Source organism: Streptomyces sp. NPDC018610 (genome assembly GCF_044391765.1).
Lineage (GTDB): Bacteria > Actinomycetota > Actinomycetes > Streptomycetales > Streptomycetaceae > Streptomyces.
The window spans coordinates 1-56,456 of record NZ_JBISAL010000013.1; the positions used below are offsets into that span (position 1 = coordinate 1).

A 56,456-nucleotide genomic window follows, 5' to 3' on the forward strand; every position below is an offset into this window, starting at 1 on the left:
CCCACAAGAACGGCACCATCAAGGGCCTCACCGCCGAAGTCGGCGCCTCCCTCACCTCCGGCGCCCCCATCTGCGAGATCAAGGACTGACACACCCCACAGTCCGACAACCCCCACACCCGAAACGACCGGGCGCCCGGCCGACCGCGACAGCGATCGGCCGGGCGCCCCGCTTCGTTCCCCGGGACCTCCCGCGCTCACGCCCTTCCGGGCTCGCGGGCGTCTCCAGGCTCCCGGGCGTCTCCGGACCCGCGGCCGTCACCCGTCCCGTGGTCGTCCGGGCCCGTGTCGGCCGCGGCGTCCGGCAGGTAGCTCGCCAGGCCGCGCAGGATGATCTCCACGCCGATGTCGAACCTCTCGTCGGAGGAGTCCGTCACCATCAGGCCGGACAGGGCGCGCAGGTGCGGGAATTCGCCCTCGGGCAGGGAGGCGAAGTAGTTCTGCATCTCCCCGGCCATCCCGCTCGGGTCGGGGCGGGCCGCGGAGGAGTCCTGGGATCCCTCACCGCCCTGGTGGGCGGCCCGGTCCTGCCACATTCCCTCCTCCAGGACGAACCCGTCGATGTAGGTGGAGATGAGGTCGCCGGCCTCCGCCGCGATGCGGTCCGGCAGCCCGGCGGTCCGCAGCAGGCCGAGGAACGCCTCGACATGCGGCAGCAGTTCGGCGGTGAAGGGGACGTGCGCCATGGAGATCCTGGCCATGTCCCGGTGGGACAGCAGGCGCTGCCGGCCGGAGCGGGCGAAGTCCCGGAGCTGCTCCTGCCACCGGTCGGGGTCGGGTTCGGGTATCCGTGCGCCGTCGAACAGCCGGGTGTACATCAGCTCCAGCAGGTCGTCCTTGGAGCTGACGTGGGCGTAGAGGGCGGAGACCGTCACCCCCAGCTCGGCCGCCACCTGCCGCATGGACAGCCCGTCGAGTCCCTGCCGGTCCAGCACCGTGAAGGCGGCTTCCACGACGCGTTCGCGGGACAGGGGGGTGCGCGCGGGGGCGACGCGGGCGCGGGCGGGGCGACCGCGTTCCCAAGGGGACGGCGGAGGCGGGGTGGGGGTGGCCGCGTCGTTCATGAGGACAGTCTAGGCGGGGGGAGAACGCTGTTCACCTCCCGCCGACGCGATATATCTTGTCTTCACCCCGCAGTTGCGCTATATCTTAATGAACGCCGTTCTCCCGGTGAGCAGTGTTCTGTTATGGTGAACACCGTTCTCCGGCGGGCTCGGCCGTGCGACCGCCTGCCCCGGCACGCTCCACGCCCTAGTTGGAGCCGGGGTCCCGACCTCCGTCCGTCCCACCGCGCCCGTGACCCACACGCTCGTCACCGCCGGCGCGGCCCTCCCGCGAGGAGTTGTACCGATGTCCACCACCGGCGTCGCGTCCGCCGAGACGCCCACCGACTCACCAGCGCCCTACCGGTGGCGCTGGGCTGCTCTCTTCGTGATCCTCGCGGCCGAGGTGATGGACCTCCTCGACGCCGTCGTCACGAACATCGCCGGCCCCTCCATGCGCGCCGACCTCGGCGGTGGGGCCTCCACCCTCCAGTGGCTCGCGGCCGCGTACACCCTCTCGATGGCCGTCGGGCTCGTCACCGGCGGACGGCTCGGGGACATACACGGGCGCCGCCGGATGTTCCTGGTGGGGGCCGCCGGCTTCACCCTGGGCTCGCTGCTGTGCGCGGTCTCCGTGTCGCCGCAGATGCTGATCGCGGCACGCGTCGTGCAGGGTCTGTTCGGCGCCGTGATGCTGCCGCAGGGCCTCGGCATGATCAAGGAGATGTTCCCGCCGAAGGAGTCCCAGAAGGCCTTCGGGATGTTCGGCCCGGTCATGGGGCTGTCCGCGGTCTGCGGGCCGATCCTGGCGGGCTGGCTCGTGGACGCCGACTACTTCGGCACCGGCTGGCGCATGATCTTCCTGATCAACCTGCCCCTGGGCGCCGCCGCCCTCCTCGGCGCCCAGCGCTACCTGCCGCGGGGCCGCTCCGGCAGCAAACCGCGCCTGGACATCCCCGGCATGGTCCTGGTCTCGCTGGCCGCGCTGCTCATCATCTTCCCGCTCGTCCAGGGACGCGAGTACGACTGGCCGGTGTGGACGTTCCTCATGATGGCCGCCTCGGTGGTCGCCTTCGTCGCCTTCGCCACGTACGAGTCGCGCCGCAGCAGGACCGGCCAGGACCCGCTGGTCGTCCCCAGCCTCTTCCGCAAGCGCGGGTTCAGCGGCGGCATGACCCTCGGCCTGGTCTTCTTCTCGACCATGCAGGGCTTCATGCTGGTCTTCAACCTCTACACCCAGATAGGCCTCGGCTACTCGCCGCTGAAGGCGGGACTGGTGATGGTGCCCTGGTCGGGCGGCATGATCGTCGGTTTCGGCATCGCGCAGGGCGTCGCCCGCTTCGGACGGGCCGTGCTCCAGGCGGGCACACTGGTCATGGCGCTCGGCGTGTTCGGCGTGTGGCTGACCCTCGACATGGCGGGCAGCGACGTCGGCCCCTGGCAGCTCCTGCCGTCCCTGCTCGTCACCGGCATCGGGATGGGCCTGCTCATGGCGCCGTTCTTCGACATCGTGCTCGCCAGTGTCGAACAGCACGAGACGGGCTCGGCGTCCGGCACGATGACCGCGATGCAGCAGCTCGGCGGCGCCTTCGGCGTGGCCCTCCTCGGCACCGTGTTCTTCGGTCTGCTGGGCGGCGGCATCGCCACCGCCGTCGACCACCACTCCGGCGGACTGCGGGGGCAACTGGCCGCCGCGCACGTCGCGCCCGCCGCTCAGGACCGCCTCGTGACCGACCTGCGTACCTGCGCCTCGGACCGCGCCGTGGCCAAGGACCCCGCCGCGACACCGGCGTCCTGCGCGCGCCTGGAGAAGGACACCCGGTCGGCCGTGACGTCGCCCCAGGCCGGAGCGCGGATACCCGCCGCGCTGCAGGACACGGCGTCGTCGGCCTTCCGCAGCGGGTTCGGCTCCGTCATGAAGACGGTGCTGTGGATCGTCGACGCCATGCTGGTCCTCACCTTCCTGCTCGCGTTCCTCCTGCCGCGCCACGCCCGCCCGGAGGAGTCCGCCGCCGGTCACTGAACCCCGCCGTACGCATGTCGGCTACCAGCGCGGCCGGGCAGCCCTCGCGGAAGCGATGCCCGGCCGCACCGGTCTCCACCACGCCGCCGGCTCCCGACCCGCCGGCCGCGTCCGTGCCGGGTCGGGCTTGACCGCCCGCCGCCGCTCCACGGGTTCTCGGTCCCGCCTCAGTAGCCGCCGAGGAGCGCCCGCACCTTGCGCAGGGTCTCCGGTCCGGCGGCGCTGTGCCACCGCGACGGATCGGCGGGGCGCCGCCCCCACAGCAGCAGGACCCGTACGGCCGCGTCGCTCTCGATCGTGGCGGGGCCCTCGGGGGCGGCGAGCCGGATGCGGCCGCCGTCGGCGTCGGCGACCACGACGACGTCGTCCGTGCCCGGCGTGCGCAGCCTGCCCTCCACCCGCCCCTCGGGTCCCAGGTCCAGAGCGGCGCGCCCCCGGGCCAGCAGGGGCCGGCCCACCGACACCACGCTGTGCTCCGTCATCCACGGTTCGCCCAGCGCCTGTACCGCCGTCCCGTCGTCCCCGGTCAGGTCCCAGCGGTGCAGGATCAGCTCCTCACGCATGTGCTCGGCGAAGAAGGGAGGTTTCACGGACCGGCCGGTCCACATGATCTCCGTGTCCGGGGAGAGGTCCCGCGCGGCGGCCGCGGCGATCTCGGTGAGCCGTTCGCAGCGGTTCATGAAGGCCGCCCAGAGCTCCTGGTCGGACATCCGCCGGTAGGGGGCCTCCCGCTCGAAGCCCTTGGTCTCCACCGGCGTCCCCGCGAGGAACGCCTCCAGGACGCGGGCCAGTTCCTCGGCGTTGCCCGTCTGGTGGACCAGGACGTCGCGCACCGTCCAGGCCTCGCACCAGGTGCCGTCGTCGGGCCGCCGCGCCTGCACGGCGTGGACGAAGGGAGCGAGCTCCGGCAAGGTCTCGTCGATCCGGGAGGACATCATGCGCGATGGGTATCCTCACCGGGCCGCCGGTCAAACCGTCGGGCGCGCGACGGAGCCCGGTCGGCCGCGCCCGGCCGCGCCGCCCGGGACACGGCGGGCTCCGGGGCGCCACCGGAAACCACCGGACGGACGGCCACCGCCCCCGGGCGTCGTCTCCCTACGCCGCCCCCGCACCGCCGCCCCCGCACCCCCGTCCCCGCACCGCCGCCCCACATCGTCGTCCCCCTGCCAGGGCACCGGGCGCGGACGCGCCACCCCTCAGCCGCGGCCGAGGGTGCTCTCCCGGTGGACCAGGGAGTAGCCGGCGTGGATGTGGCGGGCCTGGTGGCGGGGGGCGCCGTTCAGCTGGGACAGCACCGACTCCACCGCCATCTTGGCGATGGACGCCTTGTCCGGGGAGACCGAGGTGAGGGTGACGGCGCCGAACCGGCCCTCCACCACGTCGTCGAACCCGACCACGGCGACGTCCTCGGGGACGCGCAGTCCCCGCTCGGACAGGACGCGCATGGCGCCGATGGCGATGAGGTCGTTGTAGGCGAACACCGCGTCCGGCCGGTGGCCGGCGTCCAGGAGACGGGCCATGGCCGCCGCGCCGTCGGCGTGGCCCCAGCCGTCGGTGGCCGCCACCAGTTCGTGGTCGGCGACGATCCCGGCGCCGTCCAGCGCCTCCCGCCAGCCGCGCAGCCGCAGATGAGCGGGCTGGCTGCGGCCGCGGCGCGCGCCGAGGAAGGCGATGTCGCGCCGTCCGAGGGAGATCAGGTGGCGCACCGCCTCGCGGGCGGCGGCGACGTTGTCGATGGAGATGTGGTCGTAGGGCAGGTCGTACTCGCGTTCGCCGAGCAGGACGAGAGGGACGGGTTCGGTCCGCTCGCGCAGGTCCTCCGCCTCCAGCTCGATGGGGCTCAGGATGAGCCCGTCGATGACCCGGGCGCGGAAGCCCTGGCTGACCAGGGTCTCCTGGGCGCGGCGGCCTCCGGTGTGGTCGAGCAGCACCGTGTAGTCGTGTTCGGCCGCCGCGTCGACCACCTCTGCGGCCAGCTCGGCGAAGTAGGGGTTGCCCAGTTCGGGCAGGGCGAGGGCCACGATCCCGGTGCGGCCCTTGCGCAGGTGCCGGGCGGTGAGGTTGGGGCGGTAGCCGAGTTCGTCGATGGACTTCTGCACCCGCGCCCGCATGGTGGGGGTGACGTGCGGCTGGTCGTTGACCACGTTGGAGACGGTCTTGATGGAGACACCCGCGTGCAACGCGACGTCCTTGAGGCTGACCCGCACGATGTTCCTCCCCCGGTCCGGGCAGGGACCCTGCGTCCATGAGCCCGCTCCACGCCCGGCGCCGGCCCCGCGCGCCGAGGGCCGAATACCCACGGACCGACGCTTTTCCGACGGGACCGATGCTTTTCCAACGTTATACGGGGCACGGCTCCACCCTGGCAAGCCTTCGCCGCGCGCGCTGGCCGTCTTGACGCCCCGTCAGTACACCCCTACGGTGGCGCACCGTCGGTATTACAACGATGCAAAGCGGATCCTGGCGCGACCACGTCGGCCCTGTCCGCCCCTTGTCCCCCCACTTCTGTGCGACAGCGCTCCCCCCAGAAGGAGACTCATGGGAACGCACCTATGCACCTCCCCACCACGACCGCGCCCGCGGCGCCGCCTGCTCGGCGCGCTGATCGCGCTCGGGCTGGTCCTCGTCGCGCTGAGCGCCGTACGGCCCGCCCCGGCCGCCGCGGCCCGGGCGACGGCCCCGCTCGCGGCCCGACAGGCCGCTGCCGCCACCGGCACGTTCCGCAACCCGCTCAACACCGGCCCCGACCCGTTCATGACGTACTGGCACGGGAACTACTATCTGACCACCACCCAGGGCGGCAGCATCCGCATGTGGCGCTCGCCGTCGCTGAGCACCCTGCTCACCGCCGATCCCCTCACCGTGTGGACCGACACCGACGCCTCCCGCAACCGGGACGTGTGGGCGCCGGAGTTCTACCGCTTCGGCGACCGCTGGTACCTGTACTACACCGCCGACGACGGCACCGACGACCACCACCGCATCTACGTCGCCGAGTCCGACCGCGACGACCCGGCCGGGCCCTACCATTTCAAGGCCGAACTCGCGCCGCCCAACCACGCCGCCGACTTCGCCATCGACCCCGGCATCCTCCAGCACAACGGCCGCCTCTACCTGGCCTACAGCGGCATCAACCCGTACCAGCACAACGGGCTGAACATCGCGCCCCTGTCGAACCCGTACACCGTCTCGGGCGACGCCGTCGCGATCGACGCGGCCGGTGGCTGCCCCGAGGTCAGGGAGGGGCCCGAGTTCCTGTACCGGGGCGGCCGTACCTGGATGACGTACTCGACCTGTGACACCGGCAAGCCGGACTACCAGGTGTGGATGATGTCGCTGCCGTCGAACGCCGACCCGCTGGTGCCGGGCAACTGGACGCAGCACCAGGGGCCGGTCTTCTCCCGCGCCGACGACCACGGCGTCTACGGGCCCGGCCACCACGCCTTCTTCCGGTCGCCGGACGGCACCGAGGACTGGATCGTCTACCACGCCAAGACCACCTCGGCCTACACCTACACCGACCGCACCACCCGGGCGCAGCGCATCGGCTGGAACGCCGACGGCAGCCCGAACCTCGGCGTCCCGCTCGCGACGGGCGCCACCCAGGACCTGCCGTCCGGCGACCCCGGGCCGGGCGCCTACTGGATCAACGACGACGGCCGGTCCAACGGCGCCGGTTCCCTCGCCTACACCGGCACGTGGAACTCGGGCACCGGCTGCGGCGTGCAGTGCTTCTGGGGCGACGACCACTGGAGCGACCGGGCCGGGAACACCGCGACGTTCACCTTCACCGGCACCCGGATCGCCCTGCTGTCCGTCCGCGACACCGGCAACGGCTACGCGGCGCTCAGCGTCGACGGCGGCCCCGAGCAGCGCCTCGACTACTACGGCGCGATCCGCACCGGGGAGACGCTGCAGTTCCTCAGTCCGCGCCTGCCCTACGGACAGCACACCCTGCGGGTGCGGGTGACCGGGGAGCACGACGGGCAGTCCGGCGCGTCGTTCGTCAGCGTCGACCGCGCGGAGGTGTACGTCAACTGAGCGCGGCGGGCGGGGGGTACGGGGCCGGAGACCGGTCCCGTACCCCCTCTGCCAAGCTCGGACGCCACGTCAGCTCAGCGTGAATCTCTGTGCCGCCGAGCCGTTGCAGTCCCAGATGCGCAGCCGCGTGCCGTTGGCGGTCGCGCCGTTCGGCGAGTCCAGGCAGCGGCCCGACTGCGGGTTGAACAGGGAACCGTCCGAGCGCTGCTGCCAGTTCTGGCCGCCCGCCCCGTTGCAGTCCCACAGCTCGACCTCGGTGCCGTTCGCGGTGCCGTTGCCGTTGATGTCCAGGCAGCGGCCGAGCGAGCGCAGCGAGCCGTCGGCGTTGTGGTACCAGTGCTGGTCGACGGCGTAGGACTGGCAGTCCCACAGCTGTACGGCGGTGCCGTTGACGCCGCTGTCGTCGGCCGCCACGTCGACGCACTTGCCGCCGGGCGCGGCGACCGGGGCGCCGCCGTTGACGGAGAACTTCTGTGCCGCCGAGCCGTTGCAGTCCCAGATCTGCAGCCGGGTGCCGTTGGCGGTCGCGCCGCTGGGCGAGTCCAGGCAGCGGCCCGACTGCGGGTTGCGCAGCGAGCCGTCGGCCTGCTGCGCCCACTTCTGGCCGCCCACCCCGTTGCAGTCCCACAGCTCGACCTTGGTGCCGTTCGCGGTGCCGTTGCCCACGATGTCCAGGCAGCGGCCGATGGTGCTCAGCGAGCCGTCGGCGTTGTGCTGCCAGTGCTGGTCCTCGGCCCAGGTCTGGCAGTCCCACAGCTGTACGGCGGTGCCGTTGACGCCGGTGTCGTCCGCGGCGACGTCGACGCACTTGCCGCCCGGTCCGGTGACGGTGCCCTGCGGGCCGTTGGGCACGTCCGTCTCGCCCGCGTAGCCGACGGAGACGATGTCGGCCTGGACGGCGTTCTCGGCGGCGTCGCTCGGGTAGCCGGCGACCATGACGCCCTCGAAGAAGGTGCCCCGGTTCCAGTTGCTGTTGTCGCCGCCGGTGCCCAGGATGATGCCGCCCTCCTGGTGCATGGGCTTGTAGCCGCCGCGGGTGGGCAGGCCGCCGTCCCACCAGGTGGTCAGGGCGCCGGTCTGTGAGTTGCCGCCCTTGAGGGCGTACTTGGTCTGTCCGTCGTTCTTCAGCACGGCGGTGACGAAGGGGCTGTTGTTGCCGCGGTTGGCGGTGTTGGAGCCGTTGTCGCCCTGGAACATGCCGTTCTCCAGGTCGGCCTCGATCCACGGCCCCGAGCCGGTGCAGGGTGCGAAGTAGCAGGTGGTGGCGATGGAGACGGCGTCCATGTGACCGTTGCCGGTGTCGGCCGGGGTGCTCTCGGCGTTGCCGTAGTCGAAGCAGCAGTCTGAGCCGACGTGGGTGCCGCTGGCCACCATGTAGGCGCCCTCGGGCCGGCCGCCCACGGTGACGCCGGAGGCCACGCCGGTGTAGCGGTAGCCGACGCCCGGCGAGATCCAGATGCCGTACACCTTGTGGCCGCCGGCCGTCACCGCGATCTCACTGGCGTCGGCGCCGCGGTCGGCCCCCATGCCGGCGGTTCCGGCCGGGCCGGGGGTGAGGTCGTTGTGCCGCGAGGTCTGGTCGTAGACCTTGGTGATGCGGCACGTGGTGTTCTTGCAGAACACGTCCTGCTGGGCGGCGTCGGCGTAGCCGCCGGGGGCCAGCAGTCCGATGTCGGCGCGGGCCCCGTCCGAGGCACGTGTGACCTGGTAGAGCGGGCCGTTGTAGGACGACAGCAGGGCGCGCGTCGTGCTGTGCGCGGCCACGCAGGGGGTGCCGGCCGAGCCGTAGATGTCGCACGGCAGTGAGCCGGCCGCCTGCGAGACGGCGGGGAAGCCGATCAGGGCGCCGAGGACGAGGCCGATGGCCGCCACGGCGGACAGCACGTGGCGCAGCGGCCGAAGGGCCGCCGCTCCCGTGCGGGGGCGCGGCCCGGTTCTCATGACGGACGTTCTTGCTCTGCGCATGGTGTGCTCCCGTGATGTGGGGAGGGGAATGGAGCCCAACTCGCCGAGACGGCGGCAGAGTTCACGCCGTTCGGCGCCTTCGCGGGGAAGTTACGCGCATGGGTCGACCGCGTCAATATTTGTTGCTTCACTTTTCTTTGACCGCCGATGACCTGTCCAGATCTGTTGCCTTCTGTTCGTCCGGGCTCAGTACGAACGGCCCTTCCGGGCCCGGTGGTCACCGGGCCCGGAAGGGCCGTCCTGTCGTGCGCGCCACCGCGGCGCGCGCCGTGGGCCGCCCCGCTAGTGGGCGCTCCCGCCCGCCGCGGCGCCGACCGCGATGAGCTTGCGGTTGATGTCCCTGACCTGGTCGGGGTAGACCTTCAGGACCGCCCGGTCGTAGGTGATCAGACCGTTCAGTTCGCCCTCGACGTCGCTGATCTGGGTGTAGACGGAGCCGGAGAGCCCGGCTGCGGCGTTCGGGATGAGCTGGCTGGTGTTGTCCACGTAGGTCTGGGTCATCTCGGCGATGTCGGCGGGGCCGTCACCGTAGTCCTGGCCGCCCGCCACGCCGGCGATGTGCCCGGGGACGGTCAGCGAGTAGCCGCCGTGCTCGCCGTCGACGGCCGCCCGGGTGGCGTCCGGCGCCGGGTTGGCCGGCCCGTGGTAGAGGTGGTGGTCGATGACGTCGCCGCGGCCGGAGTCGCCCTTGGAGGCGCAGCAGTTGACCCCGGAGTGGGCGTCGACCAGGCGCGAGGGGTCCTGCTGCTTTACGGCGTCGGCGAGTTCACCGGTGGACTGCTTGCTCTGCTCGCCCCAGCCCTCGTTCATCATGGTCCACATGACGACGGAGGGGCTGCTGATGTGCTGGTCCACGATCTCGTGGACCTCCTTGGTGAACTCCTCGTTGCTCGCGGCGCTCGCGTGGTCGGTGTTGCGGCTGGGCATGTCCTGCCACACCATCAGGCCGAGCTTGTCGGCCCAGTAGTACCAGCGGGCCGGCTCCACCTTGATGTGCTTGCGCACGGCGTTGAAGCCGAGCTGCTTGTGCAGCTGGAGGTCGAACTTCAGCGCGGCGTCCGTCGGCGCGGTGTAGATGCCGTCGGGCCAGAAGCCCTGGTCCAGGGTGGCCAGGAGGAAGGTGGGCTTGCCGTTGAGTTCGATCTTGTTGACCCCGCCGACCTGGGCGACGGAGATGGACCGCATGCCGAAGTAGGAGCCGACGCTGTCGTGCGAGCGGCCGTCGTCGAGGGTGACCTTCAGGTCGTAGAGGAAGGGGTTGTCCGGGCTCCACAGCTTCGGGTCGCGAAGGTGCAGCCGCAGGGCGCTTCCGGCGGTGCCGGTCACCGAGCCGACGCGCTTGTGGCCGTCGTACGCGGTGGCGGTCACCCGGGCCGTGCGCTTGGTCCCGGCGCTCGGGCGGACCGTGACCGACACGGTGTCGTCCTTCAGGTTCGGGGTGAGCACGAGCGAGTCGACGCTCTCCTCGGGCACCGGCTCCATCCACACCGTCTGCCAGATGCCGGAGGTGGGGGTGTACCAGATGCCGCTCGGGTCGGTGGACTGCTTGCCGGTGGCCTGCTGGGAGGAGTCGGTGGTGTCCTTGACCTTCAGCAGCACGGTCTGGTCGCCGTGGCGGGTGACGGCGTCGGTGATGTCCGCCGTGAACGCCTCGTAACCACCGGTGTGGTGGGCGACCTGCTTGCCGTTGACGTAGACCCAGGCCTCGTAGTCCACCGCGCCGAAGTTCAGGTGCAGCCGGTTGCCCGAGCCGACCCGCCAGCCGGCCGGGACCTTGAAGGTGCGCTGGTACAGCGACCAGTCATGGTGCTCGGCGACACCGGACAGCGGCGCCTCCATCGGATACGGCACCAGGATCTTCCCGCTGAGCTTCCCCTCGGGCAGCGGGGAGTCCTGCGCGGTCGCCTGGAACTGCCAGGTGCCGTTGAGGTTGCTCCACTGCTTGCGGGTCTGCTGCGGGCGCGGGTAGTCGGGCAGCGCGTTGGACGGGGAGACGTCCTTGGCCCACTTGGTGGCGAAGTACCAGGTGGAGTCGTTCTGCGCCACGCTGGAGAACACGCCGAGCGGACCGGCGGCGGTGGTCAGCCCGCCCTGGCCGTCGTAGCTGACGCGGACCTCGGACTTCATGGCCGCCGGGGTGTCGGAGGCGGCGGCGGTGAGGACCAGCTTGGAGCGGTCGGAGGGGTCGGTGGTCACGGTCGGGGACCACCGCTGCCCGCCGGCGATCACCGACAGGTGCTTGGTCAGGTCCGCGGGCAACGCGTCCGCCTTGCCCGGGAGTTGCACGACGGCTTTGCGACCCGAGGTGTCGACCGTGCTGTGCAGGTCGAGGGGCGCGTAGCCGTCCGGCAGGTGCAGGGCCGAGTCGGGGACGGGCCGGCGGTCGATGCCGGGGCCCGACCACTCGGTCTGGATGTAGGCGCCGCCGTTGCCCTGGTTGTAGTCGAAGGAGAGCTGGTGCGCTCCGGCCGTCAGGGTGACGGGCTGGGACTGGGTCTGCACGTCCCAGTCGGTCGTCCAGTGGTCGATGACGCTCACGCCGTCCAGCGACATGCGGAAGCCGTTGTCGCCCTTGATGTAGAACGTGTACGAACCGCCCGTCGGCACGTCCAGCATGCCCGTCCAGTGCACGGCGACGTTCAGGGTGGAGCCGGCGCAGCTGCGCAGTGTCGGGATGAGGTCCTTGACGTTCAGGGAGGGCTGGATGCCGCTGCTGGTGTAGGTGGCGAAGTCCAGTGAGGTGCTGTCGGAGCTGAGGTAGCAGTCGCTGCGCAGCCCCTGCGCGGTGGTGCTCTGGGCCGTGGCGCCCTGGGCGGCCTCGGCGGCCGGCGCCGCGTGCGCGAGGGTGGCCGGGGTGAGGAGCGCCGCGCCGAGGAGCAGCGGGGCGAGGGCGGCCAGTGCGCGGGGACGCGGGGTGCGGTTTCTTCCGGGACTCAAAGGGGGTTCACCTTTCGTCGGAGCGGTGGGAGGGCCTGCCGGACGGCTGTGCCGGGGATCGGAGGCGGGCCCTCGGGGGTTCTCCGGCTCGCTCGGGCGCGCGGGCCGTCGGGCTCGGTGCGCCGGGCGTGGTCGCCGGGCGCGCGGGCCGTCACGGGCCGGTGCGCCAGGCCAGCAGGCCGCCGGAGAACCCGGTCTTCAGCTGCGCGGTGACGCGCAGGGCGGTGGTGGTCACGGCGGGGAAGGAGAGCTGGTTGAAGCGGTCGACGGCGGTGCCGTGGTCGGCGTCCTCGGCGGCCGGCCGCCAACTCCCGTCCGCCGCCCGGTACTCCAGCCGCCAGGACTCGGGGACCCGGCAGGCGCCGTGGCCGGTGTCGTCGTACCAGTACACCGACACCGCGCCGACGCGGACGGGTTCGGCGTAGTCGTACCGGATCCACTCCTCGGTGCCGGTGCGGTCCCACCAGGTGAAGCGCGGCACCGACTGGTCGTAGGAACCGGACGGTTCGAGGGAGGCGTTCATGAGCAGCGCCTGCGGGCTGTCGACGCCGCTGAAGGAGGCGGTGACCGCCGCCCACGCGCGTGCCGTGCCCGAGGTGGCGGCGGTCGGGAAGGCGGTGATGCGCAGCCGTGCGGCGGCGGCCGGGATCAGGGTGAGCTGTTCGATGGGCTGCGTGGTGTGCGCGGGGCTCGGCTGGAGCGGGGCGAGGACGTTCTGCTCGTCGGTGGTCCAGCCGGGCAGCCGACGGCCTCTGGCGCGGATGCGCAGCGGGGTTCCCTCGTGGGTGAAGGGGTCGGCGGCACGGGCGCGGGTGCGCTCGACGGCGAGGGACCGGGCGGGGTCGCGCCGGTCCAGTTCGAGCGCGTAGTTCCAGGGCGAGCCGGGGCGCACCTCGTACTCCGGCCAGGCGTCGCTGCCGCCGGAACGCTGCCACTGCTCCTCGATGCGCAGGGAGTAGGCGAGGGGGCCGTGGTGGACGGAGACGGAGTCCTCGTTGGCGCCCCAGGTGCGTACGGTCGTCTCCGTCGGCAGGTGCAGCACGATCCGGTCGCCGTCGTGCCAGCGGCGGTCGAGGACGAGGTGTCCGCCCTCGCGCCGCACGTCCACCGGGCGGCCGGCGAGGCGCACCGAGGGCTGCCGGCACCAGCCGGGGACGCGCAGGCGGAGGGGGAAGGAGACGGGGCGCGGTGTGGACACCTCGAAGGCGACGGTGTCGTCGAAGGGGTACTCGGTGCGCTCGGTGACGGTGACGGTGGTGCCGTCGCCGACCTTCGCGCGGACGCTGGACTCGCCGTACAGCGAGGCGCACAGTCCGCCGTCGAGGCTCGCGAGCCACATCTCCTCGGCGTAGTAGGGCCAGCCCATGCCGTAGTTGTGGGGGCAGCACCGGTACTGGTGGATGCCCGGCATGTACGCCTGCATGGCGAAGGAGTTGTTGAACTGGCCGTGGCTCTTGGCAACGTTGTCCAGCTGGACGCCGTTGGCCGCCGTGACGTAGTGGGTGCCCTTCTGGAGCGGGTCGAAGGCGGCGGGCAGCATGTTGAGAGCGAGGTCCTCGCAGCGGTCGGCCCACACCGTGTCGCCGGTGATGCGGGCCAGCAGCTGGTGGCTGTGCATGAACTCGACGATGCCGCAGGTCTCGAAGCCCTGGCGGGGGTCGTGCCATCCGGGGCGGGCGTTCTCGTCCGCGGCGAAGCCGCCGCCGGGGAACTGCCCGTAGGTGTTCATGACGGTGTCGTAGACGCGGTGGGTGGCGGCGAGGAAGGAGTCGTCGCCGGCGAGGACGCCGTACTGGGCGGGTTCGCGGAAGCCCTGGGCGAGGTTGACGTTGTGCCAGGTCGGGATGGTGTGGGTGTAGTCGGCGCTGTGGGTGTGCATCGTGCGGACCAGGTCGAGCAGCCAGTCGTCGCCGGTGCGGTTGTAGACCCAGTAGGCGGTGTCGATGGTGTCGCCGACGCGGGCCGCGCCCCAGCCCTGTCCGAAGAGCGTGCCGGGCTGGGTGTGCAGGTATTTCAGCCAGCCGGTCAGGGTGGGGACGACCCGGTCGTCGCCGCTGTACTCGTGCCAGGTGCGCAGCGCGTCCAGGACCGGCATGTGCGGCCAGAAGTCGGGTCCGCCGTTCAGCGAGGTACGCAGCCGGGCGGGGCCGAAGAAGCCGTCGGACTGCCGGGTGGCGAGGATGCGGTCGATCCAGGCGCGGGTCAGCTCCAGGACGCGGCTGTCCTGGGTGACGTAGCCGAGGTCGCCGAAGCCCCTGAGCCAGTACGGCAGCTCCTCCCAGCCGTCGTTGGCGGGGACGGACCAGCCGCTGGTCCTGTCGTCGAGGTAGTCGGACACCTCGGGCATGCGCCCGCTCAGGCCGTCCAGTTGCAGGTCCAGCTGGGTGCGCAGCCAGCCCTTGGGGGTGATGCTGCCGGGCGGCAGCCGCAGGAAGGGCTCCTGCCGCAGCGGGGCCCGGTTGGCGGTGTAGTGGGGGCGGCGGGCGGCGGAGGCGGCCGGGTCCGACGGGGTGGCGGCGTGCGCGGGTGTGGTGGCGCCGGCCAGGGTGGCGGCGCCGGCGACCGAGACGGAGCCGGTCAGGAACGTACGGCGTTCCATGGCTGCCCTTCCTGTTCGAGGACCGTGTTCCAGCGGGGGCGGGGTTCGTGGTGGCTTCACGCGAGGGGCACGAGGGGGCGGACGGCGCGTTCCGGTCGTGTCGGGGCACGCTGCTGACGTGCCGTGAGACATGCGTACGCCGGTGCCGGGGCGGATCCGGCGGGTGGCCGCCGCGGGGTGCGGACGGCTCGGCCCGTCCGCGCCGCGGCCCTCGGCGGTGACGGGCACCTAACAACGTTGTAAACGAAAGCAGCCACATGACAGCACAGCCCCGATCGGGGTGTCCACCCCTCTGCACGATTCTTCTCGCGCTCCGTGCCCCGACGTCGGAAATCCTGGAAATTCCGCTGCTCAGAGGGCGTTTGACGGCGCGCGCGGTTCCGCGCGGGAACACCGCGGGGCTCGTGGCGGCCGGCGCCCGGTCGCCGCCCCGACCCGGGAGAACCGCCTCGGGAAAGGTTGCGTACCGCGGGTTGACATCCGGTTTGACGTTCCCTCAATGTCTACAACGTTGAAAAGCCCGCCTGTCGGCACCGCACCCTCGATCGAGGGCCCAGGTGGTCCCCCCGCCTTTTTCACCCCGCCCCTTCGTCTCCACACCGTTGAGGATGTGATCGGCGCGTGAACGTTCAGTCCAAGACCCTCACTGCCGCAGTGCTGGCCGCCGGGCTGTGCCTGGCCGTCACCGGATGCACCAAGTCGGACTCTTCCGACTCCGGCGGCGACTCCAAGTCCTCGGCCGCCGCGAACGACAACGCGGCCGCCTCCCAGCAGGTCGCCTCGCCGTCCGCGGCGGGCCCCGGCTGCACGTACAAGACCTACGGCGGCGGCGTCCCCAAGCTGGACATCACCGACGGCAAGACGGTCGTCGGCTTCTCCCAGTCGGAGTCGACCAGCAACCCGTTCCGGGCGACCGAGACCAAGAGCATCGAGCAGCAGGCGAAGAAGCTGGGCGTCAAGCTCATCCAGCGCAACGCCAACGCCGATGTCAACGCCCAGAACTCGCAGATCGAGGACATGATCGCCCAGGGCGCCAAGGTCCTGATCGTCGCCCCGGAGAACTCCGACGGCCTCGGTCCGGCCCTCGCCAAGGCCAAGTCCGCCAAGATTCCCGTGCTCACCATCGACCGCACGGTCGGCGGCACCGCCTGCACCGACTTCATGGCCTTCATCGGGTCGGACTTCTACCACCAGGCGCAGATCGCGGCCGACGACCTCGCCGGCGCCACCGGCGGCGAGGCCCATGTCGCCATCCTGACCGGCACCCCCGGCAACAACGTCACCACCGACCGGACCAAGGGCTTCGAGGACCAGGCCAAGGCCAAGTACCCGAAGATGAGGATCGTGGCCTCGCAGACCGGCAACTTCGCCCAGACCGACGGCCAGAAGGTCATGGAGCAGCTCCTCCAGTCCCACTCCGACATCAACGCGGTCTACGCGGAGAACGACGAGATGGCGCTCGGCGCGATCCAGGCCATCAGGTCCGCCGGCAAGACACCCGGCAAGGACGTCAAGGTCGTCTCCATCGACGGCATCGAGCAGGCCGTGAAGAACGTCGCCGCCGGACAGATGGTGGCCGACATCGAGACCAACCCCCGCTTCGGCCCGCTCGCCCTCCAGGCGCTGCGGGACTTCTACGGCGACACCGGCGTCCAGCCCAAGGTGATCATCAAGGACGGCCACTTCACCGCCGACAACGCCAAGCAGGCCCTCGACCAGGGCCTCGTGTACTGAGGCGATTCGCAACGGGCGCGCCGGGGCCGGGCCGTGAGGCCGTGACCCCGGCCGGCCCGGCCGACCGGCGGTGACCGCCGGCGGCCCGCATGAGGAGGAAGACGTTGGTCCAGCTGGACCCGGCACCTCGCAGCGACTGGATCGTGGAAGTCGCCGGGGTGGACAAGAGCTTCGCGGGCGTCCACGCCCTGCGCGGGGTGGACTTCCACCTGCGTCCCGGTGAGGTGCACGCGCTCATCGGCGAGAACGGCGCCGGGAAGTCGACACTGATCAAGGTGATGACCGGCGTGTACCGGCCCGACGCGGGCCGGATCCGCTTCGCGGGCGAGGAACGCGCCTTCCGCAACCCGCTGGAGGCGCAGGCTGCCGGCATCTCGACCATCTACCAGGAGGTCAACCTCGTCCCGCTGATGTCGGTGGCCCGCAACCTGTGCCTGGGCCGCGAGCCGCGCCGCTTCGGCCTGGTCGACGTACGGGCGATGAACCGCCTGGCGGCCGAGGCGCTGAAGCGCTACGGCGTGGACGTGGACGTCACCCGCCCACTCGGTTCGCTGGGCCTGGGCGCCCAGCAGATGGTGGCGCTGGCCCGCGCCGTGCAGATCGACGCCCGCGTGGTCGTGATGGACGAGCCGACCTCGTCGCTCGAACCGCGCGAGGTGGAGACCCTGTTCTCGGTGATCCGCGACCTCAAGCGGCAGGGCATCGCCGTCGTCTACGTCAGCCACCGCCTCGACGAGCTGTACGCGATCTGCGACCGGGTCACGGTGATGCGGGACGGGGCGGTCGTGCACACCGGCGACATGGCCGGTCTGGAACGGCTCCAGCTCATCTCGCTCATGCTCGGCCGGGAGATGTCCACCGTCCGGGCCAAGGGCGCCACCGCGTTCGGCGCCGACCAGCACGACCGGCGCGAGGGCGTGCCGGCGCTGCGCGCCACCGGACTGACCGTGCGGCACCGGGTGCACGACGTCGGCCTCGACATCCACCGCGGCGAGGTCGTCGGGCTCGGCGGGCTGCTCGGGGCCGGGCGCAGCGAGACCGCCAAGGCGATCACGGGCGCGCTGGCCACGGACGGCGGCACCGTCGAGGTGGACGGGACCGTACTGGCCCGCCGCAGCCCGGCCGCCGCCATCAAGGCCGGGGTCGTGATGCTCGCCGAGGACCGCAAGACGGAGGGCATCCTGCCCAATCTGTCGGTGAAGGAGAACATCTCGCTCGCCCTGCTGCCGAGGCTCGCCCGGGCGGGTGTGATCTCGCAGGCCAAGCAGGACGAGGTGGTGCGCTTCTTCATGGAGCGGCTGCGCATCAAGGCGTCCGGCCCCGACCAGAAGGTCAGCGACCTGTCCGGCGGCAACCAGCAGAAGGTGCTGCTGGCCCGCTGGCTGTGCCTGGACCCCAAGGTGCTGCTGCTGGACGAGCCCACCCGCGGTATCGACGTGGGCGCCAAGGCGGAGGTGCAGGCGCTCATCGACGAACTCGCCGAGCAGGGACTCGGGGTGCTGCTGATCTCCTCGGACCTGGAGGAACTGATCGAGGGCTCGGACCGGATCGTGGTCCTCAAGGACGGCCGGACCGTCGGCCGGCTCGAGGGCGAGGACGTGACCGAGCGGGCCGTGCTCGACACGCTCGCCTCCGCCGCTCCCGACGACGGCGCGACGACGGGCGACGCGGGACCGGACGACGGCGCGACACCAGCCGACACGACACCAGGCGCCACGGAACCGGACGACAGCGCGACGCCAGGCGCCGCGGAACCAGGCGCCACGGAACCGGACGACGGCGTGAAGACGGCGTACGCGCGACCACGGGACGGCGCGCGGGCGCCCGAGGGCGCAGGGAGGGCCGTACGCGCCGCTGACGGCGCCGTGGACGCCGACGACGAGGACCCGCGGGCGCAGGACCGATCGACCGGCCCGGCCCTGACGAAGGAGGAGCCCCGATGACTCCCACCACCTGGGCCGGCCCGGACCTGCTGGACCGCGCCCGGCTGACCCGACTGCTCCAGGCGTACGGTGTCTACGCGGCGCTGGTCGTCCTGTTCGTCGTGGCCGCCGTCCTGGACAGCTCGTTCCTGTCCGCGGGCAACGTCCGCATCCAGCTCTTCCAGGTCGCGCCGACCCTGATGGTCGCGCTCGGCATGGCCCTGGTCATCGGCACGGAGGGCGTCGACCTGTCGGTCGGCGCGGTCATCGCCGTGGCCGCCTCGGTCGTCCCGCTCTACATCGGCTACGGCGCGCCGCTCGCCGTGCTGATCGCGCTGGTGTTCGGCGCGGTCTCGGGAGCGGTCGGCGGGACCATGGTGGCCTTCGCCCGCATCCAGCCGATCGTCGCCACCCTCTCCCTGATGATCGGCCTGCGCGGCGTCGCCGAGCTGATCAACGGCAACTCGGCCAAGCCGGTCATGGACTCGGGGCTGCTGAGCCTCGGTTCGGACGGCTTCGCGGGCGTGCCGCTCATGGCGTGGATAGCCGGGGTGTGCGCGGTGCTGACCGCGCTGCTGGTGCGCCGTACCACCTTCGGCCGGCAGCTGGTCGCCATCGGCGACAACCGGCAGGCGAGCAAGCTGGCCGGCCTGCCGGTGCGCCGCGTCCTCGTCACCGTCTACGTCCTGTCCGGCGTCCTCGCCGCCTTCGCGGGCGCGATGATCGTCGGGCACGGCGCGGAGGCGGACCCCGCCAACCAGGGCCTCAACATGGAGCTCAACGCCATCACCGCGGTCGTCGTCGGCGGCACCCCGCTGACCGGCGGCCGGGTCCGCGTCCTCGGCACGGTGGCGGGCGCGCTGTTCATGCAGCTGATCACCGCCGTCCTCACCCAGCACAACGTGCACACGTCCTACACCCAACTCGTGGAGGCCGCCATCATCTGCTGCGCGGTCTACGCCTCACAGGAGCGTGGTACTCGATGAGCCCCTCCGCCCTGCGGCCCGCCACGGCGCCGGCGGGAGGCGCGCCCGACGCGGCGCAGCCGGCCGCGCTGCGCGAACGCCTGGCCTCCCACATCCAGCGCCGGGGCGCCCTGGCCGTGCTGGTGCTGATGGTCGCCATCGCCTCCGCGACCTCCGACACCTTCCCGACCTGGTCCAACATCTCCAGCATCCTCGGCAACAACGCCTTCGTGTGGCTGCTGGCGCTCGGGATGACCTTCGTCATCCTCACCGGCGGCATCGACCTGTCGGTCGGCTCCATGTACGCGCTCGGCGGCGTCCTCGGCGCCTACGGCGCGCACAGCGGCGGCACCTGGCTCGCCGTCGTGCTGCCGCTCGCCGTCGGCGCGCTGTGGGGCACGGTGCAGGGCCTGCTCGTCTCCCGGGCCCGGATGGCGCCGTTCATCGTCACCCTCGCCGGACTGCTGGGCGCGCGCGGGCTGTTGCAGGCGCTGACCGACGAGGGGGCCACCACGTATCTCGTCCCGCCCGGCTCGGCGTTCCGGCACCTGGGCGAGGGCACCTGGACACCGGTGCTGATCGTCGCCGCGCTGTTCGCCCTCGGCGCCCTGCTGCTCACCCGCACCCGGTTCGGCGCCACGGTCACCGCGCTCGGCGGCAACGAGAACGCGGCCTCGCTGATGGGCCTGCCCGTGGCCCGCACCAAGGTCCTCGTCTACGTCCTGTCGGCCACCCTCGCGGCGGCGGCGGGCGCGCTCGGCAGCGCCCGCCTGGGCTCGGGCGTCACCACGATCGGCGTCGGCTACGAGCTCACCGCCATCGCCTCCGTGGTGATCGGCGGCACCCTCCTGACCGGCGGCAGCGGCTCGATCGGCGGAACGGCGAGCGGCGTCCTGGTGCTGGCCGTCATCCACAACCTGATCGACCACTACTTCTCCCAGTACGGATCCGCCTTCACCGACACCGTCAACGGCGCCTTCCTGGCTGTCGTGGTCCTGGCCCAGACCCTGCTCAGCCGCTCCCGGCAGCGGACGGACTGACCGCCTGGACCGGGACGCCGTCCCGGGGCCGGCCGACCGTTCGGCGCGTCCGGCGTCCCGGACCGGACCGCGGTCCGCGCCGGCCCGGGACGCCCCCCGCCCGACCAAAGGAGTTCAGTGGGCGTCAGCCTGAAGGACGTCGCACAGCGCGCCGGGGTCTCCGTCAAGACTGTGTCGAACGTCGTGAACAACTATGTCCATGTCTCTCCCCGGACCCGGGCGCGGGTGCAGCGGGCCATCGACGAGCTCGGGTACCGGCCCAACCTCGTCGCCCGCCATCTGCGCAACGGCCGCACCGGCATCATCGCCCTGGCCGTCCCCGAGCTGGGCAACCCCTACTTCTCCGAGGTCGCCGGCGCCGTCATCGACGCGGCGGCCCGGCACGACTACACCGTCCTGCTGGACCACACGGCGGGACTGCGCGAGAAGGAGGTCCTGGTCTGCCAGGGCTTCCGCGCCCAGATCATCGACGGTCTCATCCTCAGCCCGATCCGCATGGAGACCGAGGACCTGCTCTCGCGGACCGACACCTCGCCCCTGGTGCTCCTCGGGGAGCGCGAGTACGAGGCCCCCTTCGACCACATCGCCATCGACAACGTGGCGGCGGCCCGCGCCGCGGTCCAGCACCTGCTCGACACCGGCCGCCGCCGCGTCGCCTTCCTCGGCGCCCGCCGGGAGAGCGCGCGGACACCCGCGCACCTGCGGCTGCGCGGCTGGCGGGAGGCGCACACCTCGGCCGGGCTGAAGCCGCCCGAGGCGCTGATCGTCGCCACCGACGGCTTCGACCGCCAGGACGGCGCGGCGGGCATGGCCGCGCTGCTGGACCGGGGCGAGCGGCCCGACGCCGTGTTCGCCTTCAACGACATGGTCGCCCTCGGGGCGATGCGGGTGCTCGCCGAACGCGGGCTGCGCGTCCCGCAGGACATCGCGGTGGCCGGGTTCGACGACATCGAGGAGGCCCGGTACGCGGCGGTGGCGCTGACCACGGTGGCCCCCGACAAGCAGGCCATCGCGCAGATCGCCGTCGACTGCGTCGTGGAGCGCATCGCCGCCCGCACCCCGCCCGTGCCGCGGCGCATCCTTCCCGGCTTCGAGCTGGTGGTCAGGGAGTCCACCGTCGAGCGGCGACGCTGAGCGGCGGAGGAACCGGTCCCGCCCCCGCCCCCGGGGACCGCACGCCGCGCGCCGCCCGCCGTCCGCGGTACGCCACCGGCGGTACGCCGTCCGCGGTAGGCCGTTCCCGGTCCCCCGGGGCGGTCAGCCGGCCGGGAGCCCGTCGCGGGCGGGGCCCCACAGGTGCGGGAAGGCGAACTCGGTGCGGCTGCGCAGGGGCCGGCCCGGCCGCACCTCGGTGCTCGGATACTCCGGCCGGTTGGGCGAGTCGGGGAAGTGCTGGGTCTCCAGGCACACTCCGGCGTGCCCGGCCAGCGGCCGTCCCACGGAGTCCTTGAGGGTGCCGTCCAGCTGCTGCCCGGTGTACACCTGCAACCCGGGCTCGGTGGTGCGCACCTCCATGACCCGCCCGCTGCCCGGATCCTCCAGCCGCGCCGCGCGGTGCGGGGCCACGGCCCCGTCCGGTGCGTCCCCCAGGGGCCGCGCGCCGCCCTGCGTACGGCTCCACGCGTGGCCGCGCAGCACCCAGCAGTGGTCGTAGCCGCCCGCGGTGGCGAGCTGCGGATGCGGCGCGCCGATGTCCGCGCCCAGCCGGCGCGGCGCGGTGAAGTCGAACGGCGTGCCGCCCACCGGCTTCGGCGGGCCCGGCAGCGGGACGGAGGTGTCGTCGATCGGCAGATAGGCGTCGGCGTCCACCGTCAGCACATGGCCGAGGACGCCGAGTTCGGGCCGGCCGCTGAGGTTGAAGTAGGCGTGGTGCGTCAGGTTGACGACGGTGGGCCGGTCGGTGCGGGCGGTGCAGTCCAGCACGAGGGTCCCGTCCGGGCGCAGGACGTAGTCGACGGTGACGGCCAGCGCGCCGGGGAAACCCTGGTCCCCGTCGGGGCTGTCGAGCCCCATCCGCACACCCGCGGAGCCGTCGGCGTACGTGAGCGGCCGCGCCCGCCACACCCGCCGGTCGAACCCGTCCGTCCCGCCGTGCAGGGCGTTGCCGCGATCGTTCACGGGCACCTGGTGGACGGTTCCGTCGATGCGGAACCGTCCGCCGGCTATGCGATTGGCGTACCGACCGACGACGGCCCCGAGATACGCCCCGTTCCCGGCGTACTCGCGCGGACCCGGCAGGCGCAGCACCACGTCCTCCACGGCGGTGCCGACGGCGTCGGGCACCCGCAGGGACTGCAGCACGGCGCCGAGGGTGAGCACCGACGCCTCGACGCCGCTGGGCGAGCGGAGCGTCCAGCGTTCGACCGGGTCCTCGAAGGCGTCGCCGGGCAGGTCCTCGCGCGTAGCCGTGCACACAGCCATGGTTCTCCTCACAGGAAGCGGAAGAGCGGAACGCAGACGCCCCGGGCGCCACCAGGGCCCCCGGCCGCCGCCCGGACGAAGCCGAGCGCGGGCGAACACGCCGCACTTTACAACGTTGCAAGGAGAGCGGAGAAGAGGCGGACCGCTCGGCCGCGCGCCCCCGTGGGGTGCGGCCGCCGGCGCGGCGCTACCGGTGTCGCCTGCGTGTCGTGTCCGCGCCCCGGACCGGCCGGCGCCGCCCGCCGCCCCGGGCGCCGCGGCGCGACCGGCGCACGGTGCGGGCGAAGGCCACGGCGGAGACGCCGAACAACACGCCCGTGATGGCCAGCCAGCGTCCCAGGTAGACGTCCTCGGACAGCCCGGCGGCGCCGGGGTAGGGGGCGGAGAGGCCGAGGATCAGGGGGAACCAGACGAGCAGGAGCACACCGGAGAGGAACGCGGGAACGCGCAGGTGGTTGATCCACGGCAGTCGCGGCGCGCGGGTGGGCCGGTGGCGCAGCACGTCGAGGACCGCCAGGTCGGCGAGCGAGTAGAGGGGCAGCAGGATCAGGTCGTGGACGACCGCCGCCCCGACGAACCAGACGGCGACGGCGAGGGGCCGTACGGCGAACAGGCGCACCACGGCATAGCCGGTGAGGGCGAAGGAGCACACCACGGCCAGCAGGTGCAGGGGGCTGGAGCCGTACCAGCGGACGAAGCGGCCCATGGTCATGCCGTGAAGGTGAGCCGGTGCACCCACTTGGTGTTGTTCACACCGGGGTTGGCCGGGACGATGACGCGGGCGGGGTAGCCGTGGTCGAGCGAGAGGTCGGCACCGCCCACGCGCAGGGCCAGCAGCGCGCGGGGGTCGTGGATCTGGTTTCCCCGCAGCACCACCGAGCTGTACGGGCCCGGGGGCTGGACGGACTCCACCAGGACGCTGCCGCCGCGGGGCAGCCCCGCCATGGCGGCCAGATCCGTCAGGCGCAGCCCGCTCCAGTGCTGGTCGGCGGTGGACCACCCTTCCACGCACGCGATCGGCAGGGCGGCGGCGTGCTGGGGCAGCGCGAGGAGCTGCGCCCGGGTGAGGACCAGGGACCGGCCGTGACCGCGGAGCTCCAGCCGCCAGTCGGGGCCCACGAGCTCGCGGGTGACGCCGACGGCGGCGGCCGTCTTGTTGATCTGGAATCCGTTGGGGCCGGCGCCCGGGTCGCGGTCGTGCGGAGCGAGGAGCGCGCTTTCGCGCAGGGAGCCGCCGATGCTCTGTCCGGCCGTGACCGCGAGCAGGAGCAGCGACCCCGTGCCCACCATGCCGACCGCGCCGCGACGGGTCATGGTCGGCGCTCGGGGCGCGAGGGGCACCAGGCCGTCGGGATCGGGGGGTTCGGGCCGGGTGTGGGCGAGGTCGGTGCGCAGCTCGCCGGTCAGGCTCCGCGAGCGCAGGGCGCGCGTCATCCGGCCGAGCCTGAGGCCGACGTGGACGACGAAGGCGGCCATGAAGACCCAGGCCCCGTAGAAGTGCAGGGTGTAGAAGGAGCCGGGGAAGACGTAGAGGAGCTGGATGTCGAGGAGCCCGGTGACGAACTCGAAGACGGCCCCGCCGACCAGTGCGAGCAGTGACAGCCGTTCCAGTGCGTGGGCGACGCTCCGCACCGGCGGCCACTCGAACAGTCTGGGGATGACGGACCAGAGTTTGGCCAGCAGCACCGGCACGAGCGTCACGCCGAGTGTGACGTGCACGCCCTGGGTCAGCCGGTACAGCCAGTAGGGGTGCGTGGGCCAGTCGAAGAGGTAGAAGCCGAGGATCCCCTTGTCGGGGGTCTGGTCGTTGAGCGGGCCCAGATCGGGGTTGTAGGCGGCGTACGAGAGGGCCCCGGTGAGGAACATCAGCGGGATGCCGGCCAGCAGGACCAGGCCGAACACGGAGGTGAGCCAGGGCCCGCGGAGGGGACTGCGCCAGAATCCGGGACGGAACGGACCCGGCGGCGGTGGCGTCCGCCGGGCCCGGCGTACGGCGCTCCGGGCACCGTCGGCGACCCGGCCGACGAGGGCGGCCGCGGTGGCGCGTGCCCGCCCAAGGCGCCTGCGCACACGCCCTCCGCGCGCCGTGGTCCGCGGTGCGCGGGGCGGGTGCGAGGGCGGCCGTCCGCCTCGGTCCATCGGCCGTCTCCTCCCTCTTGGGGCACGACTTCGCCGGGCACCGCCCTTCGGGGGGCGCGGGCGGTGCCCGGCACAGCGGCGCGTACAAACTGCCACAGGCCCGGGCGGCCGGCCGCCTCCGGCGCGGTGCGGGTGTGCGCCGTCAGCCGGACGGCGGAGTGGGCGACCGGGCCGACCGGGACCGGACAGGCCGACCGGGCCGGTGAGGGGCCCCGCGGGTCCGGCGTAGCGCCCCGCGTCCATCCGGTCCGTACCGAACAGGCCGACCGGGCCGGTGAGGGGCCCCGCGGGTCCGGCGCGGCGCCCCCGCGTCCATCCGGTCCCTGCGGGGGCCGGCCCGGCCGGCGTCACCGGTCCGTGCCGGGTGGGTGCCCGGCACCGGTGACGTGTGGTCCCGGGCGGTGGCGCCGGGCCGGCAGGGCGCGCAGCACCGCTCCGAGGGCGACGCACACGGCGGCGGTGCCGTACGCCGACGCCTGCACGGGGAAGCCGGGCAGCAGACGGCCGCCGAGGTAGAGGACGGTGCCGGCGAGGGTGACGGTCAGCCACTCCCAGCGGCCGTCGAGGGCGACGAGGCCGACGACGAGCAGCGAGTACCAAGGGTAATTGGGCGAGACCAGCAGCAAGGCGGTGCCGGTCAGCAGCAGGGCGCCGCGCCAGGGGCGGAGCGGGTCCCCGCGCCACCACGCGTATCCGGCCGTCAGGGCGAGCAGCACGGCGGCGGTCGCTTCGGCGGCGGCGTCCGGCAGCAGCAGCCGGAGCAGGGCGAAGCGGTGGACGTCGCCGGGCTGGTACCCCTCCTCCCGCAGGTAGCCGGGCAGGTAGCCCAGCACGCCCGCGCCGGAGGCGATGACATAGGGAAGGTAGACGAGCGCGAACACGGCGAGCAGGGCCGCCACCGTGCGTGCCGCCCGCGCCGGGTTCCGCTCGCCGGAGAGCGCGCCCGGGAGCGCCAGCACGGGCAGCAGCTTCACCGCGGTGGCGGCGCCGAGGAACGCGCCGCGCCGGGCGCCGGCGGTGGCCGTGCCGAGGGCGAGCACGGTGAGCAGGACGCCGAGGGTGTCGACATGGGCGTTGTCGACCGCTTCGAAGGGGACGGCCGGGCACCAGCCCCACAGGGCCGCGCGGGCCGGCGCTCGCCGCGGGTCGCCCCGTCGGCGCCCCACGGCGAGCAGGGCGACGGTGGTGCCGAACGCCAGGACGGCGCCGCCGACCTGGAGCGGCTTGTGGCGGCTTCCCGGGGGTGACAGGAGGTGGACGGTGAGGAACCAGCCCTCGGCGACGGGCGGGTAGATGGTGGGGACGGTGGGACGGTTGATACGGACGCACAGGCCGTCGCGGGTCCGGGTCAGCCCCCAGCCCCGGCACGAACCCCGGTCGGGGAAGAGCCAGTCGTCGCGCAGCCCGGTGAGCTGGGGCGCGGCGGGCGGGTGTGCGTACGGGGAGATCCCGGCGGCCTGCACCCGGCCGTCCCAGGCGTAGCGGTACATGTCGGTACTGGTGCGGGGCGGAGCGGCGAGGCCGGCCACCGCCACGGCGGCCGCGCCGACCAGGACGAGGCCGGTCGCGGCCCGTTCGGGGACCTTGCGCACGGCCCACGCCGCGCCGGCGAACAGCGACCAGGCGATCGCGTATCCGGCCAGCAGGCGGCCCGCGTCGTGCTCGTCGTCGCCCGCCCGGACGGTGTTCACGACGACGGCGGTGAGAGCGGCGAGGAGCACCGCGGTGGCGGCGGCGCCGACGCGTGCCGTCGTGCGCCTCACGGGGGCCGGGACCGGGCCGGCCGGCGGCCGGGGGCGGCGGCGGTGCGGAAAGGCGGTGTCGTTCACGGGAGTTCGGGCCTCCCGGTGGCATCGGGGCGCCGGGCGTGCCGCTCCGGGACCGGGCACCGCAGTTCCAGGAACCGGCGGCCCTGGGCCGTCCACCTGCCGGTGGGGCTCCAGCCCGCGGTCTCGGCGGCCCGGCGCAGTGCGGTGGGACCGAGTCGGGCCCAGGGGAAGGGGCGGCCGTGCCGGCCGTGGGCGTCCTCGACCCGGACGGTGAGGTATTCGTCGACGTCGTCCGGGGCGGCCTCCGCGAGCAGCCGGCCGCCGGGCGCGGCCACGGCCCGCAGACGGGTGAGCAGGGCGACCGGGTCGCCGCCGATCCCCACGTTGCCGTCGATCAGCAGGACGGTGTCCCAGCGGCCTTCCTCCGGCAGCCGGTCGAAGACGGACCGGCGCAGCGCGGCGCCACCGCGCCGCCGGGTCCGCGTCACCGCGGCCGGGCTGACGTCGACGCCGAGCGCCCGCACGCCCCGGGCGGCCAGCGCCGCCACCAGGCGTCCCGGTCCGCAGCCGACGTCCAGGACGGACCCGGCGCAGCGGTCGAGGACACCGCTGTCGGCGGCGTCGGGGGCGGCGCACCAGCGTTCAACGTCCAGCGGCAGCAGCTCCCCCGGCTTCCCGGTTCCGCCGGGAGGGGCCGCGGGTGACAGACGACGCAGATGGAGCGGGCCACGGCCGGTGCGCAGGGCACGGCCGTAGGGATCGTCGATCCACGGCCCGCCGGAGCCGGACCGCGGGGTGGGGACGGCCTGGTCGGACCACCGGACGGGGGCGGTCCGCCGGGCGCGGGCGGCCGCCGGCCGCCCGGAAGCCGCCTCCGAGGCGGAAGCCGCCTGCTGAACGGAAGCCGCCTGCGGGACTGGAGTCGTCTGAGGGACGGGAGTCGTCTGAGGGACGGGAGTCGTCTGAGGGACGGGAGTCGTCTCCCGGAGACTAGCCGCCTGCTGGGCAGGAGCCGCCTCCAGGAGAGAAGCTGCCTGCGGCGCGGGAGTCGCCTGCTGGGCAGGAGCCGCCTGGAGAGAGGCTGCCTGCGGGACCGGAGTCGTCCGCGGGACAGAAGCGGCTTGCGGGGCAGGAGTCGTCCGGTCGGTCGCAGGGGGCTGTCGGCGCTGCTCGGTCAGTCGGGTCACGGACGCCCGTGGGGGCCGGTGGGGGGTGGTCCGGGCCGGCGACGGCGCGGGGGCGGGGTCCGTGCCGTTCCGCATGCCGTTCACCGCCCGGCCCGGGCGAGCGCGGCCACGGTCGCGGCGAACCGTGAGCCGGCGGCGCAGCGGGCGGCCACCTCGGCGGCGTCCGCGGCGGTGTCCACGTCGCGCAGCACCGGCAGGTCGCTCACCCTCAGCCCCGCCTCGGCCAGCCGCCGGCGCTGGATCGCGCCCGTGTCGCGGGTGGACATCGGCACACCGCGCACGAGGGCCGCGGCGCGCGCCGGCTCGGCGATGCCCAGCGCCCAGAAGCCTCCGTCCGCGGCGGGCCCGAACCAGGCGTCGTGGCCGTCACCGCCGACCTCCTCGACGAGCTCCGCGGTCAGTTGGGGCGTGTCCATGCCGACCAGCAGGGCCGGTCCCCGGTCGCAGAGGCCGAACGCGGCGGCGATCCGCTCGTCCAGGCCGCCGGCCCGCTGGGCCGCGACGTCGAAGCCGGGCGGCAGCCAGGGGCCAGGCGCGCCGGCGAGCACCAGGACGCGGCGGCGGGCCGGCACCCGCAGCACCGTGTGCAGGGTGTCGGCGAGGGCCGCCTCGGCCAGGGCGGCGGCTTCCCCCGGTGTGTAGGGCGGGGTGAGCCGGGTCTTGACCCGGCCCGGGACGGGTTCCTTGGCGATGACCAGCAGTGTGGCCAGGGACCCGGCGCTCATCGGAGGGTCCCCGGAGCGGCGTCGGGCGCCGGGTGGGCGCCGGGGCGCTCGGCGAGGACCGCGCGCATGTCCCGTACCGCCTGCCAGGTTCCGCGCCAGGTGCCGGTGACCTTCGAGCGTCCCGTTCGCGGCCGGTACGGCACGTCCGTCTCCGTCACCCGCCAGCCCGCGTCGGCCGCCCGGACCACCGTCTGCAGCGGGTAGCCGGAGCGACGGTCGGTCAGGTCCAGGGCGAGGAGGGGTGCGCGGCGGGCGGCGCGCATCGGGCCGAGGTCGTGCAGCCGCAGTCCGGTGCGCCGGCGGACCAGGCGGGCCAGTTCCATGTTGGCCAGGCGGGCGTGCAGCGGCCAGGCGCGGCGCGTGAGAGGCCTGCGGCGGCCCAGTACGAGGTCGGCGGAGCCGTCGAGGACGGGCCCGGCCACGGCCGGCAGGAGGGCCGGGTCGAGGCTGGCGTCGCAGTCGCAGAAGCAGACGACGTCCGCGGTGGCGGCGGTCAGGCCCGCGTGGCAGGCCGCGCCGAACCCGCGCCGCGGTTCGGGAACCACGTGCGCTCCGAGTGCGCGGGCGATGTCCGCCGAGCCGTCGGTCGAGCCGTTGTCGACGACGATCGCGCGCCATCCGGCGGGGATGCGGTCAAGCACCCACGGCAGGGCCTCGGACTCGTCGAGGCAGGGCAGCACCACGTCCACGGGAGCGGGTGAAGAGGAGGAGGTCTCGATCACTCCACTCACCCTACGAGGACGAACGGGACATAAGGGATTGCGCGATCTTACGGAGTGCTGACGTCGGCCGCCGTCCGCGCCGACGGCCGCACGCCGGTGCGAGACTCGACCGTGTGAAACGCGTACTCGTCGTGGACGACGACCCCACCGTCTCCGAGGTCGTCAGCGGCTATCTGGACCGGGCGGGCTTCGCCGTCGACGTGGCGGCCGACGGCCCCACCGCCACGGCCCGCGCCGCCGCTCGGCCGCCCGACCTGGTGGTGCTCGACCTGATGCTGCCCGGCATGGACGGGCTGGAGGTCTGCCGGCGCATCCGTGCGAACGGCCCGCTCCCCGTGATCATGCTGACGGCCCGCGGCGACGAGGAGGACCGCATCCTCGGTCTGGAGGTCGGAGCGGACGACTACGTCACCAAGCCCTTCAGCCCCCGCGAACTCGTCCTGAGGGTCCAGTCGGTGCTCCGCCGCGCGGGCGCGACGCCCCCGGCCCACTCCGGCCCGGACGCGGCCCGGCTGCGGGCCGGCCCCCTCGCCCTGGACCCGCACGCCCGCCGCGCCACCCGCCATGACACGCAACTTCCTTTGACCATCAGGGAGTTCGACCTGCTGGAGTACTTCCTGCGACACCCGGGCCGGGCGACGAGCCGCGAGGAGCTGATGCGCCGGGTGTGGGGCTGGGAGTTCGGCGACCTGTCGACCGTCACCGTCCACGTCCGCCGGCTGCGTGAGAAGATCGAGGACGACCCGGCGCACCCCGCCCTGATCAGCACCGTCTGGGGCGTGGGATACCGCTTCGACGCCCCACCGGCGCCGGACGGGGGCCGATGACGGTGCGCGACACCCTGCTCATCGTGCTCTACGCGGCTGTCGGGGCGGCGGGAGCGGGCCTGCTCGGCATGGGCGCCCTGCGGCTGCTGCGCCACCGCTCCGTCGCGCTGTCCCTGGCCGTGGTGGCCGCCGTCGCGGTCGCGGCGATGCTCGCCGGAACCCTGCTGGTGTCCTGGGCCATGCTCCTGTCCGACCACGACCTGTGGGTCGTGACGACGGTCTGCTCCATCGCGGCGATCGTCTCGCTCGCGGTGGCGCTGGCGCTCGGCCGCGGTGTCGTCCGCGGCAGCCGGGCACTGGCCGAGGCCACCCGCTCCCTCGGCGACAGCGGCAGCTTCACCCCGCCCGCCGCGGCGCCCACCGCCGAACTCGCCGAGCTGGCCGGCGAACTCGCCGCCACCAGCGCCAAGCTCGCCGCGTCCCGGGAGCGGCAGCGGGCCCTGGAGGACTCCCGGCGCGAACTGGTCGCCTGGATCTCGCACGACCTGCGCACCCCGCTCGCCGGGCTGCAGGCCATGGCGGAGGCGCTGGAGGACGGCGTGGTCGACGATCCTGGCGTCTACCACGCCCGTATCCGCGCCGAGGTCGAGCGCATGGGCGGCATGGTCGGCGACCTCTTCGAGCTCTCCCGCATCCAAGCCGGGGTCCTCGCCCTGAACACCACGCGGATGTCGGTCTACGACCTCGTCGGCGACGCGCTCGCGGGCGCCGACGCCCTGGCCAGGGAGCACGGCGTGCGGATCGTCGGCGACGGGGTCGAACCCGTCCCGGTCGAGGTGGACGGTCGCGAGATGTCCCGGGTCCTGGCCAATCTGCTCGTCAACGCGATCCGCCGGACGCCGTCCGACGGCACGGTCGCGGTCTCCGCCCGCCGGGAGGCGGACAGCGTCGTGGTGTCGGTGACCGACGGCTGCGGCGGCATTCCCCCCGAGGACCTGCCGCGCGTCTTCGACACCGGCTGGCGCGGCACCGACGCGCGAACGCCGCCGGCCGGGGCGGGTCTCGGGCTGGCGATCGTCCGCGGGATCGTCGAGGCCCACCACGGACGCGCGGCCGTCTCCAACGTCCCCGGCGGCTGCCGTTTCGAGGTACGCCTGCCCGCCGCCGCCTGAGACACGTGTGCCCCCGCCCCACACGGCGGCGGGACACACGTGTCCTGGGCTGCCGGTGTGTCAGCCGCCCCGCAGCGCCGCCGTGGCGAACCGCGCCATCCCTTCCGCGAACCCGACCCGCGCCGTCCAGTCCAGTTCCTCGCGCAGCCGGCGTGAGGAGGCGGTGATGTGGCGGACGTCGCCGAGACGGTACCGCCCGGTGACGACGGGCGCCCGCCCGCCGTGCGCCTCGGCCAGTGCGGCGGCCATCTCCCCCACGGTGTGCGGCTCGCCGCTGCCGACGTTGTACGCCCGCGCCGTCCCCTCCGGCAGCGCGGCCAGCCCGTCCAGGGCCGCGCGGTTGGCCCCGGCGACGTCCCGTACGTGGACGAAGTCCCGTCGCTGGCCGCCGTCCTCGAACACCAGCGGCGCCTCACCGCGCTCCAGCGCGGACCGGAACAGCGCGGCGACGCCCGCGTAGAAGGTGTCCCGCGGCATCCCGGGCCCGTACACGTTGTGGTAGCGCAGCGCGGCCACCCGCCCGCCCGTCGCCCGCGCCCACGCGGCGGCGAGGTGTTCCTGCGCGAGCTTGGTGGCGGCGTAGACGTTGCGCGGATCGAGCGGGGCGTCCTCGGTCACCGTGCCGGGCACGAGCGGCTCGCCGCACCTCGGGCAGGGCGGCTCGAACCGTCCCGCCTCCAGATCGGCCACCCGACGCGGGCCGGGCCGTACGGTGCCGTGGGCCGGGCAGTCGTAGCGCCCCTCCCCGTAGACCACCATCGAACTCGCGAGGACCAGCCGCCGCACCCCGGCCCCGGCCATGCCCGCCAGCAGCACGGCGGTACCGAGATCGTTGCAGCCCACGTAGTCGGGAGCGTCACCGAAGTCCTTGCCCAGTCCCACCATCGCCGCCTGGTGGCAGACGGCGTCCACACCTCGCAGGGCCTCGGCCACGGCAGCCGCGTCCCGCACGTCCCCGCGCCTGAAGTCCGCCCCGTCGGCGATCGGCGGGGCGTCGCGGTGCGCGGCGGGCAGCAGCGAATCGAGCACGCGCACCTCGTGCCCCGCGTCGGCGAAAGCGCTCACGACGTGCCGGCCGATGAAGCCCGCACCACCGGTGACCAGGATCAGCATGCACCGACCGTACGGCCGCGAAGCCACCCGGCGGCCGTACGACGCCGGTACGTCAGGAATCGGTAACCCCTGCGGCCCGTGCCGCCCCGGCCGTGACCGGACCGCGCGTCCGAGGCCGGCCGCCGTACCCGGCCCCTACCGTGCCGGGGCCGGCTGGGCCGGCCGGCCGACGGGGCGCAGCACCGTCAGGGCGTCCTCCCGGCGAGCCCGCATCGCGAAGGGGAACCTGTCGGCCTCCAGACACAGGGCGATGTCGTCGGGGTGGACGCCCCGGTATCCGCGGCGCAGCCCCTCGGTGCGCCTCGTCCTCCGAGGCCGCCAGAACTATTCTCTCGGCCCCGCGCGCGAAGGCCCAGGCCGCCACGGTGAAGGCCCGCATCACGTCGACGACGACCGCGACGCGCGGGATGTCGGTCGGCTCCGGTATGCCGACGCGGCGATGATCCATCCCGCCATTGTGGCGGCGCCGGGCGGGGCCCATGCAGTCGGTGGTGGATCGGGCGGCCTCCAGTAGCGTTCGGCTCATGACCGCTCTCGACCACCTGATACGCCTCTGTCCGCCTCCCGTCGATCCGCCGCCCGCGGTGGACTGGCCGGAGGCCGAGGAGGCCCTCGGCACCGCTCTGCCCGCCGACTACAAGCGACTTGTCGAGACGTACGGGGACGGGGTCTTCGACGGGACCATCTGGCTGCTCGTCCCCGACTCGGCGTACGACGACTGCGACCTGCACGCGCAAGCTGTCGAACGCGCCGAGATCCTCGCCGAGTTGTGGGACGCGGGCGAGGAGCGGCCGGCCGGGCTGTCGGAACCGGGCGCGCGGATCCTGCCGTGGGCGTTCGAGGAGGGCACCGGGGCGTTCCTGTACTGGCTGGCGCGGCCGGGGCAGCGGCCCGACGCGTGGACGGTGCTGTACAACGAGGGGCGCGGCCCGCTGTGGGAGCACCACGGCACGGGGTGCGTGGCCTTCCTGCGGGCCGCGCTCACGGGGACGGCGGAGTCGGCGTACTTCGGCGCTGACGACGTGCCGGGGCCGACGGGGCACCGCTTCGACACCGCGGACCGGTTGCTCGGGGAGCCGGAGCGGTGATCCCGCCTACGCACCCGGGCGCTCGGGAGACCGCGGGCGCCGGACCTCCCCTGGCGTGATCGCCCGGTCGCCCGCGAGCGTTCTCCGCACGCTCTTGGGATGACGGTGGAGACGCCGACGTCTTCGGTGAGGACGGGCGGGGGTCAGTGGTCGTCGAGGCCCGCCTCCCACAGGCGGCGCCGGTAGACGTGGGCGCTGAAGAGATGGCGGCCCGCGCGCAGCAGTTCGCCCGCCTCGGGCGCACCGCGCGGCATGTCGGCGGCGGGATGCCAGCCCTGGACCGACTGCTCGGCCCAGGACCGCAGTCGGGGGTCCGGATCCTTGAGCAGCGACACCGACGCCCTCAGCCGTACGAGCCCGCCGCAGGCGTCGAGGAGCCGGAACGCGGCGACCCGCAGGTGCCTCGGCCGGTCAGGGGCCAGCAGCGCGGTGAGTCGGCCGGGGTCCAGGGACCGCGCGGAGGGCAGCAGGGTCGTCGTCGTCTCGCGGACGACGGCGGGCGCCGTGTCGTCCAGCAGCGGCAGCAGTCGCGGCGTGTCGGTCACGTCCAGGGTGCGCAGCCCGGCCACCGCCTGCGCCCGTACGCCGGGGGAGGGGTGGGTGATCAGGGGCCACAGCAGTGCCGCGTCGGAGCGGTCGCCGCATTCCGCCAGCCCGGCCGCCGCACCGGGCGGCAGCGCCGGATCGGCCGACTCGGCGCAGCAGCGCCGGTACCAGGACAGCGGGTCGGCGCCGTGCTGCCGTACGACGTAGCGCGCGCAGGCCCGCACCAGGGCGGAGCGGTCGGCCAGGAACTCCGCGGCACGGTCCGGCCGGCCGGCCCGCCGCAGTGCGGTGACGCCGATCGCGCGCACCCGCGGCGGGCGGGCCCCGAGCAGCGGGGCGAGCACGTCCTCGTCGGGAGCGCCCGCGGACGGCTCGTCGCCGCGGGCGAGGGCGGCCTCCCCGCACAGGGTCTGCACGACGGCGTCCACGTCACGCGCCGCCGCACGGGCCAGCTCCGCCGAGGTCATCAGGCGTCGCTCGACCGCCAGGCGGTACGCGAACCGCCTCACGTCACGGTCGGCGTGCCGCAGGAGCGGCCCGAGGCGCCGGCGGTCCGCTCCGCGCAGGACCTCGCCGAGGAGCCCGACCGCGGCGTCACCCCGATCGCGGCGGCCGACGAGCAGGATCAGCGGGGTGAGGGCCACGGCGGTGTCCACGTCCAGGAGCCGGCGCAGCAGCGCCCGGGCCCGCTCACGGACCGGCTCCGCCCAGTCGGACGCGCGGATCACGATCAACGGCAGCAGAGCGGGATACGCCTCCGCCCGGCGCACGGCCCGCTCGCGGATCCGGCCGTCGCGATGGCACAGGGCCGACGCCAGACGTGACGCGTCGAGCGGCGCGGCGAGGTCGGCGGGCAGCGGGGCGACGCGCTGCGGCCACGGCGCATGGTCCGGCCGGTGCCGGGCGCCGGTGCGCGTACCGGCGTCCCACACGAGCCAGGCTCGGGGGTCGTCGCTGGGAAGGGCGCCCCAGAGCGGCCCGTCGCCCGCCGGCCGGACCGCCGACGCCCCGCCGTCCGTGAAGTCCTCGCCCATGTCCCGCTTCCCCGCCGTCCTGTACCGTGCCCCGCCGCGAGCTCTCGTCGTCGCCTGGGGCGGGGTGGGCGAGATCGTAGCTCGGGTGCGGGCGGACCGGCGCGGGATTTTCGGTCTGCGCGGCCGGGGAACGGGGCGGTCGGCGGGCCGGAATGGACCGCGGGCTTCCGCCGTTCACCGCGGGTTCCCGCACCCCGCCCCCAGGAGCGAGGAGTGGAGCCGCGGGTGTCCGCTCACTGCCCCATGACGTACCGGACGGTCGGACCGGTGGTCCAGCCGCCGTCCACCGCTAGTTCGGCGCCGGTGACGTACGAGGCCGCGTCGGAGAGCAGGTACACGACCGCGCTCGCGATCTCGTGCGGCTCGCCGACCCGGCCCATGGGCGTGTTGGGGTACTTGCCCTCGCCCCGCTCGATGCCCACGGACGCGGTCATCGGGGTGTACGTCATGCCCGGGTGCACCGAGTTCACCCGGATCCGGGCCGTGCCCAGTTCCACCGCGCCGATCTTCGTCAGCCCGCGCACGCCCCACTTGGAGGCGCCGTAGCCGGCCGTCAGCGCGAGGCCCATCAGGCCGGCGGCGGAGGAGACGTTGACGATAGAGCCCCCGCCGTTGTCCCGCATGGCGGGGATCACGGTCCGCATGCCGATGAAAACGCCGGTGAGGTTGACGTCGAGCACCTTGCGGAAGTGCTCCACGGATTCGGCCTCGAGCAACTGGCCGGTGGAGATGCCGGCGTTGTTGACGAGGCCGTGCAGGCCGCCGAACTCGGCGAGCGCGGTGTCGGCGACGTGCCGCCAGTCCTCCTCGGAGGTGACGTCGTGGCGCAGGAAGCGGGCGTTCGCGCCGAGCCGGGCGGCGGTGGCCTCGCCCTCGTCCACCAGGACGTCGGTGATCAGCACGTTGGCTCCGGCCTCGATCGCCTGGCGGGCCGTTTCGGCGCCGAGGCCGCGGGCTCCGCCGGTGATGACGACGGTCCTGCCGGTGAGGTCGTTCATGGTGCGCTCCTTGGGTGTCGGGTCGGTGGGGCGGCGGGCCGGGCCGGGCCGTGTCGTCGCGAAGAGGTCCGGCCCTGTCGTCGCGGACGGGTACGGCCGGACCCGCTCGCGAGCGGGTGTGGTGCCGTCGCGAGCGGGTGCGGCCCGAGGTGTCAGAAGTGGGTGCCGCCGTCGACGCGGATCTCGGTGCCGGTGATGAACCCGCCGTCCTCGCTGCCGAGCATCGCGACCACGGACGCCACCGTCTCGGGGCCGGCGAAGCCCTGGCCGAGCGCCGGGGACAGCTTCGCGAACAGGCTCATGTCGGCGTCCTCGGGCAGCCCCGGGCCCACGCTCTGGCCGCTGGCGCCGCTGCCGTCGGTCATGCCGGAGGAGATGGACCCGGGCTGCACGGCGGTGAAACGTATGCCGCGCTTCGCGTACTCGGCGGCCAGCGCGTGCGTCATGGACTGGATGCCGCCCTTGCTCGCCGCGTACGCCGCCATGTACGGGTGCGCGAACACCGCCGACGTGGAGCTGAAGTTGACGACCGCCGCGCCTCGGCCCTCCAGCAGTGCGGGGACGGCCTCGCGGATCACCAGGAAGGTGCCGATCAGGTTGACCCGGAGGACCTGGGTGAAGGCGTCGAGGCTCGTCTCGTGGGTGTGCGAGGAGCGCAGGATCCCGGCGGCGTTGACCAGTACGTCGAGCCCGCCGAGCGCGGCGACCGCGGCGGCGACCCCCTCGCGCACCGAGGTCTCGTCGGCGACGTCGACGACGAGCGTGGTGAGCCGGCCGGCGTGGGGGCCGGCCTTCTCGACGGTGTCGCGCAGCCCCCGCTCGCTGATGTCGGCGGCCACGACGGCGCCGCCCTCCGCGAGGATCCGCAGCACGGTGGCCTGGCCGATGCCCGAGCCACCGCCCGTGATCAGTGCGCGGCGGCCTTCATAGCGGTTCATGCGTACTCCCAACCAGGCCGGACCGCTTCGTCGCGGAACGGCCGTACGGCGTCGGCCTCTGATGCGCCGACGCTTTCGACGGCCGTCACGTTACGCCCGAGTGGCACGTTTTGCCATTTCGGCATTCCATGTCACTGCCGGGCCACCGGGCGTAGTCTTCTGCGGGTGAGCACCGACGCGTCCCCCTCCCTGACCGAGCGCCGCAAGGCCGCCACGCAGCTCGACATCGCCCTCGCGGCGGCGGAGCTCTTCGCCTCCCGCGGCCCGCACGGCACCACCGCCGAGGAGATCGCGGGGCGGGCGGGAGTCGCGCTGCGGACCTTCTACCGGTACTTCCGGTCCAAGCAGGACGCGGTGAGCCCTCTGCTGGCCACCGGCGCCGACCGCTGGCGGGCGCTGCTGGAGGAGACCGAGCCGGGCACGGCGGTGCCCCGGGCGCTGGAGACCGCGGTCGAACGGGCACTGGCGGCCCCGGACGAGGAGTCCGTCCACGGACTGCTGCGCACACGCGGGCTGCTGCGGGCCGCGGCGGACGACCCCGCGCTGCGGGCGGTCTGGTACCGCGTGAACCAGGAGTCGGAGGAACGGCTCGTCCCCGTGATCGCCCGGCTCGCGGGCGACGGCACGGACCCGCTGGAGGTGCGGCTCGTCGCCGCCGCCGCGACCGACGCGATCCGTATCGCGCTGGAGACCTGGGCCGCCACCGAGGCGGGGGCCGAGGGGCCGGACTCCCCCGCCGTGCTCGCGGTGCGCTGTCTGCGCCGCCTCGTCGGCCCGATGCACGCGTAGCGGACGGCGGGAAACGCGCCGCGCCGACCCTACGGAGGGTGCCGCGCCGACCGTACGGAGCGCGTCAGCCGGCCGTACGGAGCAGGCCGCGCCGACCGTACGCAGCGCGCCGGGCCGCTGGGCCGGCGCGCGCTCCCGGGCGGGCGCGCCCCGGGAGGCGGGAGCCCGAGCGCGGCCGTGCGCCGGGGTCTCCCACCTCCCGACGCCGTGGTGAGCGCCGTGGTGCGTCAGGCACGAGCAGGGCGTGTCAGGGCACGCGCAGGGCCAGGACGGCGACGTCGTCGTACCGGCCGTCACTCATGCGTTCGAGGAGTTCGTCGCGGAAGACGGCGAGCGGTTCGCGGGCGAGCGCGGCGGCGTGCTGGCGCAGCCGGGTCAGGCCGCGGCCGATGTCCTCGCCGGGGCGTTCGATGAGGCCGTCGGTGTACAGGAGCAAGGTGGCGCCCGGCGGCAGGGCCGTGGTCGCGGTGCCGCGGGCGAGGCCGGGGTCGAAGCCCAGGACGGGGGCGTGGCCCTCCACCTCCTCCAGCAGACGGGTGCGGCCGTCGGGCTGGGCGAGCAGCGGCGGGAGGTGGCCGGCGTTGGTCCACTCGATCCGCCAGGGGCCCGCGGCGGGCGTCGTCAGGCGGGCGATGACGGCCGTGACGAGTTCGATCCCGGTGAGGCCCTGCATGACCCGGTCCAGGCGGCGCATGATTCCCGCCGGGTCGTCACCGCTGTCGTAGGCGAGCGCGCGCAGCATGTTGCGCAACTGGCCCATGCGGACGGCGGCGGCCAGGTCGTGACCGACCACGTCGCCGATGGCGAGGATCGTCGAGCCGTCGGGGAGCCGGAAGGCGTCGTACCAGTCGCCGCCGACCTCGGCCCGCTCGACGGCGGCCACGTAGCGGGCGGCGAGCCGGAGGTGCGCGAGCCCGGTCAGGTCGGGCAGCAGGGAGAGCTGCAGTTGCTCGGCGGTGTGCTGCTGGAGCGCGTACAGCCGGGCGTTGTCGAGGGCGAGGCCGGCCCGTTGGCCGAGGTCGGCGGCGAGCGCCTGCTCCTGCTCGTCGAAGGGGGCGGCCGGGGCACGGCGTACGAAGGTGAGCGCGCCCAGTGCCTGCCGCCGTACGCGCATCGGGACGATCAGCGCGGTCTCGGCGCCCAGCGTGCGGTACAGGGCCCACTGGGCGCAGCGGAGGGGGTCGGCCGGGTCGGGCGCGTCGACGCCGGCCACCACCGTGGGGCCCGCGCCGCGCAGCACCTTCGCCAGGGCGGCGGCCGAGTCGTCCGGCCCGGGGAGGAAGCCGCCGGGCACGAGGCGCAGCGCCCGTTCCGGGTCCCGGTCGGTGACCGTGAGCCGGCGTACGCCATCGCTCTCGACCACGTCGACGACGCAGGCGTCGGCCAGTTGGGACACCACCAGCCGGGCCAGCCGGCGCAGCGACTCCTCCGCGTCCAGCCCCGAGGCCAGTGCGCGGCTCGCCTCGGCGAGCAGCCGCAGGCGGGCGGCGGCGACCTCGGGCGGCAGTTCGACGTCGGACGTCTCCGGCGGTGGGGGTTCCCGCTTCATCACCCCCATTGTTGCCCTGGTGGCATGCCCTGCAATCCGCCGTACGGCGGGGAGAGCGAGGGGAGGTGTCCGAGGAGCGGCCTCACCGATCCGGTCGACCGGACTCCGCGCCACGGCACCGGGCCGGCCGCCCGCCCGCCGGGCCACGTCCCGTCGGGCCGACCGGCTGCGGGAGCGGGAGGGGGCGTACGCGGAGGTCGGGGCCTCCCGCGCCCGGGCTGCCGACCGGCGGACAGGCGGACACACGCGCACGGCTGACAGGCGCCGCCAAGGGGCGCACACACGTGCACAGCCGACGGGCCCCGGCGCGTCGGCCCCAGCAACCGGGTGTGCGCCGTCCGCCGCAGTCGGCCACCGCGTGCGGGCCCGTCCACCGCAGTCCGCACCGCGTGCCCACCCGCCCGTCGCGGCCCGCGGCCCCGTCCGCCCGTCCCGGCACCGCTCCCCCGCGACAGGGCCGCGTCCGGCTCGCGCTACCCTGGGTGGGCGGCCACCTGAGGGACCGCACGGCGGTGGGGCTTGCCGTACCCAACCGCGGCGACGGCGCCGCCGACAGTCCCTGCTTGCGATGGAGTGTGTCCCGGCGCGCCCGGGACGACGTGCGAGTAGGAGACCCGCGTGGGAGAGGCCCGATCCCCGGTGCACAGCGAAGCCACCGACCCCGACGTCGATCTGCGGGTACCCGCGCGGCGGCGCGAGCCGCGGCGCGGGCAGTGGCCGGTCATCGCGGCCGTGTCCGCCGGCGGAGTGATCGGGGCGTGCGCCCGTTACGAGGCGGCCCAGCTGTGGCCGACCGCCGCGGGAGCCTTCCCGTGGACCACCTTGTGGGTGAACGTGATCGGTTGCGCGATCATCGGCGTCTTCATGGTGGTCATCACCGATCTGTGGGCGGCGCACCGCCTGGTCAGGCCCTTCTTCGGCACGGGTGTGCTCGGCGGGTTCACCACCTTCTCCACGTACGCCGTGGACATCCAGCGTCTGGCCGACGGCGGGCACGCCAGGACCGGCCTGCTCTACCTCGCCTCCACCATGCTCGCGGCGCTCGCGGCCGTGTGGGCGGCGTCGAACCTCACCCGGCGCGTCATCGAGTGGAGGCAGTCATGACGAGGCTGACCGGCACCGCTCTCCGACTGACGCTCTTCATCGGCGAGAACGACACCTGGCACCACAAGCCCCTCTTCTCGGAGGTCGTGCACCGGGCGCACCGGGCGGGGCTCGCAGGCGCCAGCGTGTTCCGCGGTATCGAGGGTTTCGGGGCGTCGTCGCTGATCCACACCAGCCGGCTGCTGTCGCTGAGCGAGGACCTCCCGGTGGCGATCGTCATCGTCGACACCGAGGACCGGATCCGCGCGTTCCTGCCCGAGCTGGACGAGCTGATCGGCCAGGGGCTGGTGATCCTCGACGAGTGCGAGGTCGTCCGCTACACCGGCCGTGCCGAGAAGGAGGGCACGTGAACTGGCTGCTGGTCATCGTGGGCGCGGCGGTGGGTGCTCCGCTGCGCTACCTGACCGACCGGACCGTGCAGTCCAGGCACGACACCGTCTTCCCGTGGGGCACCTTCAGCGTCAACGTCGTCGGCAGCGTCATCCTGGGCCTGGTCACGGGCGCGGTCGCCGCCGGCGGCATCTCCTCGAACACGCAACTCCTGTTGGGGACCGGACTGTGCGGGGCCCTGACCACGTACTCCACGTTCTCCTACGAGACGTTGCGGCTCGCCGAGGACGGCGCCCGCTTCTTCGCCGCGGCGAACGTGGTCACGAGCATCGTCGCCGGCCTGGGCGCCGCCTTCACCGGGGCGTCACTGGCCCGGGCGTTCTGGGGCTGACCGTTCGGCCCGGGCACGACCGGCCCGTCGCACGCCCGGCCACGACCGCCGGCCGGGCGTGCGACGGGGATCGGCGCCCTACTCCACCACGAGCTCGACCGGGATGTTGCCGCGGGTGGCCTTGGAGTACGGGCACAGCTGGTGGGCGTGCTCCACGAGCGCGCGGCCGGCGGCGTTGTCCAGTTCCTCGGGGAGCTCGGCGCGCAGCACGACCGCCAGGGCGAAGCTCGTCTCGTCCTTCCCAAGGGAGACCTCGGCCGTGATGGAGATGTCGCTGGTGTCGACCTTGTTCTGCCGGCCGACCAGGCTGACGGCGCTGGCGAAGCACGCGGCGTAGCCGGCGGCGAACAGCTGCTCGGGGTTGGTCCCCTGACCGCTTCCGCCCAGCTCCGCCGGGGGCGCCAGTACGACGTCGAGACGGCCGTCGGTGGTGGCGGCGCGGCCTTCGCGACCGGCAGAGCCGGCGGTGGCGACGGCGGTGTAGAGCGCGTCCATGATCTGTCCTCTTCCCTGTTTCACATCGGATCCCGGAACGACCCACAGTGAAGCACACAATTAAATTGGGCACAATCTAATTGCCTCGGAGTACCCTGCCGGTATGACCGCCGTCTCACCTGGCCCCGTCGAGGAGTCCCTCCGGCTCGACCACCAGATCTGCTTCGCCCTGGGCGCCGCCTCACGGGCGTTCGGAAGCGTGTACCGGGTCCTGCTCAAGGACCTGGGCCTCACCTATCCGCAGTACACGGTCATGCTGGTGCTGTGGGAGCACGGCGCTCTGCCGGTGAAGCGGATCGGCGAGTACCTGCGCCTGGACTCCGGCACCCTCTCCCCCCTGCTCAAGCGCCTGGAGGCGAGCGGCCTGGTGGCGCGCGAGCGCTCCGCCGACGACGAGCGGTCCGTGACCGTGCACCTCACCGACGCGGGCGCCGCTCTGCGCGAGGGCGCCCTGGAGGTCCCCCGGCGCATCGCGGCCGCGACCGGCCTCGACCTGGACGAGATCAGGGATTTGCGCGCCCGGCTGGACCGCCTCACCGCCACCCTCGACCGCGCCGACCTGACGGGCGGCGCCCCCGTCCACTGAGGGGCCGGAGCGACCGGCGCCCGGTGGCCGCCCCGCGCGCACCGGCGCGCCACGCCTGGCACCGCCACACCCGGGAACCCCGCGCCCCGGGCCCCGCTCTCCTCGCCCCCGCCTCCCGGCGCGTTCCGGGTGCCGAAGTGCGCCCGCGGGACCGGCCGTTGGCCTTCGACAGGGCCCCGGGGACCGATACCGCCCCCGGGCGTCTCCCAGGTCACAGTGTGCGCCTATCATGCACACAACATTCACGTGTTCGGGGTGTGAACACCCGGACGCCGTGCACGACTTGGGGAACCCGCGTGCCTCTCACCTCTTCGCGCGTCCTTCGCGGCGCGCTCATGGCCGCCCTCGCGGCCGGTCTCGTCGCGACCGCCACCGCCGTGCCCGCCCAGGCCGCCGACGGGTACGACCGCTGCCCCTGGGGCAGCCTGTGCGTCTTCAGCGATCCGCTGGGCAAGGGTCAGATGCTGGTCGTCAAGGGCGGCATGCTGAACCTCGGCTCGTGGGACAACCGCATCAGCTCCTACGCCGACTACACGGACTGGCCGGTGTGCTTCTCCCTCGCCGCCGGGCTCGACCCGCGGCAGGGCGCCACCCACTTCTACACGGGGCACGGTTCTTTCGACGAGAGCCCCGAACCGGAGTACGACAACGCCGTCAGCTCCCTCGACCTGGGCCCCGAAGCGGACGACTTCTGCGGCAGCGAGAGCCGGTACGCGGTCTTCCAGTGGGACGCCGCACCCAAGGCCCGGCCCGCCTCGCTCCCCGCCCAGGGGGCCTTCGGCGACGCGAACGCCGACGGGTACGCCGACCTCTTCTCCCGCAACAAGTTCGGGCAGTTGTGGACGTCCCACGCCTACGACAGCCGTGGCAAGGACCGGCTCGTCGGCGCCGGCTGGAACGCCATGACCCAGCTGACGCGGCACGGGGACTACGACGGGGACGCCAAGGAGGACCTGTACGCCCGCGACAAGTCCGGCGTGCTGTGGTTCTACCCGGGCCGCGGCGACGGCACCTTCGGCGCCCGGACACGGGTCGGCGGCGGCTGGAACACCATGCGCGACCTCGCCGCCGCGGGCGACCTCACCGGTGACGGCCGGGCCGACCTGCTCGCCGCCGACACCGCGGGCACGCTGTGGACGTACCCCGGCGACGGCAAGGGCGCCTTCAAGGCGCGCGAAAAGGTCGGCGGTGGCTGGAAGACCATGAACGAGCTGGTCGGCGCGGGCGACATGAACTCCGACAAGCGGGCCGACCTCGTCGCCCGGGACACCGCCGGCAAGCTGTGGCTGTACCCGGGCGACGGCAAGGGCGCGTTCGCCGCCCGGGGGCTCATCGGCACCGGAGGCTGGAACGCCTTCACCGAGCTCGCCGGCCTCGGCGACGTCACCGGCGACGGGCGGCCGGACCTGGTCGCCCACGCTCCGGGCCAGGCGGCGCTGCGCCTCTACCCCGGCACCGGCGCGGCGAGCGGCGGTCTCAGGGCCCCCAAGACCTTCGCCGGCCTCGAGTCGAACGTCCGCGTCTTCTGAGCGGTGGCGCGTACCGCGGCCCGCCGACTCCCCCACTCAGCCTTCCCGACCGAGATCCGGCCCGATCACCGGGCCGGATCTCTCGGACCGAACGGAGACCGATCCATGCCTCTCACTCCCCTGGGCCGACGAGCCCCGGGCGCACCCTCGCCGCGCGGACGTACCGCCCGGCGCACCCTGGGCATCGCGGCCGCCCTCGCCGCCTCCATGGCCGCCTTCGTGGCCACGGCGCCGCAGGCGGCCGCGGCCGACAACTCGGCCCGCTGCCCTTCGGGAAAGCTGTGCCTCTTCCAGTACGGCGACTACAAGGGCGAGATGAAGACCGTCTCGTCGAGCCTGGCCACCATGGGCGCGTTCAACGACAAGACCTCGTCGCTGGTCAACAACAGCTCCCTGTGGGCCGTCGCGTACACCGGAGCCGACTACACCGGCTACGCCGGCGACGACACGCTCCTCATCAGCCCGCACAACGGAGCCATCGACCTCAGCGGCGGCGCGTTCGACGGCGCGTTCGACAACAAGATCAGCTCCATCCGGGTGGCCACCACCGAGTACGAGGCCGTTCAGGGCGTCCCCTGGATGGACTGGCTGCGCCAGACCGAGGACAAACGGCCGGCCGGGCTGGCCCAGGCCGGCAAGTTCGGCGACCTGGACAACGACGCCCGCCCCGACCTCCTGGAGCGCGCGGACGACGGCCGGCTGTGGTTCCTCTCGGGCATCGGCGACGCCGAGTGGGAGACCAAGGGCAGGCTCGTCGGCGGCGGCTGGAACGCCATGACCCAGCTGACGCGGCACGGCGACTACAACGGGGACGCCAAGGAGGACCTGTACGCCCGCGACAAGTCCGGCGTGCTGTGGTTCTACCCGGGCCGCGGCGACGGCACCTTCGGCGCCCGGACACGGGTCGGCGGCGGCTGGAACACCATGCGTGAGATCAGCGCGGCCGGCGACCTGACCGGCGACGGCCGCAGGGACCTGCTGGCCCGCGACACCGCCGGGAAGCTGTGGCTGTACCCGGGCAACGGCAAGGGCCTCCTCAGCGCCCGCAAGCTCAGCGGCGGCGGCGGCTGGAACGCCATGACGCAGTTGGCCTCGCCCGGCGACATGAACGGCGACGGCAGGAGCGACCTGCTGGCCCGCGACGGATCGCGCGCGCTGTGGCTGTACCCGGGCAACGGCAAGGGCGCGTTCGGCGCGCGCAAGAAACTGCCGTACGCCTGGCCCACCGACGAACCGGTGATCTCGACCGGCGACGTGAACGGCGACGGCCTGTCCGACCTCATGCGGCCCATCGACAGCCAGCTGTTCGTGTACCACGGCAACGGCAAGGGCTCCGTCGGCGGCCCGAACGCGGACATGCTCTGGGACACCGCGTCCCACGTCCGCGTCTTCTGACGCACGGGGGCCGGTCTCGCGGCCCCACCCAGCGGGGCCCGGCCCCTCCACCACGACAGGTGGGGGGCCGGGCTCCCGTCGGCTCACCTGGTCAGCGGGCCGGCGGATCACCGGGCCGGCGGATCAGCCGGCCGAAGCGCCGGCCGAAGCCCCCTTCACGTGGCCGCGGTTCGCCCACTCCTCGCGCAGCATCCCGAAGAGCACCCGGTCGTAGCGCTCGCCCTCCACCAGCACCGCGGCCCGCCGCCGGCCCTCCTCGCGAAAGCCCAGCCGGGTGAAGGCGCGCACCGCGCGTTCGTTGCCGCTCCAGGTGTCCAGCTCCAGCCGGTGCAGGGCGTACGCGCCGAACAGGTGGTCGACGAGCAGCCGCAGCGCCTCGGAACCGTGGCCGCGCCCCCAGAACTCCGGCTCGCCGATGGTGACTCCGAGCGTGGCCACCTGGCCGTACGGGTCCAGGTCCCGGTAGTCGGCCATGCCGATGACCTTGCCGCCGGCCGCCTCCTCGACCGTGAAGACGGCCGACTCCCTGGGGCTCAGGCGCAGCATGGTGTCGAAGCCGAGTCCGACCGCCTCCGCCGTGACCGGGCCGAAGGCCGGGTCGCCGGCGGCGGCCCAGCGGATGACCTGCGGATCGTTGCGCCACCTCAGATGATGCTCGGCGTCCTCGGGACGCAGCGGACGCAACCTTGTCGATATGCCATGTATCACCGCCGCATCGTAGACCGGCCGCGGCCCGTCCCTCCGGCGGCCCGGCGCCCGCCCGCCGCGTGACCGCGCCGACGGGGCCGTCGGTGGCGCCGGGTCCGGGCGGGGCGGGGCGTCAGTAGCGCTGGGCCTTCGTGAGACGAGGCGTCAGTTCGGCCTCCGGGGACTGCCGGCTGAACGCGATGGGCTGCGCCTGCTTGCCCGGGGCGAGGTTCTCCGCGCCGACGAACCTGGTCTCGACGACCTTTCCGGAGGCGTCCAGGAAGTCGACCCGCACGGCGTACGAGGCCTTGTGGCCGGACTTGTTGGTGATGGTGACCAGCGCGGCGAGCAGACCGCCGGTCTGCGCCCGGGGCAGGCCGGTCATGGCCACTTCGTTCAGCGCGTTCCCGCGCCCCGGCACGTTCTTCAGCTCCTTCTCGGCGGCGGCCCCCGCCTGGGCGGCCTGGGCCTCCACGGAGGCCTCGAACTGCGAGGCGCGCGCGGACGCGGAGGAGGCGGCGGCCGAGGCCGAGGCCCGTGCGGACTCGATCGCCGAGGCGGCCGCGGAGGCCAGCGCGGACGGCGGCATCCCCGAGAAGGAGGCCGTGGCCGGGGTCTGGGGGGTCGCCGGGGTGGAGGTGCCGCCGCCCTCGTTGCCGCCGGAGCCGCATCCGGTGAGGGCCCCGGCGCCGGCCAGGCAGCCGAGTGCGGTGGCCAGCACGGCACGGGAACGGAGCGTCACGGGACCGCGGTGGGGTCGGGGCATCCTGTCGTCCTTCGCAGCGCACGGAAGCGATCACGCCCATCGTCCGCGAACCCCACCCCCCCGCGCGACTCACCTTGCTCCATCAGCGCCACCGGCCACCCCCGGGGCCCGCACCGGCACCGTGTCCGGGGGACGAGCGGGTACCCCGAACGGCTGATCCGCTCCGTCCGCCCGGCGGCCTCGCTCACACGGCCCTGTGGCACAGTCCTGCCCCGGTCGCCGCGGCCACGGTGTCCGTGTCGCCGCCCAGGTCGATCGCCGCGCGCACGGCTTCCTCGTAGGACCCGCTCGTGCGCGGCGCCCGCACGGCCGAGACGCGGACCGCCGCACCCGGTCCATGAGGGCGGGCGCGGCGGTGGCGGGGGCGGGCGTCAGCAGCCGGAGTCGGCGAGGACGAAGTAGGCCGGGGAGGTCTCCTTCAGGGTGTGGGTGATGGCCACGTTGTACAGGCCCATGTTCTGGTTGGAGCCGTTGGCGTAGGTGTAGCCGCCGCTCTGGTGGGCGCGTCCGGCCCGGACCTGGTTGTAGTTGTTGTCGGTGTAGCACTTGGGCGCGGGGACGGCCCCGGTGGTCGTCGCGGTGACCGGTGCGGAGGCGGCGCCGACGGCGCCGGCGGCGTCCACGGCGGCGACGGTGTAGCGGTAGGAGGTGCCCGCCGACAGGCCGGTGTCGGTGTACGTGGTCCCGGTCGGGGAACCCACCGCGGCTCCGTCGCGGTACACCTTGTACGACGCGGCGCCGCCGACCGCGTTCCAGGACAGCGTCACACCGGTGTCCGTGGTGGCGGCGACGGTCACCGACGACGGCGCGGGCAGGGCGCCGCCCCCGCCGCTGTCACCGCCGGACCGGTCGAGGCCCCAGAACTTCGCGGTGTGGTAGCTGGAACAGATGGTGTCGAGGTAGTACGCCCCGGTGCTGCCGCACTGGTCGGCGCCGGAGCCCGGGTCGACGGCGAGTCCGTGGGCCATGCCGGAGACCGAGAAGAGGGCGACGGCGGGCTTGCCGGCGGCGTCGGCGTAGATGCTCTCGGTGGTGTTGCCGGTCAGGTTCTGGGTGGCGGTCGCCGTCTGGCCGACGCCCCACACATCGGTCCACTGGTCGCGCAGTTCGGTGCCGTTGACGGGGGCGACGGTGGTGTCGGAGGTGCCCTGCCAGATCGCGACGCGCGGCCACGGGCCGCTGTAGCCGGGGTAGGAGCCGCGCACCTTGTCGCCCCACTGCTTCGGGGTGAGGTTCTGGCCGCTGTACTGGCAGCCGGAGGCGGCGGCCTGGGTGGTGGCGCACTGCGCGGGCAGCCCGGAGTCGACGGCCCCGCCGGCGAACACGTCCGGATAGTCCGCGAGCAGGTCGGCCGTCATGCCGCCGCCCGCGGACAGCCCGGTGACGAAGATCCGAGCGCGGTCGGAGCCGTACTGCGCCGCGGCGTGGTCGACCATCTGCGCGACGGAGGCCGCCTCGCCCTTGCCCCGGGCGTCCTTGGCGGAGTCGAACCAACTGAAGCAGGACAGGCTGTTGTTGGCCGTGCCGGTCTGCGGATAGACCACGGCGAACCCCCACTGGTCGGCGAACTTCTGCCAGCCGGAGTGGGTGTGGTAGTCACTCGCCGACTGGGTGCAGCCGTGCAGGGCGACGACCAGCGGCGCGTTCGCGGGGAGACCGGCCGGCGCGTACTCGTACATCGTCAGGTTGCCGGGGTTGGAGCCGAAGTTCGTGACCTGCTGGAGGGTGCCGGCGGCCTCGGCGGCGGGGGCCAGCGGGGTGAGCGTGACCAGGCCCGCGGCCAGGGCGCCGAGCGCCGCGGCCCAGGCGGCGCGCCTGCCGAACCCGCGCAGTGTGGGCAATCGCATGGAAGGACTCCGTGGGGTCGTGGAGAGGGAGGGGAGGGGGAGGAAGTGCGAGGGGGTGCTGGGGAGTTGTCCGGGGCGTGGGGCCCACGGCGCACACCCTGCGGGCCGGCCGTCCCGTTCGGCCGGTGCGTCGCGCTGGTGCGCCGGCCGGCTGACACGTTCCGGCTCGCTGGGAGCGGACCGTACGGGCGGCCGGAGGGCCCGGGACAGGTGAGGGGCAGCCAGGACGGCGGCGGGAGGCATGGGTGGCACACCCATGGTGCGGCCGGTGCGGCTGTGGGATGGGCCGGCGCCACATGGTGGCCACGACCACCCCGGGGCCGGAAAGTGTGTCACCGGCCCACGTGTCTCGGGCGGGACTCCGTTCCTACCGTGTTCCGCCATGGAGAGCACCGAGAACCCTGCCGGGGGCACCGCCCCGCACGCCGGGCCGAGCCACAGCACTGTGTCCGCCCTGGCCGCCTCCCGGTTCGCGACCGGGCGAAAGGCCCTGGTCACCGGGGCGGCCAGCGGGATCGGCCGGGCCTGCGCCGAGGCCTTCGCCGCCGCCGGCGCCGACGTCTACGTGGTGGACCGGGCCGAGCGGGCCGCCAAGGAGGTCGCGGCGGCGATCGGCGGCACGGCCGTCGTGGTCGACCTCTCCGACCCCGAGGCCGTGGACACGCTGCCCGACGACGCCGACATCGTGGTCAACAACGCCGGCCTGCAGCACGTGGCCCCCGTGCACGACTTCCCGCCGGAGCGCTTCGCGCTGATCCAGCGGGTGATGGTGGAGGCGCCGTTCCGGATCCTGCGCCGCACCCTGCCGCACATGTACGCGCGGGGCTGGGGCCGGGTGGTCAACATCTCCTCGGTGCACGGCCTGCGGGCCAGCGCCTACAAGTCGGCGTACGTCGCCGCGAAGCACGCCCTGGAGGGTTTGAGCAAGGTGGTCGCACTGGAGGGCGCCGCGCACGGCGTGACCAGCAACTGCATCAACCCCGGCTACGTCCGCACCCCGCTCGTCGAGGACCAGATCGCCGGACAGGCGCGCGCCCACGGCATACCGACGGCGGACGTGGTGGACCAGGTGTTCCTGGAGCACACCGCGATCAAACGCCTCATCGAGCCGGCCGAGGTCGCCTCGGCGGCCCTGTGGCTGTGCACCGAGCACACCGGCTACGTCACCGGTGCCTCCCTCCCCCTGGACGGCGGCTGGACGGCCCACTGACCGGACACCCCCACCGACCCCGCACCCACCATCCCGCATGAGCCCCGCACCGGCCCGTCGTCCGGGTGCGGGGCTGAGCGGCGTGCGCGGGGATGCGCGGCGTGCGCGGGGATGCGCGGCCTGCGCGAGGGTGAGCGGCCTGCGCGGGGGTAAGCGGCCTGCGCGGGGGCGAGCGCCGTGGGTGCGAGGGTGGCGGAGGAGGCCGGACGGCCTCCGCACGCTTGCCCAACCAGCCCCTCCTTCCTGATCCCACCGGAGCGCGGCCGAGGCCGGGACGTACGTGTCCGGGCCTCGGCCGGGTGTTGGTCCCTGCGGTCCCTGCGGTCCCTGCGGCGCCTGCGGCGCGCACCACACGTGCGGTGCTTGCCGTGCGGCGGTGTGTGCCGTGCGCGCGTGCCGTGTTCCCGTGAAAACCTGGGCCCGCATCCGCCGACGACCGTCACACCAGGAGGAGTCACGTGGCCAGCCGTGTCACCCTCGTCTCACCCGCCATGAGCCCGTCGCTGCGGCAGACCCGTTTCTACGCCGGCGAGCCGATCGACGACTTAGGCGCGGCCCGCGCCCGTTCGGCGGCGCCGGTGCTGCCCTCGCCGGCCCGTACGGTCACGTCCCCGAGCGTGCGCTGCGAGCAGACGGCGGCGGCGCTCGGCCTGGACGCCGTGGCGTCGCCCGAACTGGCGGGCTCCGACATGGGCCGCTGGCGTGGCCGCACCCTGGACGAGGTGATGGCCGCCGAGCCGGAGTCGGTGGCCCGCTGGCTCGCCGACCCTGGCTGGGCGGGCCATGGCGGTGAGTCGGTCCAGGAGGTGTGCGAGCGGGCCGGAAGCTGGCTGGACGCCACGCGGGAGGCGGACGGCAGGATCCTGGCCGTGGTCGAGCCCGACCTCGTACGGGCCGCCGTCGTCCACGCCCTGGGCCTGCCCGCCGCCGTCTTCTGGCGGCTGGACGTGGTGCCGCTGACGGCCACGGAACTCAGCGGACGGGCCGGGCGGTGGAACCTGCGCCTCGGGCGGCCGCTGGACGGACCGGGGTCATCGGCCACCAACAGCCGTTGAGGGCGACACAGTTCAGGATGTCACGACCGGTGACGGAGCAGCGGGGACGGTGTCCGGTCTCGACGGGAAAGCCCGCGACAGCCCCCGGATGGTTCCGAAGGGCCGTCGCGTGTCCCGATATCGTCAGTTCGGGGCGGAAACCGTACGCCCGGACGCGGCCGTCGCGGGCTTGGGATCGAGCTGCCGTTCGGCCAACTCGCCGAAGAGCAGGCCGAATCCGCCCCACAGCACGGTCTGGACGGCCAGTGCGGACAGGCGGAACCGCCACAGCAGCGCGGCGGGGAAGTCCTGCGGCACCTCGTTGATGACCGGCAGGAACTCGTACGCCGACCCGATCACGACGGCGAACGCGGCCACCGCGACGACCGTCGCCCACCAGTTGCCCAGGACCGGCGCCAGGCGCTTGCCCAGGATGACGGCGGCGACGGCGAGCAGCACACTGAGCACCATCATCAGGAAGTACAGCGTGGTCCGCTTGCCGATGGTGTCGGGTTCGCCGACCGACGGCGGGTTGGCCGGGTACTTGAGGAACGGCACGACGTACACGGCGAGCAGCGCGCAGCCGGACAGCAGCAGCGCGGTCGCCCGCGGGCCGAAGCGGCCGACTCGGCCCATGGCGAAGCAGTAGGCGAGCGCGGCGATGCCGCCGAAGGCGACCCCGTAGACCAGGACGCCGGTGGCGAGGCCGGCGGTGGACTGCAGGGAGCGGGAGACGACCTCCATCTCGTGCTCGTGGGAGTGCGCGTCCTCGAAGCCGATCGCCTTGTCGACGCTCGGTTCACCGAGGAGGTAGGCGACGACGAGGGCGAGCACGCCGGCGGCCAGGCCGGCGAGCATGCCCCGCACGAGGAGATTCCTTACCGTTGCGGAGTTCATGGATGCGCGGCGTCCCTCGCGTCAGTGGCAGGGGAAGCCGAGCAGGTGGCGGGCGTCGTGGACCCACTCGTGGACGTCCGTGCCGCTGAACACGGAGGTGGCGCCCTGCTCGGCGCCGACGAAGTACAGCAGGACCAGCATCAGGATGCCGAAGAAGACCGCCCAGGGAGCTATCGCCTTCAGCGGCAGCTTCGCGGGGATGGCGGGAGTGGTGGCTGTCGGCTGGGCGACGGTCTGCGCCATGGCAGAACCTCCTCCGGGAATTCGCGTCCCATGTCGGTGGTGCACTGGACGACGGCCACGGGTCTGACTCGCGTGACACCCTGTCGGGGCGTCACGCATACAGTGGCGCGACCGTGCCGGATTCCCACCGGCTTCCGTCTCGCCGTCGTCGATATCGGACCGACCTTACCGCGCGCAGCGGACACGGCCAAGACCGCGTCCACCTGGGAAGATCCCACCGCACAGTGGACGGACCGGGCAATGACCGGGCGATGACCGGGCAACGGACCGCGCAGTGGGACGTCCGGTGGTTCGAGCCGTTTCGCGCGCCGGGTCGCTGCCTCTGTGCGCCCCACCCCGTTGCGGCGAAACGACCACCGTTCCCTGGTGTGGCGGCGGTCCGCTGTGGTTGTCTGGGGCCATGACCGTGCTCGTGACCCGCCGCCACGTCGACTACGTGCGTGTCACCACCACGGGTTGTCGCGCCGTGAGCTGAGCCCGTCCCGTTCCTCCGGCCCCTCCGGCCTGTCTTCTCCCACCGCGCACCGCTCACCGCGGCACGTCGAACGCACCCCGATCCGGGCGTCGTTCGCGGCCCCGCGCGGTGTCTCCGTGTTTCCCGTCCCCGCGCCGCGGGCGCCCTCGCCCGCCGCGAGCAGTCCTGTCCTCCGCCCTCCGCACCAGGGAGCAGCCACCATGAGCCAGCCCGTCGACTCCGTCACCGCCGGCCACACCCCCGAGGAAGTGCCTCCCGGCCCCGACACCTCCGCGTGGTCCTTCGAGACCAGGCAGATCCACGCGGGCGCCGCACCCGACCCGGCGACCGGCGCCCGGGCGACGCCCATCTACCAGACGACGTCGTTCGTCTTCCGCGACACCCGGCACGCCGCCGACCTGTTCTCGCTGGCGGAGCCCGGCAACATCTACACCCGCATCCACAATCCCACCCAGGACGTCTTCGAGCAGCGCGTCGCCGCCCTGGAGGGCGGCGTCGCGGCCGTGGCGCTCGCCTCCGGGCAGGCCGCGGAGACCCTGGCGATCCTGACGCTCGCGAGCGCCGGTGACCACATCGTCTCCAGTTCGTCGCTGTACGGCGGCACCTACAACCTGTTCCGGCACACGCTGCCGAAGCTGGGCGTCGAGGTGTCGTTCGTGGACGACGCGGACGACGTCGAGGCCTGGCGGGCGGCGGTCCGGCCGAACACCAAGGCGCTGTTCGCCGAGACCCTGGGCAATCCGCGCGGCGACGTGCTCGACGTGCGGGCGGTCGCGGACGTCGCGCACGCGGCCGGGCTGCCGCTGATCGTGGACAACACCCTCCCGACCCCCTATCTGCTGCGTCCCCTGGAGCACGGGGCGGACATCGTCGTCCACTCGGCGACCAAGTTCCTCGGCGGGCACGGCACGGCGATCGCGGGCGTGGTCGTCGACGGCGGGAGCTTCGACTTCGGGGCGCACGCCGACCGGTTCCCGGACTTCACCGAGCCCGACCCCAGCTACCACGGGCTGCGCTACTGGCCCGCGCTCGGCCCGGGCGCCTACGCCGTCAAGCTGCGGGTGCAGTTGCTGCGCGACCTCGGTCCGGCCCTCTCCCCGCACTCCGCCTTCCTGCTCCTGCAGGGCGTGGAGACGCTGAGCCTGCGCCTGGAACGCCACTCGGCCAACGCCCTGGCCCTGGCCGAGTGGCTGGAGCGGCGCGACGAGGTCGCCGCCGTGCACTATCCGGGGCTGAAGTCCAGCAAGTGGTACGAGGCGGGACGGAAGTACCTGCCCCGGGGCGCGGGCGCGCTGGTCTCCTTCGAGCTGCGCGACGGCGTCGAGGCCGGCAAGCGGTTCGTGGACGTGGTCGAGCTGTTCAGCCACCTCGCCAACATCGGCGACGTGCGCAGCCTGATCATCCACCCGGCGTCCACGACGCACAGCCAGCTCGACGAGGCCCAGTTGGCGGCCACCGGCGCCTCCCCGGGACTGGTGCGCCTGTCGGTCGGGATCGAGAACCTCGCCGACCTCAAGGCCGACCTGGAGGCGGGGTTCCGCGCGGCGAAGGGCGCGTCCTGAGCACCGTGCCGACGCCCTTCGGGGTCCCCCTCCCGCCGGCCTCCGGGGCCTGGCGGGAGGGGGACCCGCCCGGGCGTCGCCGGTGGCACGCGCGGGACGAGCCGCTGCCCCTGGAGGCCGGCGGTGAACTCCCGGGCGTGCGGCTCGCGTACGAGACGTGGGGGCGGCTCGCGCCCGACCGTTCCAACGCGGTGCTCGTGCTGCACGCGCTGACCGGCGACAGCCACGTCGCCGGTCCCGCCGGTCCCGGCCACCCCTCCCCCGGCTGGTGGGACGGGCTCGTCGGCGCGGGGCGCGCCCTCGACACGGACCGCTGGTTCGTCGTGGCCCCGAACGTGCTCGGCGGCTGCCAGGGCAGCACCGGGCCGTCGTCGCTCGCGCCGGACGGACACCGCTGGGGCGGGCGCTTCCCGTTCCTGACACAGCGTGATCAGGTGGCCGCCGAGGCGGACCTGGCGGACGCGCTCGGCATCGACCGATGGGCGTTGGTGGTGGGCGGGTCGATGGGCGGGATGCGGGCGCTGGAGTGGGCCGTGACGCACCCCGGGCGGACCGGGGCACTGCTGCTGCTCGCCACGGCGGCCGCGGCGAGCGCGGAACAGATCGCCTGGGCGAGCATCCAGCTCCACGCGGTGCGCGGCGACCCGCACTGGCGCGGCGGCGACTACCACGACGCGGGCCCCGGCCTGGGCCCGCACGCGGGACTGGGCCTGGCCCGCCGCCTCGCCCATGTCACCTATCGCAGCGAACCGGAGCTGCGGAGCCGTTTCGGCCGTGCGCCGCAGGGCACGGAGGATCCCTGGCGCGGCGGCCGCTACCAGGTCGAGTCCTATCTCGACCACCATGCCGCCAAGCTCGTGCGCCGCTTCGACGCGGGCAGCTACGTCACGCTGACGGAGGCCATGAACAGTCACGACATCGGTCGCGGCCGGGGCGGCGTACGGGCCGCCCTCTCGCGCGTGACGGCCCCCGCTCTCGTCGCCGCGGTCGACTCGGACCGCCTCTACCCGCCCCACCAGCAGGCGGAGTTGGCGGCGGGCATGCCGACGGCGGATCAGGTCCGGGTGATCCACTCCCCTCACGGGCACGACGGCTTCCTCATCGAGGAGGGACAAGTCGCCGCGCTGGTGGGCGAACTCGCCGGGCGGACCGGGGCGACGGTGGCCTCCTGACGGAGGGTCCGTCGAGGGTCCCGGCCCTCGGCGCCCCGGCGCCTGACCGCTTGTGGACCGGTCGCGCCGACGGGCCGCCGCACCCGAGCGGGGGTGGCCTGGCGCGGACACCCGGAGCCCCGGCGAAGGCACCCGGGAAGCCGGTGCCCGTCGCGGGCGAGCCACCGCCCTCGCCGGGCGCCGGCGCGTACGCTCGGGTCCATGGTCGAGCATCGCATGGTCAACGTGAACGGCGTCCGGCTGCACATCGCCGAACAGGGCGAAGGCCCCCTGGTCGTGCTCCTGCACGGCTTTCCCGAGTCCTGGCGTTCCTGGCGCCACCAGTTCGGCCCCCTGGCGGACGCCGGGTTCCGGGTGGTCGCCCCGGACCAGCGGGGTTACGGGCGCAGCGACCGTCCGGACGCCGTCGACGCGTACACCATCCTGCATCTGGTCGGTGACGTCGTCGGTCTGATCCGCGCCCTGGGCGAGGAGCGGGCGTACGTCGTGGGGCACGACTGGGGGGCGCCCGTCGCCTGGCACACCGCGCTGATGCGTCCGGACCTGGTCCTCGGGGTGGCCGGGCTGAGCGTGCCGCCCCCGTTCCGGGGGAAGGAGCCTCCGCTGGCCGCCATGGACAAGGCGTTCGGCGGGCGCTTCTACTGGAACTACTTCGACCGGCCCGGTGTCGCCGACGCCGAGTTCGCCCGGGACACCCGCACCGCGCTGCGGAAGTTCGTGTACTCCGCGTCCGGAGACGTTCCCGGCGAGGTCAAGCAGCCGTTGGTCGACCCCGAGCGGGGCTGGCTCGCGGCCATGCCCGATCCCGAGACCCTGCCGCGGTGGTTCACCGAGGAGGACCTCGACGCGCTCACGGAGAGTTTCTCCGGGGGGTTCACCGGCGCGCTCAACTGGTACCGCAACCTCGACCGCAACTGGGAGCTGACCGCTCCGTGGGCCGGCGCCGTCGTCACCACGCCGGCCCTGTACGTCTACGGCGACCGCGACCCCGTCGCCCTCTTCCCCGGCACGCCCGAACTCATCGAGAGCCTGCCCGACCGGATGCCCGGCCTGCGCCGCGACCCCGTCGCGCTCGCGGGCTGCGGGCACTGGACCCAGCAGGAGCGTCCGGCCGAAGTGACCGCGGCGCTCCTCGACTTCCTCCGCTCCTGCTCCTGAGCCGGCGAGGTGGACGGTCCTCCGTTCCCCTGCCGCTCGGAAGGCCGGCCGGCACACGTGTCCCGGCCGGCCTTCCGGCGATCAACCGGACTGACAGATCGTCGTCGGTGTGGTTACGATGACGGCGATGAAGAACTCCTCCTCGTACGGAATGGGGGAATCGTCCGCGCAAGGTGAGTGCTGATGGCACATCATTTCGTCGCGAATCCGATTCCGACCCGCCTGTTGATGTGGCAGCGCGTACGCGAATACGCCGTGCCACCGTCCATGATCGAGACCTCGGCCGCACGGCGTGCGGTCGGCGACTGGGCGGGCGCCTGTGCCGCCGCCCGGATCGACGTCGATCTCGA

Annotated in this window: 47 protein-coding genes, 2 pseudogenes and 1 riboswitch (1 of these 50 running past the window's edge); of the genes and pseudogenes, 23 read left to right on the forward strand and 26 right to left on the reverse strand. The window is 73.7% G+C overall.

Annotation, left to right across the window (positions count from 1 at the left end; translation table 11 throughout):
* Positions 1-196 precede the first annotated feature (196 nt).
* Positions 197-1,063 (reverse strand): TetR/AcrR family transcriptional regulator, encoded by an 867-nt coding sequence (locus ACH5A8_RS29450; RefSeq protein ID WP_399007010.1) that lies wholly within the window; start codon positions 1,061-1,063, stop codon positions 197-199.
* A gap of 286 nt (positions 1,064-1,349) precedes the next feature.
* Between ACH5A8_RS29450 and ACH5A8_RS29455 the strand changes: the two genes are divergently transcribed.
* Positions 1,350-3,065: an MFS transporter gene (locus ACH5A8_RS29455; RefSeq protein WP_399007011.1), complete on the forward strand. Its 1,716-nt coding sequence runs from the start codon at positions 1,350-1,352 to the stop codon at positions 3,063-3,065.
* 167 nt (positions 3,066-3,232) lie between these two features.
* On the opposite strand, the gene ACH5A8_RS29460 is transcribed toward ACH5A8_RS29455, so the two are convergent.
* Complete coding sequence (locus tag ACH5A8_RS29460) at positions 3,233-4,003, reverse strand: maleylpyruvate isomerase N-terminal domain-containing protein (RefSeq protein ID WP_399007012.1); 771 nt, start codon at positions 4,001-4,003, stop codon at positions 3,233-3,235.
* 258 nt (positions 4,004-4,261) lie between these two features.
* Complete coding sequence (locus ACH5A8_RS29465; protein ID WP_399007013.1) at positions 4,262-5,272, reverse strand: LacI family DNA-binding transcriptional regulator; 1,011 nt, start codon at positions 5,270-5,272, stop codon at positions 4,262-4,264.
* Positions 5,273-5,603: 331 nt separating this feature from the next.
* Here ACH5A8_RS29465 and ACH5A8_RS29470 point away from each other — a divergent pair, with 331 nt between their 5' ends.
* Positions 5,604-7,106: a family 43 glycosylhydrolase gene (locus ACH5A8_RS29470; RefSeq protein WP_399007014.1), complete on the forward strand. Its 1,503-nt coding sequence runs from the start codon at positions 5,604-5,606 to the stop codon at positions 7,104-7,106.
* A gap of 69 nt (positions 7,107-7,175) precedes the next feature.
* On the opposite strand, the gene ACH5A8_RS29475 is transcribed toward ACH5A8_RS29470, so the two are convergent.
* From ACH5A8_RS29475 to ACH5A8_RS29485, 3 genes are all read right to left on the reverse strand, one after another.
* Positions 7,176-9,047, reverse strand: a complete 1,872-nt coding sequence (locus ACH5A8_RS29475; RefSeq protein WP_399007015.1) for an arabinofuranosidase catalytic domain-containing protein — start codon at positions 9,045-9,047, stop codon at positions 7,176-7,178.
* Positions 9,048-9,353: 306 nt separating this feature from the next.
* Positions 9,354-12,008, reverse strand: a complete 2,655-nt coding sequence (locus tag ACH5A8_RS29480; RefSeq protein ID WP_399007016.1) for a PA14 domain-containing protein — start codon at positions 12,006-12,008, stop codon at positions 9,354-9,356.
* 151 nt (positions 12,009-12,159) lie between these two features.
* A complete protein-coding gene (locus ACH5A8_RS29485; RefSeq protein WP_399007017.1) occupies positions 12,160-14,607 on the reverse strand; it encodes a beta-L-arabinofuranosidase domain-containing protein in 2,448 nt (815 codons plus the stop codon).
* Positions 14,608-15,228: 621 nt separating this feature from the next.
* Between ACH5A8_RS29485 and ACH5A8_RS29490 the strand changes: the two genes are divergently transcribed.
* The 5 genes from ACH5A8_RS29490 to ACH5A8_RS29510 all read left to right on the forward strand — a co-directional run bounded on the left by ACH5A8_RS29490 (position 15,229) and on the right by ACH5A8_RS29510 (position 21,402).
* Positions 15,229-16,341 carry an ABC transporter substrate-binding protein gene (locus ACH5A8_RS29490; protein WP_399007018.1) on the forward strand — a complete coding sequence of 371 codons (1,113 nt, stop codon included), beginning with the start codon at positions 15,229-15,231 and terminating at the stop codon, positions 16,339-16,341.
* A gap of 89 nt (positions 16,342-16,430) precedes the next feature.
* Positions 16,431-18,284, forward strand: coding sequence for a sugar ABC transporter ATP-binding protein (locus tag ACH5A8_RS29495; RefSeq protein ID WP_399007019.1), 1,854 nt, complete (start codon positions 16,431-16,433; stop codon positions 18,282-18,284).
* Positions 18,281-19,249: an ABC transporter permease gene (locus tag ACH5A8_RS29500; RefSeq protein ID WP_399007020.1), complete on the forward strand. Its 969-nt coding sequence runs from the start codon at positions 18,281-18,283 to the stop codon at positions 19,247-19,249. The genes ACH5A8_RS29495 and ACH5A8_RS29500 overlap by 4 nt, the downstream gene beginning before the upstream one ends.
* Complete coding sequence (locus ACH5A8_RS29505) at positions 19,246-20,268, forward strand: ABC transporter permease (protein ID WP_399007021.1); 1,023 nt, start codon at positions 19,246-19,248, stop codon at positions 20,266-20,268. The genes ACH5A8_RS29500 and ACH5A8_RS29505 overlap by 4 nt, the downstream gene beginning before the upstream one ends.
* 117 nt (positions 20,269-20,385) lie before the next feature.
* A complete protein-coding gene (locus tag ACH5A8_RS29510; protein ID WP_399007022.1) occupies positions 20,386-21,402 on the forward strand; it encodes a LacI family DNA-binding transcriptional regulator in 1,017 nt (338 codons plus the stop codon).
* 123 nt (positions 21,403-21,525) lie between these two features.
* Here ACH5A8_RS29510 and ACH5A8_RS29515 read toward each other — a convergent pair whose 3' ends face one another.
* The 7 genes from ACH5A8_RS29515 to ACH5A8_RS29545 all read right to left on the reverse strand — a co-directional run bounded on the left by ACH5A8_RS29515 (position 21,526) and on the right by ACH5A8_RS29545 (position 29,231).
* A complete protein-coding gene (locus ACH5A8_RS29515; RefSeq protein ID WP_399007023.1) occupies positions 21,526-22,689 on the reverse strand; it encodes an aldose epimerase family protein in 1,164 nt (387 codons plus the stop codon).
* A 187-nt stretch (positions 22,690-22,876) separates the two neighbouring features.
* The gene (locus ACH5A8_RS29520) at positions 22,877-23,401 is read right to left on the reverse strand and encodes a hypothetical protein (RefSeq protein ID WP_399007024.1); all 525 of its coding nucleotides are present in this window, start codon (positions 23,399-23,401) and stop codon (positions 22,877-22,879) included.
* Positions 23,398-24,591: a molybdopterin-dependent oxidoreductase gene (locus tag ACH5A8_RS29525; RefSeq protein ID WP_399007025.1), complete on the reverse strand. Its 1,194-nt coding sequence runs from the start codon at positions 24,589-24,591 to the stop codon at positions 23,398-23,400. The genes ACH5A8_RS29520 and ACH5A8_RS29525 overlap by 4 nt, the downstream gene beginning before the upstream one ends.
* Positions 24,592-25,175: 584 nt before the next feature.
* Positions 25,176-26,591 (reverse strand): glycosyltransferase 87 family protein, encoded by a 1,416-nt coding sequence (locus ACH5A8_RS29530; RefSeq protein WP_399007026.1) that lies wholly within the window; start codon positions 26,589-26,591, stop codon positions 25,176-25,178.
* Between the two features lie 62 nt (positions 26,592-26,653).
* Complete coding sequence (locus ACH5A8_RS29535) at positions 26,654-27,364, reverse strand: methyltransferase domain-containing protein (RefSeq protein WP_399007226.1); 711 nt, start codon at positions 27,362-27,364, stop codon at positions 26,654-26,656.
* Positions 27,365-27,864: 500 nt separating this feature from the next.
* Positions 27,865-28,509 carry a DUF2064 domain-containing protein gene (locus tag ACH5A8_RS29540; protein WP_399007027.1) on the reverse strand — a complete coding sequence of 215 codons (645 nt, stop codon included), beginning with the start codon at positions 28,507-28,509 and terminating at the stop codon, positions 27,865-27,867.
* Positions 28,506-29,231: a glycosyltransferase family 2 protein gene (locus ACH5A8_RS29545; protein ID WP_399007028.1), complete on the reverse strand. Its 726-nt coding sequence runs from the start codon at positions 29,229-29,231 to the stop codon at positions 28,506-28,508. Before ACH5A8_RS29545 ends, ACH5A8_RS29540 begins: the two co-directional genes overlap by 4 nt.
* Before the next feature lie 113 nt (positions 29,232-29,344).
* Between ACH5A8_RS29545 and ACH5A8_RS29550 the strand changes: the two genes are divergently transcribed.
* Entirely contained in the window at positions 29,345-30,058 is a 714-nt protein-coding gene (locus tag ACH5A8_RS29550) for a response regulator transcription factor (protein WP_399007029.1), read from the forward strand.
* Positions 30,055-31,170 carry a sensor histidine kinase gene (locus ACH5A8_RS29555; RefSeq protein ID WP_399007030.1) on the forward strand — a complete coding sequence of 372 codons (1,116 nt, stop codon included), beginning with the start codon at positions 30,055-30,057 and terminating at the stop codon, positions 31,168-31,170. Before ACH5A8_RS29550 ends, ACH5A8_RS29555 begins: the two co-directional genes overlap by 4 nt.
* A 60-nt stretch (positions 31,171-31,230) precedes the next feature.
* On the opposite strand, the gene ACH5A8_RS29560 is transcribed toward ACH5A8_RS29555, so the two are convergent.
* A complete protein-coding gene (locus ACH5A8_RS29560; protein ID WP_399007031.1) occupies positions 31,231-32,283 on the reverse strand; it encodes an NAD-dependent epimerase/dehydratase family protein in 1,053 nt (350 codons plus the stop codon).
* Between the two features lie 298 nt (positions 32,284-32,581).
* Positions 32,582-32,731 (reverse strand): annotated as a pseudogene (locus ACH5A8_RS29565) (2-phosphosulfolactate phosphatase); the annotation flags it as partial.
* 76 nt (positions 32,732-32,807) lie between these two features.
* Here ACH5A8_RS29565 and ACH5A8_RS29570 point away from each other — a divergent pair.
* On the forward strand, positions 32,808-33,371 hold the full coding sequence (locus ACH5A8_RS29570; RefSeq protein WP_399007032.1) for an SMI1/KNR4 family protein: 564 nt from the start codon (positions 32,808-32,810) through the stop codon (positions 33,369-33,371).
* A 143-nt stretch (positions 33,372-33,514) separates the two neighbouring features.
* On the opposite strand, the gene ACH5A8_RS29575 is transcribed toward ACH5A8_RS29570, so the two are convergent.
* The 3 genes from ACH5A8_RS29575 to ACH5A8_RS29585 all read right to left on the reverse strand — a co-directional run bounded on the left by ACH5A8_RS29575 (position 33,515) and on the right by ACH5A8_RS29585 (position 36,887).
* The gene (locus tag ACH5A8_RS29575; protein ID WP_399007033.1) at positions 33,515-34,951 is read right to left on the reverse strand and encodes a hypothetical protein; all 1,437 of its coding nucleotides are present in this window, start codon (positions 34,949-34,951) and stop codon (positions 33,515-33,517) included.
* A gap of 233 nt (positions 34,952-35,184) precedes the next feature.
* Complete coding sequence (locus tag ACH5A8_RS29580) at positions 35,185-35,949, reverse strand: glucose 1-dehydrogenase (RefSeq protein ID WP_399007034.1); 765 nt, start codon at positions 35,947-35,949, stop codon at positions 35,185-35,187.
* 152 nt (positions 35,950-36,101) lie between these two features.
* Positions 36,102-36,887: an SDR family NAD(P)-dependent oxidoreductase gene (locus tag ACH5A8_RS29585; RefSeq protein ID WP_399007035.1), complete on the reverse strand. Its 786-nt coding sequence runs from the start codon at positions 36,885-36,887 to the stop codon at positions 36,102-36,104.
* Positions 36,888-37,052: 165 nt separating this feature from the next.
* Between ACH5A8_RS29585 and ACH5A8_RS29590 the strand changes: the two genes are divergently transcribed.
* Positions 37,053-37,676 carry a TetR family transcriptional regulator gene (locus ACH5A8_RS29590; protein ID WP_399007036.1) on the forward strand — a complete coding sequence of 208 codons (624 nt, stop codon included), beginning with the start codon at positions 37,053-37,055 and terminating at the stop codon, positions 37,674-37,676.
* 247 nt (positions 37,677-37,923) lie between these two features.
* On the opposite strand, the gene ACH5A8_RS29595 is transcribed toward ACH5A8_RS29590, so the two are convergent.
* A complete protein-coding gene (locus tag ACH5A8_RS29595; RefSeq protein WP_399007037.1) occupies positions 37,924-39,225 on the reverse strand; it encodes a PP2C family protein-serine/threonine phosphatase in 1,302 nt (433 codons plus the stop codon).
* Positions 39,226-39,864: 639 nt separating this feature from the next.
* Between ACH5A8_RS29595 and crcB (ACH5A8_RS29600) the strand changes: the two genes are divergently transcribed.
* The 3 genes from crcB (ACH5A8_RS29600) to crcB (ACH5A8_RS29610) are packed head-to-tail and all read left to right on the forward strand — an operon-like array spanning position 39,865 to position 41,050.
* Entirely contained in the window at positions 39,865-40,329 is a 465-nt protein-coding gene (gene crcB, locus ACH5A8_RS29600) for a fluoride efflux transporter CrcB (protein WP_399007227.1), read from the forward strand.
* Entirely contained in the window at positions 40,326-40,679 is a 354-nt protein-coding gene (locus ACH5A8_RS29605; protein WP_399007038.1) for a DUF190 domain-containing protein, read from the forward strand. Before crcB (ACH5A8_RS29600) ends, ACH5A8_RS29605 begins: the two co-directional genes overlap by 4 nt.
* Entirely contained in the window at positions 40,676-41,050 is a 375-nt protein-coding gene (gene crcB / locus ACH5A8_RS29610; protein WP_399007039.1) for a fluoride efflux transporter CrcB, read from the forward strand. The genes ACH5A8_RS29605 and crcB (ACH5A8_RS29610) overlap by 4 nt, the downstream gene beginning before the upstream one ends.
* A 78-nt stretch (positions 41,051-41,128) precedes the next feature.
* Here crcB (ACH5A8_RS29610) and ACH5A8_RS29615 read toward each other — a convergent pair whose 3' ends face one another.
* Positions 41,129-41,545: an organic hydroperoxide resistance protein gene (locus tag ACH5A8_RS29615; RefSeq protein ID WP_399007040.1), complete on the reverse strand. Its 417-nt coding sequence runs from the start codon at positions 41,543-41,545 to the stop codon at positions 41,129-41,131.
* Positions 41,546-41,648: 103 nt separating this feature from the next.
* Here ACH5A8_RS29615 and ACH5A8_RS29620 point away from each other — a divergent pair, with 103 nt between their 5' ends.
* From ACH5A8_RS29620 to ACH5A8_RS29630, 3 genes are all read left to right on the forward strand, one after another.
* Positions 41,649-42,131 carry a MarR family winged helix-turn-helix transcriptional regulator gene (locus tag ACH5A8_RS29620; RefSeq protein ID WP_399007041.1) on the forward strand — a complete coding sequence of 161 codons (483 nt, stop codon included), beginning with the start codon at positions 41,649-41,651 and terminating at the stop codon, positions 42,129-42,131.
* A gap of 296 nt (positions 42,132-42,427) precedes the next feature.
* The gene (locus tag ACH5A8_RS29625; RefSeq protein WP_399007042.1) at positions 42,428-43,660 is read left to right on the forward strand and encodes an FG-GAP-like repeat-containing protein; all 1,233 of its coding nucleotides are present in this window, start codon (positions 42,428-42,430) and stop codon (positions 43,658-43,660) included.
* A gap of 105 nt (positions 43,661-43,765) precedes the next feature.
* The gene (locus ACH5A8_RS29630) at positions 43,766-45,055 is read left to right on the forward strand and encodes an FG-GAP-like repeat-containing protein (protein ID WP_399007043.1); all 1,290 of its coding nucleotides are present in this window, start codon (positions 43,766-43,768) and stop codon (positions 45,053-45,055) included.
* A gap of 123 nt (positions 45,056-45,178) precedes the next feature.
* Here ACH5A8_RS29630 and ACH5A8_RS29635 read toward each other — a convergent pair whose 3' ends face one another.
* From ACH5A8_RS29635 to ACH5A8_RS29650, 4 genes and pseudogenes are all read right to left on the reverse strand, one after another.
* Positions 45,179-45,763 (reverse strand): GNAT family N-acetyltransferase, encoded by a 585-nt coding sequence (locus tag ACH5A8_RS29635; protein WP_399007044.1) that lies wholly within the window; start codon positions 45,761-45,763, stop codon positions 45,179-45,181.
* 112 nt (positions 45,764-45,875) lie between these two features.
* The gene (locus tag ACH5A8_RS29640; RefSeq protein WP_399007045.1) at positions 45,876-46,508 is read right to left on the reverse strand and encodes a hypothetical protein; all 633 of its coding nucleotides are present in this window, start codon (positions 46,506-46,508) and stop codon (positions 45,876-45,878) included.
* Positions 46,509-46,716: 208 nt separating this feature from the next.
* Positions 46,717-46,821, reverse strand: a pseudogene (locus tag ACH5A8_RS29645) (ADP-ribosylglycohydrolase family protein); the annotation flags it as partial.
* Positions 46,822-46,879: 58 nt separating this feature from the next.
* The gene (locus ACH5A8_RS29650; protein WP_399007046.1) at positions 46,880-48,355 is read right to left on the reverse strand and encodes a PHB depolymerase family esterase; all 1,476 of its coding nucleotides are present in this window, start codon (positions 48,353-48,355) and stop codon (positions 46,880-46,882) included.
* Between the two features lie 382 nt (positions 48,356-48,737).
* Here ACH5A8_RS29650 and ACH5A8_RS29655 point away from each other — a divergent pair, with 382 nt between their 5' ends.
* Both ACH5A8_RS29655 and ACH5A8_RS29660 read left to right on the forward strand, forming a co-directional pair.
* Positions 48,738-49,565, forward strand: coding sequence for a 3-hydroxybutyrate dehydrogenase (locus ACH5A8_RS29655; RefSeq protein ID WP_399007047.1), 828 nt, complete (start codon positions 48,738-48,740; stop codon positions 49,563-49,565).
* A 458-nt stretch (positions 49,566-50,023) separates the two neighbouring features.
* Complete coding sequence (locus ACH5A8_RS29660) at positions 50,024-50,620, forward strand: histidine phosphatase family protein (RefSeq protein WP_399007048.1); 597 nt, start codon at positions 50,024-50,026, stop codon at positions 50,618-50,620.
* 123 nt (positions 50,621-50,743) lie between these two features.
* On the opposite strand, the gene ACH5A8_RS29665 is transcribed toward ACH5A8_RS29660, so the two are convergent.
* Positions 50,744-51,496 (reverse strand): CbtA family protein, encoded by a 753-nt coding sequence (locus tag ACH5A8_RS29665; RefSeq protein WP_399007049.1) that lies wholly within the window; start codon positions 51,494-51,496, stop codon positions 50,744-50,746.
* A gap of 21 nt (positions 51,497-51,517) precedes the next feature.
* Positions 51,518-51,739 carry a CbtB-domain containing protein gene (locus tag ACH5A8_RS29670; protein WP_399007050.1) on the reverse strand — a complete coding sequence of 74 codons (222 nt, stop codon included), beginning with the start codon at positions 51,737-51,739 and terminating at the stop codon, positions 51,518-51,520.
* Between the two features lie 35 nt (positions 51,740-51,774).
* Positions 51,775-51,918, reverse strand: a riboswitch (cobalamin riboswitch).
* 496 nt (positions 51,919-52,414) lie between these two features.
* Here ACH5A8_RS29670 and ACH5A8_RS29675 point away from each other — a divergent pair.
* From ACH5A8_RS29675 to ACH5A8_RS29690, 4 genes are all read left to right on the forward strand, one after another.
* Positions 52,415-53,776 carry a bifunctional o-acetylhomoserine/o-acetylserine sulfhydrylase gene (locus ACH5A8_RS29675; protein WP_399007051.1) on the forward strand — a complete coding sequence of 454 codons (1,362 nt, stop codon included), beginning with the start codon at positions 52,415-52,417 and terminating at the stop codon, positions 53,774-53,776.
* 5 nt (positions 53,777-53,781) lie between these two features.
* Positions 53,782-54,948: a homoserine O-acetyltransferase gene (locus tag ACH5A8_RS29680; protein WP_399007052.1), complete on the forward strand. Its 1,167-nt coding sequence runs from the start codon at positions 53,782-53,784 to the stop codon at positions 54,946-54,948.
* A 216-nt stretch (positions 54,949-55,164) separates the two neighbouring features.
* A complete protein-coding gene (locus ACH5A8_RS29685; protein WP_399007228.1) occupies positions 55,165-56,106 on the forward strand; it encodes an alpha/beta fold hydrolase in 942 nt (313 codons plus the stop codon).
* 183 nt (positions 56,107-56,289) lie between these two features.
* Positions 56,290-56,456: the 5' end (the start) of a hypothetical protein gene (locus tag ACH5A8_RS29690; protein ID WP_399007053.1), read on the forward strand. 1,339 nt of this gene lie beyond the right edge of the window; 167 of the gene's 1,506 nt are visible here — the first part of the coding sequence; it begins with the start codon at positions 56,290-56,292; its stop codon lies off the right edge, out of view.

Bases quoted from the DNA above. Each gene is read 5' to 3' on its own strand.
- ACH5A8_RS29450 (WP_399007010.1), bottom strand. From the start codon at position 1,063: ATGAACGACGCGGCCACCCCCACCCCGCCTCCGCCGTCCCCTTGGGAA.
- ACH5A8_RS29455 (WP_399007011.1), top strand. From the start codon at position 1,350: ATGTCCACCACCGGCGTCGCGTCCGCCGAGACGCCCACCGACTCACCA.
- ACH5A8_RS29460 (WP_399007012.1), bottom strand. From the start codon at position 4,003: ATGATGTCCTCCCGGATCGACGAGACCTTGCCGGAGCTCGCTCCCTTC.
- ACH5A8_RS29470 (WP_399007014.1), top strand. From the start codon at position 5,604: ATGGGAACGCACCTATGCACCTCCCCACCACGACCGCGCCCGCGGCGC.
- ACH5A8_RS29475 (WP_399007015.1), bottom strand. From the start codon at position 9,047: ATGAGAACCGGGCCGCGCCCCCGCACGGGAGCGGCGGCCCTTCGGCCG.
- ACH5A8_RS29485 (WP_399007017.1), bottom strand. From the start codon at position 14,607: ATGGAACGCCGTACGTTCCTGACCGGCTCCGTCTCGGTCGCCGGCGCC.
- ACH5A8_RS29495 (WP_399007019.1), top strand. From the start codon at position 16,431: ATGAGGAGGAAGACGTTGGTCCAGCTGGACCCGGCACCTCGCAGCGAC.
- ACH5A8_RS29500 (WP_399007020.1), top strand. From the start codon at position 18,281: ATGACTCCCACCACCTGGGCCGGCCCGGACCTGCTGGACCGCGCCCGG.
- ACH5A8_RS29505 (WP_399007021.1), top strand. From the start codon at position 19,246: ATGAGCCCCTCCGCCCTGCGGCCCGCCACGGCGCCGGCGGGAGGCGCG.
- ACH5A8_RS29515 (WP_399007023.1), bottom strand. From the start codon at position 22,689: ATGGCTGTGTGCACGGCTACGCGCGAGGACCTGCCCGGCGACGCCTTC.
- ACH5A8_RS29520 (WP_399007024.1), bottom strand. From the start codon at position 23,401: ATGACCATGGGCCGCTTCGTCCGCTGGTACGGCTCCAGCCCCCTGCAC.
- ACH5A8_RS29540 (WP_399007027.1), bottom strand. From the start codon at position 28,509: ATGAGCGCCGGGTCCCTGGCCACACTGCTGGTCATCGCCAAGGAACCC.
- ACH5A8_RS29555 (WP_399007030.1), top strand. From the start codon at position 30,055: ATGACGGTGCGCGACACCCTGCTCATCGTGCTCTACGCGGCTGTCGGG.
- ACH5A8_RS29560 (WP_399007031.1), bottom strand. From the start codon at position 32,283: ATGCTGATCCTGGTCACCGGTGGTGCGGGCTTCATCGGCCGGCACGTC.
- ACH5A8_RS29570 (WP_399007032.1), top strand. From the start codon at position 32,808: ATGACCGCTCTCGACCACCTGATACGCCTCTGTCCGCCTCCCGTCGAT.
- ACH5A8_RS29575 (WP_399007033.1), bottom strand. From the start codon at position 34,951: ATGGGCGAGGACTTCACGGACGGCGGGGCGTCGGCGGTCCGGCCGGCG.
- ACH5A8_RS29580 (WP_399007034.1), bottom strand. From the start codon at position 35,949: ATGAACGACCTCACCGGCAGGACCGTCGTCATCACCGGCGGAGCCCGC.
- ACH5A8_RS29585 (WP_399007035.1), bottom strand. From the start codon at position 36,887: ATGAACCGCTATGAAGGCCGCCGCGCACTGATCACGGGCGGTGGCTCG.
- ACH5A8_RS29595 (WP_399007037.1), bottom strand. From the start codon at position 39,225: ATGAAGCGGGAACCCCCACCGCCGGAGACGTCCGACGTCGAACTGCCG.
- ACH5A8_RS29605 (WP_399007038.1), top strand. From the start codon at position 40,326: ATGACGAGGCTGACCGGCACCGCTCTCCGACTGACGCTCTTCATCGGC.
- ACH5A8_RS29615 (WP_399007040.1), bottom strand. From the start codon at position 41,545: ATGGACGCGCTCTACACCGCCGTCGCCACCGCCGGCTCTGCCGGTCGC.
- ACH5A8_RS29620 (WP_399007041.1), top strand. From the start codon at position 41,649: ATGACCGCCGTCTCACCTGGCCCCGTCGAGGAGTCCCTCCGGCTCGAC.
- ACH5A8_RS29630 (WP_399007043.1), top strand. From the start codon at position 43,766: ATGCCTCTCACTCCCCTGGGCCGACGAGCCCCGGGCGCACCCTCGCCG.
- ACH5A8_RS29640 (WP_399007045.1), bottom strand. From the start codon at position 46,508: ATGCCCCGACCCCACCGCGGTCCCGTGACGCTCCGTTCCCGTGCCGTG.
- ACH5A8_RS29650 (WP_399007046.1), bottom strand. From the start codon at position 48,355: ATGCGATTGCCCACACTGCGCGGGTTCGGCAGGCGCGCCGCCTGGGCC.
- ACH5A8_RS29655 (WP_399007047.1), top strand. From the start codon at position 48,738: ATGGAGAGCACCGAGAACCCTGCCGGGGGCACCGCCCCGCACGCCGGG.
- ACH5A8_RS29665 (WP_399007049.1), bottom strand. From the start codon at position 51,496: ATGAACTCCGCAACGGTAAGGAATCTCCTCGTGCGGGGCATGCTCGCC.
- ACH5A8_RS29670 (WP_399007050.1), bottom strand. From the start codon at position 51,739: ATGGCGCAGACCGTCGCCCAGCCGACAGCCACCACTCCCGCCATCCCC.
- ACH5A8_RS29675 (WP_399007051.1), top strand. From the start codon at position 52,415: ATGAGCCAGCCCGTCGACTCCGTCACCGCCGGCCACACCCCCGAGGAA.
- ACH5A8_RS29685 (WP_399007228.1), top strand. From the start codon at position 55,165: ATGGTCAACGTGAACGGCGTCCGGCTGCACATCGCCGAACAGGGCGAA.